A 40,571-nucleotide genomic window follows, 5' to 3' on the forward strand; every position below is an offset into this window, starting at 1 on the left:
CTATTTAATTCTCTAGGTTCAGGCGACCTCGGCTCGCTTCACTTTCGCTGCGCTTGCCTCACCGCTTATCTAACATAACAACAGAAGAAGGAAACGTCAAGCAGGAAAAAAAATATTTTTTCTGGTATCTCCTCCGCTCTCACATTCGTTCAGTAAATCCTGATCGCTCATCACTCGCTCTACGATATTTTCCGTAGCTAGACCTCGTAGACTTTAATCAGCCGTCTGACCATGATTTTCATCACTCGCTCTAAGATCTCTTCCGTAGCTAGACCTCCTGTAAGACTCCAGCGACAATAGCAATTGAATTGGTATGTTTATTAATCTCAATCCCTTCACTTGGCGGTACGTGGTTCTTAGCTTTTTCGATAGCTCAGAGTCCCATCCTTGGGTTTCTTGATGAGCTAACGGCTGTTGAATGTCTTGGTAGCTTATGTATAGCGACAGCAAGCAATGCGCTGGGTTCTTTTCCCTCGCACGAATCCACTAGTCCTGCTTGCAGGGGCATGGGTAACGTTTACTCTGATCGATAGCGCACTAAGGAACGAACTCGATCGCGTGGTAAACCGAGTTCTCGACTAATTGCCGCTTCAATTTGTGCTGGCTCCGTTGTCGGAAACTCAAACCTTAGTTGTTTAAGTGCTGAGTTTGCCGTTTCAATAGTGATAGTTGAAAGATTTTGCTGTGGTTTGATAATGACGGTAATCGATTCTACAGTCCGCGGGGGTTGTTGCTGTTGCTGACGATCGCCTTGTAGATACACCGTTGTACGGTTGGATCGAACCAACATTCGATCTGTCAAAAGCCCGCTAGATAGCCAAAAGCCCAGTCCTAGCAGTGGCAGTGCTAGCCAAAACTCTAGTCCTAGAGAATGCCACACTTGAGTCCATCGTAGTCGGGTCATTGGTACTTAGCCTTCTATATTAAACACACTACAGCAAGCCTATTTACCTTGTGGACCTTGCGCTATGAACCTTGAGCCTATGTTATACCAACACTTGAAGCGTCAAGCACCTATGAATGATTGAAATTATTGAAGCAGATTTGAATGTACCTGCTCATGCTAAGGCGATGGTTCAGTTGATGGATGAGTATGCGCTCGACCCAATGGGTGGTGGTAATGGTCTGTCAGATTACGTTAAAGCACATCTCCCAGCAGAGCTTGCAAAGAGAAAAGCCGCTCATGTTATTCTCGCGTTTGTCGATACCCAACCTACAGGACTTGTTGTTTGCTTAGAAGGATTTTCGACGTTTGCATGCCAGCCACTGCTGAATATTCATGATGTCATGGTTGCTACACCCTATCGTGGTATGGGTTTGTCTAAACTGCTGCTACAAAAAGCGGAGGCGATCGCGATCTCCCTGGGTTGCTGCAAGCTCACTCTAGAAGTACTGGAAGGAAATCAGGTAGCTCAGGCAGCTTATAGGGCATGCGGCTTCAGTGGCTATGAGCTAAACCCCCAGATGGGCAAGGCATTGTTTTGGGAGAAAAAACTAGGGACAGTGATAGATGAGGCGAAACATTCAAACAGTTGAGATGTGATTGTAGCAATCACTCTGTTTTAGCAGATCTAATGGATAACCATGCCGTGGGGTGCCAGTGGATGCCGGAGCTAGCTCAAATTTTTGTTTATCCTATTAAAGCGTTGGATGGCGTTGCAATCCTCCAAACGACGGTGCTGCCCAGTGGCGCATTGCAGTATGACCGTGAGTTTGCGATCGTAGATGCAGAGGGCAACGTGATCAACGGCAAACGGACTGCTGAGGTGCATCGTATTCGTTCGAGCTTTGACCTAGAAACTCGCACGATTGCTTTAAGGATAGAAGGTGAGCCTGGAGCCACAACCTTTCATCTTGATGTGGAACGATCGGCTGTAGAGCAATGGTTAAGTGCGTACTTTGGTTTTGCGGTGACGCTGCTTCAGAATACAGAAACAGGTTTTCCGGATGACACAAATTCGCCGGGTCCAACGGTGATTAGCACCGAGACACTGCGGACGATCGCCGACTGGTTTCCTAACCTAAGTCTAGAGGCAGTCCGACGGCGCTTTCGATCGAACCTCGAAATTACTGGTGTCGAGCCATTTTGGGAAGACTGCCTGTTTGGGTCAGCCGTTGGCGAAGCTTCTTTGAAAGCGGATCGCGTGGTGCCGTTTCATATTGGCAACGTGCAGTTTGCAGGTGTGAACCCCTGCCAGCGCTGCATTGTCGTTACCCGTGATGCGATGACTGGCGAGCCGTATCCCCATTTTCAAAAGGTGTTTGTTGCCAAGCGGAAGGAAACCTTACCAGAGTGGGTAGAGGCTTCGCGCTTTAACCACTTTTATCGCTTAGCGGTCAACACTCGTGTAGTGCAGCCCCAAGCGGGAGCGACCCTACGAGTTGGTGATACGATCGCGCTGGATTAGTGGCGGCAATAGCAACGCAAGCTCTACGGCAACGTGAACCCTGTGCGTTTTTCTACATAGTCCAAAATAGTTTGATAGGAATCAGGATCGCTTTGCTGAGTGACGATGATCGTTGTGTTGCCATCTAGTAAGGCAAAGGAAACTCTCGCATTAGGCACGTAGCAGAATGCAGTAACTCGATCAAGGTCGACCACGTAAGTATTTCGCTCAAAATTGAGTTTGATCCAGTAAGCCACGCGAACTTATCCGCTCTAAGACCAGCCTCACCTTACCACCCCTCGGAATATGTAGCCAGTGGGAGGATATACCATACGATGGGCTGAGATACAGGGTTAAAGGCTAAAGGCTGAAAGCTAATGGCTGACGGCTAACCGTCGGCTACCAACTTCGATCGCAGAAAGCTATCGTGAGAGTATGAGGAATTTTCACCGAAATCGGCTGAGACAACGCTGGCAGAGTTTGCGGCAGTCGTTGTCGATGTATCAATACTGTGGACGGGCGATCGCCTTGGTGTGGACAACCAATCGTACGCTGACTATTGCTCTCATGGTGCTAACCTTGATTGCTGGTTTGCTTCCGGGGGCGATCGCCTATGTAGGCAAGCTTATTGTTGATGGTGTTGTGCAGGCAGCGCGATCGGGACTGGCGGACGATCGCTGGCAGACCCTGACCTATCTAGGCATTGAAGCGGGACTGATCGCACTTCAGGCAGGCTGCAAACAGGGGTTAGCGCTCTGTCAATCGCTACTGCGTGCACTACTAGGTCACAAGGTCAACGTACTCATTCTTGAAAAGGCGCTCACTCTGGACATGGCGCACTTTGAGAACTCGGAGTTCTATGACAAAATGGCGCGGGCGCGGCGAGAAGCGTCTAGCCGTCCACTTAGTTTAGTAGGGCGCACCTTTGGGTTGGTACAAGACGCTCTCTCACTGCTGACCTACGGCAGCTTGCTGCTAAATTTCTCTGCTTGGGCAGTGCTGGTGCTGATGGTTGCAGCGATTCCTGTGTTTATTGCTGAGACACGCTTTGCCGGAGCCGCCTTTCGTCTGTTCCGCTGGCGTGCTCCTGAAGTGCGGCAGCAAAACTATCTGGAATGGCTACTTTCTAACGATACAGCGGCAATGGAAGTCAAGCTGTATCAACTGGGTCCCATGCTGTTGCGTCGCTACCGCAACATTTTCCATCAGCTCTACGGCGAAGACCGAGATTTAACCATTCGTCGGGGGCTGTGGAGCTATCTACTGGGACTCTTAAGCACCACTGCTTTTTACGCCGCCTATGTGTGGATTGTGTGGGAGGCGATCGCTGGGGCGATTTCTCTCGGCGACCTGACGATGTATCTCGTTGTGTTCCGTCAGGGGCAAACAACCTTCGCTTCCATTTTGAGCGCAATCGGTGGCATGTATGAAGATAGTCTCTACCTGTCAAATCTCTATGAGTACCTGGAACAACCCATTGCAACACCCCTGGGTTATGCAGCTCACGGTCTATCACCAGGCGATGGCTTGCGCTTTGAGGCCGTTACCTTTAGCTATCCCGGTAGCTCTGAGCCTGCGCTAGAGGCAGTATCGCTGCATTTGAAACCGGGCGAAAAGTTGGCGATCGTGGGCGAAAATGGCTCTGGCAAAACTACTCTTATCAAGCTACTGACACGTCTATATATTCCAGACAGTGGGCGCATTCTGTTAGACGGATTGGATCTGCGCGAATGGAATCCTGCCGTACTTCAGCAGCGCATCGGTGTGATTTTTCAAAACTTTGTGCGGTATCAATTTACCGTCGGCGAGAATATTGGTGCAGGTGATGTGAACTTTATGGAAGATGAAATGCGTTGGCAAGCTGCCGCAGAAAAAGGCACGGCACAGCCTTTTATTGCCTCGCTGCCCGACAACTATCACACTCAGCTCGGACGGTGGTTTAAGAGTGGTCGTGAGCTATCGGGCGGTCAGTGGCAAAAAATAGCCCTTTCGCGAGCCTTCATGCGAACCCAAGCCGACATTCTGGTGCTGGATGAACCAACTGCCGCCATGGATGCTGAAGCTGAAGTTCAAATTTTCGATCACTTTCGCGCCATGACGCAAAACCAGATGGCAATTCTCATCTCTCATCGGTTTTCAACAGTGCGGATGGCAGACCAGATTGTAGTGCTACAAGGTGGCAGAGTAGTCGAACATGGCACCCATGACGAACTGCTACGATCAGGCAAGCGCTACGCTCAACTGTTCTCGCTACAAGCAGCAGGGTATCGGTAGGAGGACAGTGAAAGGCAAAAGGCAAAAGGTACAAGTTTCCTAGCCTCTGGTGCTTAATGCTGGTATCTTGGCAGCCCGGAGTTCCATCAACAGAATTATGTATTGCGGGGTTTCCCTAATGCCACCCGATTAAGCTCAAGGATGGGGCAGAACATACTGGCTTGCTGTGGAGTCAAATGCTGTTTGACCACTTGCTGCATCACTTCGTAGGTGGCATTGCAGCTTTTTTCAGCGCCAAAGGCTTTCATAATAGTCTGAAACCACAAGAGAAACCGTTCGCGCAAGGTTTCAGGATCATCCATTAGCATGGCGATCGCAGAATAGCGGAGTACCCGCACGGTATCGCGCTTCCATTTTGCACTTACGTCTTCCTTACCGCTGTGAAAGAGCATGGGGTCGAGCGATCGCATTTTTGCTTCTACCTGTTGCACGATCGCACTTTCTACCAACTGAAGCGTTTGATAGGTCTGCAACCGCAGGCTAAAGGACTGGACATAAGCATCGACAAAGGCTAGTTCTTCATCGCTGGCAAACCGACCATCCGTATCCATGCTTAACTTTTCTAACTGGCTCAACATTGGTAAGACCTCTTACAGGTTTCAGTTGGCTCAGTATACCCAGGGGCAAGTACTTTAGAACTCTTAATCTATTTTGAGCGTGTGTATACGGAGGTACCTTGCTAGTATCCGGAAAGTTTCATGAAAACAACTTTCTTTGGTAGTAGTTTCACACAATGCTCTGAAAAAAAGTGGTGATAGTAGGAGAACTGTCCTGATTGCCAGGTAATCACTTAGAAATAAAGCGGCAGACCATTAGTTAGGGAACTTCTAAAATGCTGGACGCGATCGCCCAGACGCTGGCAGAGCAAACTGCTAAGCCCGTTCCACCTGCCAATGTTGACACTCAAGCTGCCCTGGTCGCTCCCCAACAAACCACTGTTCCCGTCCTCAATCCGACTGTGAGCGCTCCGGAGTCAATGCCACCCGTTTCTTTGACTCAAGCTGCGCCCATCGTTAGTACAAAATCAGTTGCGGTTCAAAGAAATAGTCAATCAGCTAACACCGAGACCGCTACTTCCAGGAGCACACAGCCTGCCTATTCTTCAGCAAATAAGCCTTTAGTAAATGAGGCTCAAGCGGATAAAGTTTTAGTAGACAAGGCGGCGCAAAACGTTACGACGGCTCAAGCTGCGGAGTCTGATCGCAGTCAACTCTTTAAGCAAGCCACTGGCGATCAGCGGCTAGTGCTAAAGCAAAAACTAGCAGACATTGTTGCTAAAGACAAAGCTCTGAAAGAAGCAAAACTGCGGGCAAACCTGGAAGCAGAAGCGATCGCGCTTGCTCAAGCCAGACAGTTTGCTCAGGCACGGCAAATGGCTCAAAATGCGATGTTGTCCCCCGAAACTCAGGCAGACCTACTGGCGCAAATTAATGCGATCGCGGCTAGGCGACCGTTTCGATCAACTATTGCAACAAAGCCAAGGCTGCCAAAAGTACCTTTAGTTAGAATCAAAACCAAAGCCCTGGAGCCAACAAAATCAAGGCGATCGCTGCCCCAGGTGGTGCCATACACTTCGTCCCCCAACACGCCGCAGTACAGCTACATACCACCAGCGCCACCGAATTATGTTAGCTACTCCCTCAATGGAGTTGGGGGAAAGCTCGGCGGAATCGGTGTGGTCGTGGACGATAGTGTACCTGACTTCAATGGGCAAAACTGGACAGCAGCTGCTACGGGCACCCGTTCCAACGCTGATCTTTGGAATGAGTTGAGCTTCATTTTTCCCTTAGCATCACCAGCACCCATTACTTCTCGCTTTGGCTGGCGAGTCCATCCCATCAGGGGCAATCGGCGCTTTCACAGTGGTACGGACATTGGTGCGCCGATGGGTACACCCGTTTTAGCAGCAGCGTCTGGTAAGGTGGCGCTTTCTGATCAGTTGGGTGGCTATGGGCTAACAGTCATTTTGTCACACCAAGACAATACGCGCGAAACTCTCTACGCACATCTTTCGGCACTAATGGTTAAACCGGGTCAATGGGTTGAAAAAGGTGATGTTATTGGGCGAGTGGGCAGCACTGGCTTATCGACAGGTCCCCACCTGCATTTTGAGCTGCGTCAGAAAACAGCTCGTGGCTGGCAGGCGATCGACCCTAGCGTACCGTTGAAAGCTGCTTTAGCACGTTTGGTGAAGGCAAGGCAAGCAGGCTAGCTGTTAAAGCAATTTTAAATGAGTAAGTCAAGGTTCTTGTCAACGTGTGAAGGGGTAACGGGATGAAGAAGTGAAAGGGTCTGTATTCAAGCAGAAATGGTTGTGAGTTATGTAGCGACGCTTGTGACTGCTTTATGATCCATTGAAGTAGCTGGTCGTTGTAGGAATAAGGAATGTTTTATGGGGATGCACTGGGTTACTGCCATCCAGGAACCCAGGATGTTCCAGCAAGGGGTAAACGCGCCATTGCAGCGGCTTCAACGGTGAGGGCAACTAGATCTTCGCGCTCTAGATGGTGGACGTTTTGTTTACCGCAAGCACGGGCGATCGTGGTCAATTCCATATTCAACGTTTTGAGGTAGTTTTGTACCCGACGCGCACCGACTTCTGGCTCTAGCCGCTTCTCCAGAATGGCGTCCTGCGTGGTGACACCCACGGGGCACTTTCCAGTATGGCAATGGTGGCAGTAACCAGGAGCCGTGTCGATCGCCGCATAATCTTCCACTGCTGAGTGGTGTTCACCCTGTTGGATGTAGGTTTCACTATTGCAGCCTAATGCAATGAGAATGCCTTGCCCGATCGATACTGCATCCGCGCCCATCGCAATTGCTTTAGCCACATCAGCTCCGGTACGAATGCCACCAGACACAATGAGTTGCACCTTACCTTTCATATTCAGATCTTCGAGAGCATCGACTGCCTGACGCACGGCTGCCAGCGTGGGAATGCCCACGTGTTCGATAAAAACAGTTTGGGTTGCTGCCGTTCCGCCCTGCATTCCATCAACGACGATCACATCGGCACCGGCATGAACCGCAAGTTTGACATCATTGAACGTGCGTGAGGCTCCTACTTTCACGTAGATAGGCTTTTCCCAATCGGTGAGTTCTCGTAACTCCTGAATTTTAATGGTGAGGTCATCGGGACCTGTCCAGTCGGGGTGACGGCAGGCGGAGCGCTGATCCACCCCTTCAGGTAAGGTTCGCATTTCCGCGACTCGTGGATTGATTTTTTGCCCCAGCAGCATGCCTCCACCACCGGGTTTTGCGCCCTGCCCAATGACAATTTCGATCGCGTCTGCTTTTCGCACATCATCGGGATTAAACCCATAACGGGACGGTAAGCATTGATAGATTAGGGTTTTGGATGACAGCCGTTCTTCGGGAGTCATGCCACCATCACCAGTCGTCGTCGAAGTGCCAACAGCCGTTGCCGCAAGCCCCAGTGCTTCTTTGACGTTGGCAGATAGGGAGCCAAAACTCATGCCGGCGATCGTGATGGGAATCTCTAACTCAATGGGTTTTGTGGCATATCGAGTCCCCAAAATGGTTTTGGTCGTACATTTCTCCCGATAGCCTTCTAGCGGATAGCGCGAGAGGGATGATCCCAAAAACACTAGATCATCAAAGTGAGGCAGCCGACGCTTGGCACCTAACCCACGGATTTCATAAAGACCATGTGCCGCTGCATTTTGAATGTAGCTAATCATGCGGCTGTCATAACCCCATGAAGCCTCACGAGAGATAGGGTGATGTGATTGAGACGGATCAGCTTGAGAGTGAGGCATGTTCATTGTTAATACTCCTGATTGACATCTGCGTTCCAGTGGTAAAGCTGCTTGGCAGATGCAATGCGTTTAAATTCCTTCGGATCCTGAGAGAAACCTGCTTTGGCGAGGAGTTCGCCGACAGCTTCGTAGTCAGCATGAGTCATGGGTTCCATCTGGGCATCGGCACCGAGCGATTTGATGGTGCCGCGCACGTAGATGATGGCTTCATAGAGAGAATCGCCGAGGGCATCACCGGCATTGCCGCAAATCACGATGCGTCCAGCTTGTGCCATGAAGGCAGAGAAACTGCCTACACTGCCACCCACCACAATATCAGCTCCTTTGAGGGAAATTCCACACCGTAAGCTGGCATCACCATCGATAACGAGTAAGCCACCCTGAGCAGAAGCGCCAGCGGAAACGGAGGCAAAGCCCTTGACGTGGACTCGTCCAGACATCATGTTTTCGGCAACACCGGGACCGACATTGCCGAGGATGGTGACGTTTGCTAGTTTGTTCATGCCAGCCGCGTAGTAGCCTGCATGTCCTGCAATTTCGACTTCCACAGGCGCATCTAAACCCACCGCAATGTTATGAGCACCGTCGGGATTGAGAATGCGGATGGTTTGCCCGTTCAGTGGTTGATGGAGGAAGCGGTTGACTTCGCGCAGGGGCGTTTGGGCAAGGTCGAAGGTTACACCGTCCATACGTACATTTCCTCTGGTGCAGGTTCGTAGATGTGGGCGTGATTGATGTTGGGGAGATGGGCGAGCGATCGAAATTCGGAGGCGATCGCCACATAATCATCCGTTTCCGCTACTACGGCGGGTTTGCAGGCAAAGGCATCGCGCACCAGCGCTAATTTATCGGCGGTGCCCATGAGAAAGGTATAGAAACCATCGAGCGCTTCAAACCCTTTTTGGATGGCAGCTTTCAAGTCATCCCCTTCTTGCATACGCCATTCTAAAAAGCGACAGGCAGCTTCGGTGTCGTTGTCGGTTTCAAAGTGAATGCCGTGATGTTCAAGCTTACGGCGAATTTCGTAGGGATTGGAAAGGGAGCCGTTGTGAACTAGGCAGAAGTCCTCGCCAGCGGTGAAGGGGTGGGCGTGGGCAGGTGTAACTGCTGATTCGGTTGCCATGCGAGTATGTCCCACCAGATGGGAACCTTGCAGATCTTTGAAGTGGTAGCGATCGGCAATACTCGTCGGACTACCTGCATCTTTGTACAGATCGATCGCCCGCCCAGTAGAGAGAAGATGGATTTGTGGATAGTTGTCTTGTAACCATTGCTTCACCGCATTAGTCGCCAGATTAGCGGTTAGCACTGCTTGATTCCCGTGAATTTGAAGGTCGGGCGTTGCGTTGAAATGGGTTTGAAACGCTTGTGACAATTCTGACCAATTAAAACTGCCACTCGTATGAATACTGCCAGAATAGAGGCTGTATTTACGCTGGTTGTCTGGCAGCGCTTCGGTGAAGACTGCTAGCCCAGCAGAATCGGGTCCGCGCTGGCTCATGCCGATGAGCATGGGCACCATCAATTCGCCGAGAGACGATCGCAGTGATGGATTTTTGATGAGTAGTCCGACAATGCCGCACATAGATGAATAGTTTTGAGTTTTGAGTTGAGAGAGTGGTCATTAGCTAGTAATTTGTTGAACAGCTACAGCTTAGGAGTCCGAGTATGAGTTATGAATTGTTTGTTTTCGATTCCGCTGTTTCACCGATAAAGTACGACGAGTTCCTATCTTGGTTTGGTGAACAAACTGAATGGGAAAAGTCTCAAAGCTATGACGATCCGGAGGTCTTGAGTGCCGCTCTTCGGGCATGGTTTTTGGACATAATTGTTGATTTTCCAGCCATGAACGGAGCATACGCAAATAACGACCTACCAGACGACAAAGCGGCTGTAACAGACTACACCCTAGGAAGCACTCTCATCTATGCTGTATTCCCCTGGTCAAAGAGGCAGGAGGCATATGAAGCTACTTTCCGCCTTGCAGCAAAGCATCAATTAGGCTTTTTCGATGTAAATTCCGAAACAAGTAAAGTGTGGCTACCAGACTCGAATGGAAATCTCATTCTTGCTCACTCCAACTAATAACTGTACTTTAATTCGTCGTCTAACAAGACTGATGGGTTAAAACCAAGTCTGTTTATCGTAGGTTGTCTAGGGCTTTCTCCTAAATACTGACTGCCAGCAACTGCCGCTAGAAAAACTCTAAATACCGCTGCACTTCCCATTCGGAAACGTGGCGCATGTATTCGACCCATTCCATCCGTTTGAGGCTGATGAATTCGGTGGCGAGAGGACCGAGGGCATCGGTGATGATGGTATCGGTTTCGAGGGCATCGATCGCTTCTTTTAAGCTCTGCGGTAGAGTTTGAATGCCTTTGTCCTTGAGGTCGGCTTCGGAGAGGTCATAGAGATTAATGTTGTATGGATCGCCCGGATCGAGTTCGTTTTCGATGCCATCGAGTCCAGCGGCGATCGCTGCTGCTGCTGCTAGATAGGGGTTGCAGGAACCATCAGCCAGGCGAAGTTCGAGTCGTCCACCGGGAATGCGCACCATGCTGGAGCGGTTGTTGTCGCCGTAGGTGATGTAGGCAGGTGCCCAGGTTGCGCCACTGAGTGCGCGTCCCACGACCAATCGTTTGTAGGAGTTGATGGAAGGGGCACAAATAGCGGTCAGTGCTGGTGCATGAGCCAACAAGCCACCGAGGAAGTGATATCCCAGTTTGGATAGCCCCAGATGGCGAGGATCGCTGTTATCGGCAAAGAGATTGGCATTGCCATCAGACATAGACATATGCATATGCATTCCAGTGCCCGTAAGGTTCGCAAACGGTTTGGGCATGAAGGTAGCAATTAATCCCATCTCTTTGGCGATTTCAGATGCTGCCATCTTGAAGAAGATGTAGCGATCGGCGGAGGTCAAGCAATCGGTGTAGGTGTAATTGATTTCAAACTGCCCATTAGCGTCTTCGTGGTCAATTTGATAGACGTCAAAATCAGCGATTTGCAGGCTTTCCACCAGCTTTTCAATAAAGGCGCGACTGCGAGACAGTCCTTTGTAGTCGTAGCAAGGTTTTTCTAGCGTATCGGTGGGATCAGCAGAAGCAATGCGACCTTGAGCATCTTTTTGCAGCAAGCCAAATTCAGGTTCCAGTCCCGTATAGAACGTCCACCCCTTTTGCTTCAGCCGTTCCAACTGCTGCATCAAGACAAAGCGAGAATCATAGGGATAGGGCTGACCATCCACATGCCCAACGCAAACCATACGCGCAAAGCCTGGCATCCAGGGAACAAGCGTTAAGGTTGATGGATCACCGATCGCCATGAAGTCGTGGCTATTCGGCTGCTGTGCTAACCCCCAAACGGCAAACCCTGCAAACCCTGCACCTGGATCAAGAATGTCATCAAAATGGGATGCAGGTACGGCTTTTGTCTTGGCAGTACCGTGCATATCCACAAATTGCGCCAGGACGAATTTAACGTGATTGTCTGCTAAGAATTTCTTTGCCGTTTCTGGTGTCATGGATGGTTCCTGGGGGTAGTTGTTGTTGGTTGTTAGCTGTATAGCCCTTTGGGCATTCAAGAAAAGTTGTTGGAAGGAGTCAGGGAAGAAGGCGGGGAAGCAAGGAGAGCAGGGGAAGCAAGAGATTTGAGACACTTGGATTAACTCAGAACTTTTAGCCTTCATCCTCCATCCGTTAGCCTTTCTTCCAACTCAAAACTCAGAACTTTTAGCCTTTCATTCCTTCCTCCACTCCAACCACAACACCGCCCATCTCTGCCACGACCTCGCTTAGCGTTTGCCATAGGTACGCTCCAAACGTACCATCGCACCAGAGGCGATAGAATGGCTGTCCGTTGCGATCGCCCGGAATGATGGTGACAGCAACACCGACCATGGATGTGAGAATGACGGGACGTTCCAGCAATGATAAAGCGCGAAAGTTAACGCTACAGGTTTGCAGCAGTAATTCGTTGACAGCGGAGCCACAAAGGACGATCGCCGCATCCTGACGCAAGACGGGATAGACTTTCGCGGGTGGTTGCTGACAGGCTGCGGCTAGATTAACCGCCAAGCGGTTTTGCAGGCTATCTTCGATGAAAAATTCTGTCAAACCAAAACGCGCAATGATGCCACCATCGGGAAGCGGATTCCAGGTATTCGGGCGATCGGGTGTTGTGATGCCTTGACTTGAGAGCCAATCGGCTGCGTTGGTTCCTTTGACACCAAAGCGAGTCAGGCAGGAGACATCAGCGATGTCTAGGGTGCCGATTACAGCTTCTTCAAGGACAGCCACTAGAGACGGCATTCCATTCAGATTCCGCCATGATCCATCAATGGATTGAAGTCGATCGTGCATGGGGCTGAAGCGAATCATACTGAGACCTCCTCACGTTTTGGCGTAGGGTCCTTCTGTCGAAGGTTTTCAGGATCGTAGAAGGGCGTAGGACGAATGGTTGCAGTGACAAAGGAACCATCGGAGCGGCGAATGGAAATGCGATCGCCCACTGTTGCCAGTTCTGGTTTCACGTATGCCAAGCCAATAAAGCGGTTTAAAGCAGGACTGAAGGCAATGCTGGTGATGCGTCCGGCAATGTCATTGCGATCAATCACCAGATGACATTCTTGGGGTGGTAGCCCTTGAAATGGCTCCAGCATGAAGCCTACTAATGTATGTTTCACCGGACGTTTTGCCATACTTTGCAGACTACGTTGACCAATGAAAAACGGCTTGTCTAGCTTGACTGCCCATCTCAAACCAGCTTCTCGCGGAGTGGTCAAACCGTCGGTATCCTGCCCGACAATCAGATGTCCTTTCTCTAATCGCAAGAGCCGCTGTGCTTCCACACCAAAGGGCGTGATGCCGTATGCTGCACCCGCTTCTAGCAAAGCATCCCAAAGAGCGATCGCGGAGTCTGCCGCAACATGAATCTCGTAACCCCATTCGCCAACAAACCCAACGCGCAGTAACAGAGCTGGAATATTAGCAACGGTTGCCTGCCGTACGCCAAGGTAGAGGAAGGTAGCACTGGATAAATCTAGATCGGTGAGTTTGGCGAGCACTTTACGGGCGTAGGGGCCAGCCAGATTGATGGCCGATCGTGCGCCTGTTGTGTTCACAATGCCACAGTCTAAGCGCCACATTGTATTCAGTCGCGATAGTTCACGGTAGATGTTTGCTGCGCCAGAGGTGGTGGTGGTGAAGTAGAAATGCTCGGCTCCAAAGCGGGCGATTACGCCATCATCAATGATGACGCCTGTTTCGTCGAGCATCAGGGCGTAACGTGACATCCCCACTTTCAGGTTGGTGTAACGTCCGGTGTAGACCCGCTCTAGAAACTCAGCCGCATCAGGGCCACGGATTTCTAGCTTGCCTAGTGTGCCAACGTCGATGATGCCAACCTGTGTGCGAACGGCGATCGTCTCTGCACGAATGCATTCCTCACGGCTCTTTCCCGGCTGAGTGTAGTATTCGGGTCGTCGCCAGTTGCCTGCCAGCATGAATTTGGCGTTTAAGGTGGTATGGCGACTATGCAAAGGCGTGTAGCGCTCTGGTGTAAAGCCACGTCCTGCAAGATGGGAGAGGGGCACGGGATGGAAAAATGGTCGGGCGGTGGTGGTGCCGACTTCACCGGGAGTTTTGCTGGTAATGCGTGCCAGAATTCGCAGGGCGTTCATGTTGGAATGTTTGCCCTGGCTGGGTCCCATGCCCACGGTGGTGTAGCGTTTGAGGAGTTCAATGTTATCGAAGCCTTCTTGGGCGGCGTTGTAGAAATCTTTGAGTTGCAGGTCTTCATCGAAATCGACGAAGTTTTTGCTGTGGGGATGGGGGACGATCGGCCAGGGATGGGAAACACTTTCAACTGCACTCCCAGGAAAGTTATCGTAGCTATATATTTGGGCTTCGTTTGCAGTCCTGTCCGGGGGGCTTCCCCCCTGCCAAGATGTTTTCTTCGGTGCAGCGACGCAGAAATCATCTTGTCCCCCGTTATGTGGGGCCCTAACTCCCCCACGCCCCCCGAAAGGTGCTACTTGTTCCAGTTCTAGTCTCTCGTAGACCGGATCGATTTGGGTAAGCTGAAGGTTATTACACTTTGAAGAAGAACCAGGGGCGGCACTGGGAGAGCCTAAATAAGCTGCTGCTGCCATTCCAGCCCGATCGCCATCCGATATTTTCTGCTCAAACTCGAAGATGCCATTGACTCGACCGCAGGCAAAAATGCCTGGGGGCAAAAATTCTGGGATGAACTGCTGTAAGTGTTCGTCAAAGCGTAGTTTAGCACCTGCTTGATAGAGCAAGTTTGCTGTCGGTGCCCAACCGACACTCATGACAATGCCATCACAGGCGATCGTGCGTTTTTGCTCTGATTGCGGTTCATTACCCTCGAAGGGACAGATGACGGCACTAGAAACACCATCTCCTGCTGGATTTCGCTTCGCTTCGTAAACGCAATACCCTGTGTAGATGGGAATGCCCTGTGATCGCACTGCTTGCGTGAGATCTGTTACCACAGGAGTAGAGCGCAGATCGACGATCGCCATCACGGCAATTCCATGCGCTGCCAAATCCAAGGCGGCTCGGTACCCATCACTATTCGCTACTAGAACTACAGCCCGTTGCATGGGCTTGACAGCATAGCGGTAAATGAGCCGTTGTGCCGCCGATGCCAGCATTACACCTGGCAAATCATTGTTGTGGAAGACGGCTGGCTGCTCGTAGGCACCACTGGCTACAATGACAGCTTTTGCACGCATTTTGGAGAGCCGATCGCGATCGACTAAGGGAATCCAGTGATCGGCGTAATAGGCTGCAGCCTGAGTTCCGGTATATAGTCGGATATTGGGATGGGAGGCGATCGCATCCATTAGTGCAGCCGTCTTCTCCGCACAAGATGAATTTCCACCAAGTTGATAACGACCCGATCCACCAGCCTGTGCGTTCTCATCAACAATGACCACATCTGCACCCGTGTTTGCCGCTGACAGGGCTGCTGACAGCCCAGACACCCCAGCACCGATCACCAACACATCACAAAAGTCGTAGCGTTTGGGAGTGCGAATGTGAGGTGTGGATGGATCGCCTTCGCCCAACCCCGTCATGCGGCGAATAAGACGCTCCCACATGGGAAAGAGCTTTTTATCTAAGAAGGCTTTGTAGTAGAAGCCAACGGGCAGGAAGGGTGAAAAGAAGTTGAGCACGCTGGCACGATCGCCCATCACGCCACCTACTGTATTAATGGCTGTGAGCGACATTCCGGTTTCTAATGGCGTGACATCTGCCCGCACATTTAACACCTGCCCGGACTGCATCAACGTATTAATATCGTGATTTGCAAAGCTCAATAGCCCACGAGGTCGATGGTATTTGAAGCTACGTCCTAAGACTCGCTGTCCCGCTGCCCACAACGCGCTGCTGATGGTATCGCCTGCGTAGCCACGAAAGGCCATGCCTTCAAGCGTGAAGTCGATCGGCTGAGTGCGATCGATCCATTCACCGGGTATCGGTGGCAGTCGTTGACTCATACGACCTCCTCACCAACTAAATAGGTGCGTAAAATTTCATCGGTGATGGTATTGCGATCGACCAAAAACCAGGTATTGCTCGGCGTATGGCACCACCATTCCTGCTTCACGCTTGCTGCACCATTGCGGTTAAATACATAATCTGCCCACGCCGCATCGTCCGTTGCTTGTGGATCGGGCATGGGTCGGACTTCACCACCATAAACAAACTCGGAAATCGATCGAGCACCGTTAATTGGACACACCATTAATTTCATCGTTCCTTCCCATCCACACAGTCCGTTTTTCTCAGCGCTAAAAGGTTCCTAATAATGGCAAGACTTTCTTCTCAAGAAGATCGACTAAAGCTGGTTCCATATATTCATACTCATCACGAATATCCAAACAAACGATCCGTTTACCGTTGAGATAGGGCTGAAACTTTTTTGAGAGCTTACTGCGGTGTCCGTTCTCCATCACAAAGATGATATCTGCCCACTGGATTGCTTCGTTCAATAACGGTGTGTCAGCGTCCCGATCGATTCCTGCCGATGCGACCTCTAAACCCTCATAGCGTGAGAAAATCTCTTCAGCGGTTGGGCTACGCAGTCGATTTTTGCCGCATACAAAGAGCAATTTCTTCATAAGTTCCATCAACATCGAGATACCTCACCCCTACCGCTTACCACTAAAGACTTCTGTAAAATGCTCGACGGTGGGAAACGGGTCATAAAAGTGATGGAGAAGTTGTTTCCATTTTTGATAAGTGGGTGATTCTCGAAAGCCGATCGTATGGTCTTCCAATGTCTGCCATTGCACCAACAGTAAATATTTTCCCGGCACTTCTAAACATTGATGGAGTTCATGGGATTCATATCCAGGCATAGAGGAAATCAAGGTGGAAGCCTGCCTGAACGAGGTTTCAAACGCTTGCTCTAAACCACTTTTAACCATCAACATCGCCACCTCGAGCACCATAAGTTCTCCTCACTCTCCTAACCGCTATTCCCGACTCCCGACTCCCAACTCCCTAGTCCCTAATGTCCTACCGACGCTGCACCCTTCTCACCAACCAGGGCATAGTTGGCGAAGCGATCGAGGGAAAAGTCTTGAACCAACTCATGATTGCGATCGTTCGCGACGGTATACGCCATCGTTTTACCGGCGACAGGTGTGGCTTTGAAGCCCCAGGTGCCCCAACCTGAATCGAGGTAGAAACCGTCGATCGGGGTTTTGCCCATGATGGGTGCAAAGTCTGGGGTCATGTCTGCCATCCCTGCCCATTGCCGCACTACCTTAACGTGGGACAGAAAGGGAAAGAGTTCTAACATATGTGCCGCTAAGCCTTCCACAAAATCAAGGGTCGATCGGGTGGAATGGAGTTCATACGGATCAAGTGAGGCACCCATTACCAGTTCTCCCCGTGCCGTTTGGCTCACATACACATGCAAACTACCGGAGACAATGATGGGATCGAGCCATGCTTTCATGGGTTCGCTTACCATTGCTTGTAGGGGATGGATGTAGAGGGGCGATCGCAATCCCACCATATCCAGCAATCGTGGCGTTGATCCAGCCACTGCACAAAGGACTCGCGATGTGGAAATCCTGCCCCGCGAAGTTTCTACGCCTGTCACTCGACCTGCTTTGGTTGTAATACCCAACACTTCCGTTTGTTGATGGATTTCTACGCCTCGCTGGTCTGCCCCACGACCGTAGCCCCACGCCACTGCATCATGACGGGCAATGCTTCCCGGTGCATGGTAAAGCGCGCCGAGAATGGGAGCGTGTCCGCCACAGGTAATATCCATATGGGGACAGGCAGCTTGCACCGCATCGGCACCCACTAGTTCACTATCAATGCCAAAATGCTTGTTGACCTCCGATCGCCAGCGCATGGTTCGCACCGAGGCATCAGTATGTGCCAGCGTGAAATGTCCCCGTGTAGAGTAGAACAAATTCAGGTCAAAATCCTGCGACAAGTCTTGCCATAGACGCACCGATTCATCGTAGAACTTCACGCCTTCGGGCGTAAGGTAGTTAGAACGGATGATCGTCGTGTTGCGTCCCGTATTGCCGCCACCCATGTAGCCTTTCTCCAGCACCGCGACGTTGTGCATTCCATGATCGCGAGCCAGATAGTAGGCGGCTGCGAGTCCATGACCACCCCCACCAATGATCACCGCATCGTAGCTCGACTTCAGGCGATCGGGTTGTCGAAACATCCGAGGTTCGGGATGCTTCTTTGATAAACCAAATTTCAGGAGACGTAATGGCATGTCGTTCTCCTAACGAAACACAACGGTTTTGTTGCCATGCACCAGCACCCGATCCTCGACGTGATAGCGCAGCCCTCGTGCCAGCACCGCTTTTTCAATATCTTTGCCATAGCGCACTAGGTCGTCCACTGAATCGGAATGGTCAATGCGAATCACATCTTGCTCAATGATAGGACCTGCATCCAGATCAGCTGTCACGTAGTGGCACGTTGCACCCGTGAGTTTCACGCCTCGTTCATACGCCTGATGGTAGGGTTTGGCACCCACAAACGACGGCAAAAAGGAGTGATGAATGTTGATAATGCGTCCAGAGTAGCGATCGCACATCTCCGGTGATAGCACCTGCATGTACCGCGCCAAAATCATCACATCTCCCTTTACGTTATCAAACAAATGCATCACTTTATCAAAGGCATCTGCTTTCGTGGTCGGCGTCACAGGTACATAGTGAAAGGGAATTTCGTGCCATTCCACAAACTTGCGAAACACATCATGATTGGAAATCACGCAGGGAATTTCAACATCCAGCTCACTGCTCTGCCAGCGGGACAGCAAGTCATACAAGCAGTGCTCTAGTTTAGAAACCAGAATCACTACGCGCTTTTTCTGTACAGAATCGGTGATGTTCCATTCCATTTGGAAGGATTCCGCGATCGGTGCAAACTGCTCCCGAAACGCCTCAATGCCGAAGGGTAGAGACTCTGCGAGAATTTCTTGTCGCATGAAAAACCGCTCTGCCACACGATCAGCATGATGCTGCGCTTCCACAATCCACCCCTGATGGTTGGCAACAAAGGTGCTCACAGCAGCCACAATACCCACGCGATCAGGGCACGAAAGGGTGAGGGTGTAGTGTCTTGCAGAGGACATCGGATTCCCGTGGCGTTAGGAAACTATTAGTGACTATCATGCAGTTTTGATTCATGTATGTCAACTAATTTTCCTGCTATTATGCAAAAGAGTTGTAAAAGTGATGTCTACAGACCGCAAATCGTGAGGTGAACGATGGCAGAGACGACGAGCAACGGTGCACAAAGCGTCACCGATCATGCTTTAGAACGCTACATCGGCAATACCATTCGCGAGTTGCGGCAGAAACACGGGCTGACGATCGCCGATGTCGCTGAACAGGTCGGCATTTCGCGGGGAATGCTGTCCAAAATTGAAAACGCACAAACCGCTACAAGTTTGGAAACCTTGGCTAAACTTGCTAGTGCTCTGGGCGTGTCATTAGCGACGCTGTTTCGCAACTACAACATTCCTGCTGGAAGTGCCCAACTGGTCAAACGGGATGAAGGGATGGAAGTGGTGCGCCGAGGGACAAAGCGCGGTCATACCTATCATCTACTGGCTTACGATCAGGGTCCAACAAAACTCTTTGAGCCATTTCTCATCACAATGGATGACGCCTCAGAAGTGTTTCCGACCTTTGAGCATCCTGGTACCGAATTTATTTATATGCTGGAAGGCGCGATCGAATACCGACATGGGCAATCAACCTATCGGCTCAATCCGGGCGACTCGCTCACCTTTCGCGGCGACATTCCCCACGGTCCCGAAAAGCTGGTTGCCTTGCCAATTCGCTTTCTTGCGATTATCTACTATTCCACGCTGCCCACGATGGAATAAGAAACTCTAAGTGCTAACGATAAGTTTTGGTGCAGTTTGCGGAATACTCAATATATTGCCCTGCAAGCTGGGTACTGATATGGCTCAGACCAACGGCTTGCCCTCGTATGAGCCTCACTGCAATGGATTCTTCTCCTGGTGCAGCTTACCAAAAAGCGATCGATATTCGTGCCTCCCGTGGACGCGATCGACACAAAATTCTGCGTGGGCGGTGGCACCGGATGGTGGTACTGCTGTTAGGCGATGTGTTGGCGCTGGCGATCGCGGGTCGCGTTGCATCACATCTCAATCAGTTCTACTCACCACTGCCACCGCCACTTGTTTTGGGTAATTGGTTGGGGTTGCCAGGGTTGTTCTGGATTTTGATGCTGGTCACGCTGTTGCTGTTTGCACACAGTGGTTTGTACGGTTCGTCGAGCCAGTGGAAAAACTACGTGCGATCGGGTCAACTGGTAAGTGCAGTTTACCTGTTGGCGCTGATTTTAGGTTACTTCTACGACCCAAAGCTGGCTCCACCCCGATCGCTCTTTATGACCGCCTGGTTTGGCAGTGTCGGTTTAGTCATTACCTTTCGGTTACTGGCAAGCCTGGCACTAAAGCAGTTTGAGCAAGCTCAGACCAACGTCTTTTTGCTGGCACCCGCAGAACGGCTGCCAACGCTGGCACAAGTCCTGAAGCGGCGATCGCGCTACAACATAGTTGGGGCAGCACTGGCATCTACTACCAGCACGGCTGCGACGATTCAAGCGATCCTTAACTCTGGCGCCCAGGAAGTATTGGCAGAAAGCCTGCCGCAAACCGAACTAGCATCAGGGCTTTACTGGCAATTGCGTCGTGCTGGTATTACACTGCGGCTTATTCCTTCTAGCGTCGAGATGCTGCATCGTCGCGGTGTACCGGAAGTCATTGCTGGCATTCCCACCTTGCGTGTAGAACCAACTTTGCTAGGCGGTTGGGACTATCGCTTGAAACGGTGGCTGGATTGGTTGGGTGCGTTTGTCGGCTTGGTTGTACTCTCGCCGCTCTTTTTAGTTGTCGCGATCGCCATTAAGCTCTCATCGCCGGGTGCCGTTTTCTTCTGCCAGGAACGGATGGGACTGCACGGTCGCGTGTTTCAAATGTGGAAGTTTCGCACAATGATCCCCGAGGCTGAAGCTTTGCAGGCAGGGCTAGAACAGCAAAATGAAGCTGGTGATGGGGTGATGTTCAAAATCAGGCATGATCCACGCATTACGGCAATCGGACGGTTTCTGCGGCAAACCAGCATTGATGAACTACCCCAACTGCTGAACGTACTACTGGGTCAAATGAGCCTGGTGGGTCCACGCCCATTACCATTACGAGATGTCGAGCGGTTTGATCCCTGGCATCATACTCGCCATCAAGTGCTACCTGGCATTACAGGGCTGTGGCAAGTGTCAGGGCGATCGTCTGTTGATGCGTTCAACGATGCTGCCCGACTTGATCTCTACTACATTGATAATTGGTCACTCAACCTGGATTTAGAAATTTTGCTTGAAACGTGCCGCATTGTCTTTTGCGGGAAAGGCGCGTACTAAAGCGGCTTCGTCTACCAGACTCATCAAGCTAGGCTCATAAAAATTGCTGCTAGGATCACCAATCTGGTTCACACTAGCAGCAATCTATCAATCATGGGCGGGGCGAGACTCGAACTCGCAAGCCTTTCGGCGCCGCATTTTGAGTGCGGTGCGTCTACCAATTCCGCCATCCGCCCGTGGCTTTCGTTTCACTATTATACCGGATTAAGCGACTTTGGAGTAACGATCGCTATTCCTTTATTGCTGACACTGACATATACGCGTGCAACTTAAAAGAACTCTCTATGCCCTTCCTTCACAAGTTCGCTACTAGAAGGGCATAACGCCTACTTCCTATTTGCCAAAGGCATCTTTAATGCCGTCAACGGCACTTTCAACAGCATTCTTCGTTTTGTTGATCGCTTTCTGAGTCTGAGCTGAGTCGTTATCGGCTCTGCGCTCAATGCGAGCGGCATCGTTCTTAGCTTTGCGTGCGATCGCACTATCATTATCTGTTGCGCGATCAACCTTAGCAGCATTCGTTTTTGCTGTTTTCTTCAGTTTGTCAGTTGTGTCGCGAACGAAACCTTTGGTGCGTCCAGCGTCTTTGCTCACTTTACCTTGAAGATCACTACCCGCATCAGATGTTGCGATCAAGTTTGTAGCAGGAGCAGCCATAGCGGTGGTGTTCGAGAGAAAAGCACCTTGCCAAGCAAAGGCAATTGCCGATACGCATAGCAACGCTGTCGTTAACCAACGTCCTAGAACTGATAAAGGTTTTGCAAAATAGTTCAGTTGCATAGAATACATTCTCCAATCGATTTAGCATCCTATTTCTAATTCATCTGACAGAGGCAGCATATCGTTCCCCGGACAGAAGTTCGTTTCAGCGCCAAATCAGCCAATATGAACAGTAGTTTTACCAGTTCCGCCAGCCACCTGCAATTTTGGCATCCTTACCTTGCTGCGTTGGGCGCTCTTGGAGCAACGATTGGTACTCCTGGCTACTTGCCCAGCGATCGATTTCTCGCGCTCGTAAGACAGGTACTGGATGGGTAAGCTGCGCGGTCATTGCCTGCTTCAGCATTTCGCCTAGTTGATCGTTGCTAATGTCGTCATAGGCACGAGCCTGAGTCAAGAATGCCTCCAGGTTCAGTTGTCCTGAGAGCGTGGGTGAGCCGCCTGCTAGCTTCATCAGTACAGAACTCACAACTTTAGGATTTTGGATGGCAAGGAGTGCCGCCCGATCGCATGTGAACTCAGCACAGCGTACCCACTCCAAAATCTGCGCCTGCAAGGTTTGCGCGATCGCTCCACCAAGAGTTGGCAACTGTCCGGCCGCCAGCACCAAAATATTTGCCAGCGTGAGATAAACGCCATGTTCACATTTAAGGTGCCCCAATTCGTGAGCAATGACTGCCTGGATTTCCTCTTGAGTTAGCAATTCCAGGAGGGATGTATGCACCACAATGAATGGCTGCTTACCCCGCATTGCAAAGGTGTACGCATTAGGAACGGGATGCTGCCGGATGTAGAGTTGCGGCGGCTCTAGATCCAGCACCCGGCAGGCATCAATCAGCAGCTTATGTAAATCGGGCAACTGCTGTTCGCCAACCAGAACACTAGAAGCAATGTTCTCTAAATAAAAAAACTGTTCGGCGATCGGTCCCAAAAGATTCCGAATGACAACATCAAGACCCGGCAACTGCTTCAGATTCGCTGTCGCTCTGAAGTCAAGAGGGTGGCGAAAATGGTCAGCTCGCAAGCCAATAAGGGGCGTTTTGAGGAAGGACATACAATGAGGAGACGAAGAATAAAGTTCAGCAAAAAGAGTAACGCTGCTGCCTGCGTTTAGCTAGCATCCAGGTTCAGAGGCAACATCGAAGCAGTTTTCAAAAGAGTACTGAAGAGAGCAACCACCGATAGTATAGCGAGAAGCTCTTATGTCTTGTCGCAAGCCACAGAGACACGGAGGGATGAGGAAGTGAAGGGGTAAGAAGAGTACGTGTATGGGTAAACGGCTGTGAGAGGCATGGTCTAACATACCTCTTACAGCCGTTCGTTGCTCTCGACGTATTTTTAGGCTGGTTTGGTGACGCCTGGCTTAGTGACGGTAGTGACGATCGTTGGATCAGGCAACACTAACGGACTATCTCCATCTGCTCCAAGCTGGGTTCGCTGTAAGTTGGCTCCTAGCTTTTGCAGCTTCGCTGTCAAGTTTTCGTAACCGCGATCGAGGTGATGCAATCCCTGTACCGTTGTTTTGCCTTGCGCCGCTAATCCTGCCAGCACCAGTGATGCAGAAGCGCGTAGGTCGGTCGCTACAACAGGAGCACCCGACAGCATTGGTACACCTCGAACGATTGCGTGGGTGCCCTTGACACGGATATCTGCCCCCATACGGGTTAGCTCTGCTACATGACCAAACCGATTTTCAAACACTGTCTCGGTGATAACGCTATCGCCATCGCTAAGGGTTAGCAGTGCCATGAGTGGTGCCTGCATATCAGTCGGAAAGCCGGGATAGGGCAGCGTTTCAATATCCGTTGCAACATAGCGATGTCCGGGCACAATGCGGAGGCGGTTCGGCGCGTCTTCAATAATTTGTGCACCGATCGCCTGGAGCTTTGCAATTACTGCGGTCAAATGGTCTGGAACGACAGGAGACAGGCTGATTTCAGAATGGGTAATGGCTCCAGCAACCAAGAACGTGCCCGCCTCTACACGATCGGGAACGATCGCGTAGTCGGTTGTGTGCAAACTTGGCACGCCCAGGATGGTGATCGTGTTTGTCCCAGCACCGCGAATCTTGGCACCCATTGCCCGACAAAAATTTGCTAGATCAGCAACTTCTGGTTCTTGAGCAGCATTTTCGATTATCGTTTCACCCTCTGCTAAGGTTGCTGCCATCATCAGCGTCTCGGTAGCCCCAACGCTAGGATAATCCAGATAGATCTTTGCTCCCTGAAGACGCTTATTTCTGCCACTGAGGTAAGCATTGACGATGCCATGATCAATTTGTACATCGGCACCCATTGCCTGCAAACCGCGTACATGGAGGTCAACAGGTCGAGCGCCGATCGCACAGCCACCAGGTAGAGGAATTCTAGCAACGCCTAAACGCGCCAAAAGAGGACCAATGACAAAAAAGCTAGCGCGCAGTTGGCTAACCAACTCGTAAGGTGCTTTTGACTGAGCAATGTGAGAGGCATTGACCAATAAGCTGTTTCCTTGCCGTTCTAGCTTCACTCCTAGTGCAGAGAGAATTTCTGCCATACGGGTGACATCTGCCAGCGCCGGAACGTTGCGAATGAGGCAATCTTGTGAGCAAAGCAGCGCTCCAGCCATGATCACGAGCGCAGAATTCTTGGCACCGCTAATGCCTACATGCCCATGCAAGGAGGCACCACCCCAGATTTCTAGGACGGTTTTATCTTCTTCCGATGAAGAATGAGTGTTTGAGAGGCTAGGCGAAAGAGTAATTGGTCTGTCCTCCAATAAATGCTGAGTCTAGGTCTAACGTGGCCATTTGTTTTGATGCCGTTTTTTAGTGAACCTAAAAAAACGAACACCGAAATTCTACCGGAAAGATCCAGAATGTACAGTTTTTTATCGCCTGGGCGATCGCATCGTTTGCTAGAAGCATCACAGCAGTATGCTCTATTTCTGTACTAAAGTGATTGACAGATGTCGCCAAGTAATCCATGATTATGAATCGCGGCTGTGGCTGTGTACAAGCGGAACTGGCGGAATTGGTAGACGCGCTAGATTCAGGTTCTAGTGTTCGCAAGGACTTCCGGGTTCAAGTCCCGGGTTCCGCATTTGAGCAACATCAGGTAAGAGGAAAAAGCTGGGCAACCGAGGTATCGGATTTACCCAGCGTATGCCTCAGATCTACTTATATGTTTCGCAAACTTTGTTACAAAATTTCAATTAATTGGTCTTAAGTGCTTACTAGCCTTCAAAATCCTCTGGTTAAACAGATAAAGAAGCTACACCAGACAAAGGAGCGACAGCAACAACAGCTCTTTTTACTGGAAGGTACTCACTTACTCGAAGCAGCAGTGACGGTTGATCGACCGCTAGCGATTCTTTGCTACACGATCGCATGGCAAACGAAACATGCTGCACTTAGCGAACAGGCGCATCAATTAGCCGCACGTGTTGAGCTAGTTAGTACCGACGTGCTGCGCTCGATCGCTACAACCGTTGAACCGGATGGCGTTGTTGCCATCATCGAGCGTACCTCAACGCCCGAACCCACGTTTAGCAGCCTCGGTTTAGTACTGGAGACCATCCAAGATCCAGGTAATCTGGGCACGATGATTCGTACCGCTGCTGCTGCTGGTGCAGAAGGTTTGCTGCTCAGTGCCGACAGTGTTGATTTCGATCATCCTAAAGTATTGCGATCGTCGGCAGGGCAATGGTTTAAGCTACCAATGGGAATGAATGCCGACTTGCAATCAGCGCTTCAACCTTATCAGCAGCAGGGTATGCAGATCATTGCGGCTGTGCCTACTGCGCCCCTGACTTATTGGCAAGTGGACCTCCGGCAACCAACGCTTATTCTGTTAGGTAACGAGGGTGCTGGACTCTCGCCCGCTTTGACAGCACTCGCCGACAAGCAGGTTACTATTCCGTTGAACCCTGGCGTTGAATCTTTAAATGTGGCGATCGCTGCCGCACTGATTCTCTACGAAGCTAAGCGTCAGCGGAGGGCAGACAATTCTTAGGTAAACGGGTGAAAAATCATCCTGTGCATCCTTTGGCTTTCACCGTCTTGTCAAACCTGCCCCTACGAGTATTTGTTCACTAGAAATCTTTTTAGTGATCTTCTTCCTGCTGTTGCCGCGTTGCCATAAATGCTTCAATATCGGCAACTGCTTGCTCAAAGCTACTTAAATCAAAGGAAGCAGAGTTGGCACTGTCAGGCTTGTTATGGTCAGGCTTAATGGGCTGAACTGCTTTTGTATCAGCAGATTGCAGCGTCTTTTGCAGTTGGTTGAGCGACTCTGCGAAAGCTCGGTCTGCGGCATAGCGTGGGTCGTGCTGACGCTGATTCATATAGGCTGGCTCCCAAATCAAAGCTCAAAAAATACCGACGGCTGGACAAGTGCAAGACTGACTCTATATGCTTTAGCCTCAAGAACTTACTTGCTACGTGTTAGAGTGCCCAATCGAGCAACGATGTTTCGTTAAAGCTCCAAGTTGTGAAGCTCCAAGTTTGCAGCCTTTACTATAGTTTCACTTTTCCTGTTAGACATTAGTCCAATGGTCGGTTTCACAAGTTGGTTGTATCAACCGCTGGGTTCGCTACGAAGTGAAGCGATTGCGCAGACCGATCGCTGCACTCTATTTAAGTAGAAAGAAGTAGAAACTTTTCAACTGCCCCTCAGCGCTTCTCAACCTGTCTCAATACGTGTAAGAATTTGCTCTAGCAACACTGGTTCGATAGAAGAGACGAGCGTAGACGGGTAGACGGCTCCACCCCAGAGAGGATGGATGACAACAGCGCAGCCGTGGCTATGAATGCTTTGATAGCCCAGGGCGGCTCGGACGATCGCCACATCATCTAATCGAAGTGCGCCAGGGCGAGACAAAAGCGGTAACCCAGTACGGGGATCAAAGATGGCAACCGTGTAGCCCAGTCGCTTGATTTGGGCAGCGATCGCATAACCAAACTGAAAAAACTGCCGACGCAGCTCACGTTTCTGTGCCTCAGTGATCAGCGTTCGTTCTAGCAGATCGCAGTTGCACGGCTGTAGCACAATGAGCATTGATCGTGCTGGGCAGGACCAGTCAGGCAGCAGTTTAGCTTGATGGCTAACAAGGAAACGGCTGGGTGGATGTACAGAGTATTGAATTCTTGCTTGCTGGTTGATGGCTCTGCTCACACACGCTCCGGGCGATCGCTGTTTTCATTCTACGCAGTTGTGCCTGAGGTTGTTACGACTGCGACTGTTGCGCTTGAGCGTCCTTAGTTTACAGCGAAAGGAAGTAGACCTCTTAGCTTGAAAATCCCTGCTAGCAACTTTTTCTGCTCTTCAATGCTGAGCTCTGCCGCTTGCGCTACTGGTGCGATCGTACGTCTGCCAAAAGCATCCGGACGCTAGTTCGCACCTGCGAAAGGTGGTAGTACCCCCATGGGTAGGTTCAAAGCGCTCCGCATGGGGTCTTGAAGTACCCATCAATTCTTTGTTCTGCAAGCACTAATCCGTTACGCCATCTTACCTGGGTTGCTTGACCGCGCAATCAGGTAGGGAACGTTTGGCAAATTTTCACCTGTTCGCTTCACCCGTCTGGCATCTCTACCACTCAATCTACGACGTTCAACCTATGAAGTTCAAATACCTGCTTCTACTTGCATCCTCCGTTTGGTTCGTCGGTGTCACCGCATCTTTAGCGGCTCCTCTTCGAGCCGTTAATCAGTTAACAGCAATTCGATTTACGCCTGAGGCTAGCGTTGCGCCAGAGACGTATCGCAACTGCCAAACGATTAGCCCAGCCGTTGTTACAGTGTATGCAGGCAACGAAACTGGCTCTGGCAGCATTGTTAGTCCACAAGGCCTGATTATTACAAGCAACCACGTTGTGAGCGATCGAGCAGGCGGGCAACCGATCATGGCTCAAACAGCTGGTGGCGAGCAATACCAGGGACGGGTAGTTAAAGTTGATGTTCGCAATGATCTGGCGCTGATTCAACTGGATACACAGGCACGGTTCCCGACCGTTCAGTTGGCAGATGTAAGCGGTATTCAGCCTGGTCAAGAGGTTTGCGCGATCGGCAGCCCCTATGGTCGTCCTGGGGTTTTAAGTGAAGGCACTCTTAGCCTGGTGAGAGGAAACGGTGACTTGCAGGCAAAGATTCGACTGTATCCCGGTAATTCGGGCGGACCATTGTTGAATCCTCAGGGCAAGATGATTGGGGTAAACAGGGCAATTTTGGAGTCGCCAACGGGCAAAAATACTGGCATCAGTTTTGCTACTAGCGTGCAGGCAGTAAGAACCTTACTGGGTGCATCCACTCTGCAAACTCCGGCTACAGGTAATGCTCACCTTGCGCTGAATGGGCAACGCTCGATTGTACCAGCACCAAGAGTCAATGAAGGGGCATGGATAGTTCCTACTGCTCCGTCTGCTATAAACCCCTTTCCTGCTGGGGTAGACACGCTAAGGTCACCAGCAAATAGTAATAGTAAGCGTTTGGGCATGACGATCGATGTCCGAAATTTAGTTGTACAACAAGTTCAATCTGGCTCAGCAGCAGCAATGAGTGGCTTGCGATCAGGCGATCGTTTGATTGCCGTAAACGGTCAACGCCTCTGGGGCTTCAACACGTTGCAGTCTTTTCTCGACCGCCAGCCTGATAGCGCCAGCTTTACAATCGCTCGTGGTCAGCAGCTAGCCAGGGTGCAGGTACGCTTTTAGCAGGCTCTACTGGTTGAAATTTTTTAGTTAAGTAATTCTGCACTCCGAGTGATCGTGTTCGCATCTTGGAACGCTATGGTAACGCCATCGGTTGTGCGTCTCTTCATCCTTGACCTAACCATCATCATGAAATTTACGTCTTTGCTGCTTTGTTCTGTGTCTTGTGTGCTGCTTCAAAGTGTTCCAGCCCATGGTGCTCCCGCACCAACGATCGCTCAGACGACTGTAGATGCATCAGCAACACCTGCTGATCGATCCCGCAGTTGTCAGCAAGCGGCGAATGCAGTGGTTACGCTTTACTCTGGTACTGAAATTGGTGCTGGCAGCATTGTGGCGGGGGATGGCACCATTCTGACAGCTCATCATGTTGTGAAAGAAGCGGTTAGCAATCCTAGTAAGGTCAAAATTTACGTCAAGTTAGCGGATGGGCAGCGACACATCGGGCGAGCGATCGCTAGTGACACCCGTAATGACTTGGCGCTAGTGCAAATTCCAGTACAAACCGCACTGTCAACTGTGCCCTTAGCCAGCACCAAGCTTCAACCAGGGCAAGCTGTTTGCGCGATCGGAAGCCCATCGGGTCGCACAGGCGTACTCAGTCGAGGCGCTTTCACCACTGTAATGGCGAATGGTGATCTGCAATCTGCTGTGCGTCTGACCTACGGCAATTCGGGTGGACCCTTACTCAACGCTCAGGGTGATTTAGTCGGCGTGAATAAGGCAATCTGGGTATCCAATCGTGGTGAAAACACTGGTGTTAGCTATGCAACGAGTGTGCAAACGGCACAAACCTTCATTGCTAAACATCTTCGCCCTACGGCTGGTACGGTGACGAAGCAACCCGCACCAACGCCCTCGATCGTGTCACTACCTGTCACTGTACCTGCGCCTATAGGCACTTCACAGGCAAAAAACGGTCAGGCAGGAGTATCGCAAGCGTCTGTGGGTGCTGTAAGTAAGCTAGGAGTAAACGTAGATGCCCAAATGCTGATACAGCAAGTAGAGTCTGGTTCACCAGCCGCGTTAGGTGGTTTACAACCGGGCGATCGTCTGGTTGCAGTCAACGGCACTGAGTTAACTGGTTTAACGCAACTACAAGCGTTTCTCAACCGTCAGCCAAGCACTGCCGTCTTAACCATTCGTCATAAGCAGCAGACTGCCAATGTGCAAGTCTATTTTTAGCGCAGACGTATGACTATTGCTAAGGTTTGCGATCGGACTCTGGGGGACTACATAGACTCGTAATGAGGTTCTGCCAACAGTTAGTGTGAGCCTTAAAGCGGTAGCTGCCCCTCCAGTAACTTACGGCTTTAGTTTATAACCGCGCCTGTAAGAGTGGCGTTTATAAATTGAAGTGGATTGCTATAGTAAGCAGGGGTAGCAGGCATCTCTAAGTTTGAGTCTTCTGAACGTTAACGCTATGAAACTCAACCGCTGGCTATGGGCAGGGGCGTTGCTGGTGTTAGCCTGTACCGCTGTTTCATGTATGCCCTCAAGGGAGCCTTTTCCGCTGTTGCAGCCGGATGCGGCTAGCAAGACTGAGCAAGGGCACACCCAAGCAGCTAGCGCCAGTGTTTGTCAAACAGTCCGTCCTGCCGTAGTAACTCTCTACGCCAGCACCGAGTTTGGGTCTGGTAGCATCGTCAGCCCCCAGGGGTTAGTGCTGACGAACTATCATGTTGTTCAAGCGGCAGGCGACGGGCAAATAAGAGCACGAGGATGGAACGGTAGCTTGTTCAAGGGACAGGTGATTGCTACCGATCCAGCTAATGACCTGGCATTAGTACAGCTAGATGCTAGAGAGCCATTGCCAGAAATTCGCTTTGCCAAAGCATCAACCTTTCAGGCAGGGCAAGCTGTTTGCGCGATCGGCAGCCCGCTAGGACGCACGGGCGTGATTACGCTGGGAACGCTGAAAGGCACTAATGAGAACGGCGATCTGCAATCGTCTATCCTGTTGCATCCGGGGAATTCGGGTGGACCGTTGCTCAATCAACAGGGTGAAATGATTGGTGTAAATAAGGCGATTTGGCTCTCAGAAACAGGTGAGAATGTCGGTATTGGGTTTGCAACCGCAACGACGATCGCGCAAGCCTTTGTCGAGCAAAATCGCCAGACAGCAACGGCGATCGCGCAACAATCTGGGTTTCCTGAGCAAGACGCTATGCCCCAAGCACCTATAAGCTTTGGTTTCGATCTACCGATCGAGCCACCAACCGGGGCTAGCCTGCCGCCGAAGGCACCTATTACCAAGCGGTTAGGAGCATTAATTAATGAGCAATCGCTAGTTATTCAATTAGTCGAGCCTGATTCTCCAGCCGAGAATGCTGGTTTAAGTGCAGGCGATCGACTGGTTGCGATCGATCGCCAACCCCTGTCTCGGCTTGAAGACCTAGAAACATTTCTTAGTCGCCGCCCTAGTAGTGCTGTATTTACTATCAGTCGGGATCAACAGCAGCAAGAGATTTATCTCAATTTCTAAGCGATCGCTTTCTAAATAATTGCTAAAGAGTTGGAGCGCGATCGCCACTTAAGAGGATAAACAGCACGCATAAGCTAGTCTGTTGAACCAAGTTTGCAGAAACTCCTGGTAGCTGGAGACACATTATGTTATTTAAGAGTGGCACACACAATGAAGCACTGCCTGAGAAACGAAGCTAAAAGCTTTCTAAGCGCGAATAGTCTTCACTCTTCACTACTCTGTTGCAATTACAGCTTACGCTATATTAAAAAATAACGCATAACTTAACAGAATCCTTTATTGTTTTCCTCACCCTTACTGATGATTATTGAGCTAAATGTAGCGTTATTGATTGATCCTTCTGTATCCCAGTAGCGTCTGTCAATCAGCCGCATGAGTGATTACAAATGAGCTTCCTGCTGCTTTATCGAACTATAAGTAGCCACTAGCAATGAGAATCGCTCACTCTTTATGAACGCTTAGACACTAGTTTAATTTGTTGCACCTAGCTCAGTTTCTAGACTTTACTACCACTGCTTTCTCTGATATTATTCCATCAGGGACATATACAATTCCGTTCTCTGATTCAAATTAGCTTGACTAAGATCTGACGGAGCAAAAGCATAGCTGCTTTTTGATGACGCAATTGAGCAGTATTCGACCGTTCGATTTTGAAAGGGTTGAATTTCTTCAGGTGAACGTTCTAATGTATGGCTAGTTGCGTGACGGCTAACTGCGTCAGTGCTGCATCCCTTGCCTCAAGTGGTATGGCAGTCACACTCTTATTGCAACACCATTTATTAAGTAGTTTGTCCCTCTTACCGTCTGTTTTACAGGTGCCCATATGGAAACATTAGCCTTCCTTCATGCTGCTATTGCTCACGAAGATCCAACTCCTGATCCGACGATCGTAGCGTTTGAAAATATTGACTTAAAAGCGTCGACCTCTCTGGCAATGGGTTTCGTTGCTGCGGGGATTGTAGCCGCAACTCTATCTCACGCTGATCAGGCAGAAGCTGCTATCTACTACGGGCAGCGGGGTTCGGGAGTTTCTTCCCTTCAGTCAGCGCTTGGAGTTTCTCGTGATGGTATTTTTGGACCGCAAACGCTTTCAGCTGTGAGAACATTCCAAGCTAATAGAGGTTTGGCTGTTGATGGTATTGCAGGACCAGCAACTCTAAGTGCTCTGGGTTTGGTTGCAACTCTTGGTCCTGGCGGTAGCAATGGTGGTCCTGTACCTGTGTCTGGTGGTGCGTATGTGACTGCTGGCAGCGGGTTGATTGTTCGTAATAGCCCCGCTGGCTACCAGATTAGCAGTCTTGGCTATGGGGCGCGTGTCGGTCTGACTGGCGCACGGCAATATGCAGCAGGTCGCAACTGGTCTCAGCTTTCTAGTGGTGGTTGGGTTGCCAGTGCATATTTAAGCACCAGCGGTAACAATGGTGGTACGACTGTCCCCATCGGTAGTGGTGCTTACGTAAATGCTGGCAGTGGTCTGCTAGTACGCAATGCTCCAGGTGGTTATGTTATTAGCAGCCGTGGCTATGGGCAACGGGTGGCCTTAACAGGTGCAGAGCAATTTGCTAACGGCTACACATGGGCACAGCTTTCTGGTGGCGGCTGGGTTGCTAAAGACTATCTCAGCTTTAACTAGTTGAACGCTTGTAGCTTTGTGCTCTAGCTTTACGTTCTAAAAAATCTGGCGCTCCTTTTTCGTCATACGATTAAGTAACGCCAGATTTTTTGTATGTTTAGGTCTTATGCACTTAGCTGTGAACGATCGCGCTGACATTAAGTCATGATCTGGCGCATTTAGCAAAGTAATAGTGCGGGAAATTCTGTGGTACTGTTTTTCTGCAAAGGTGAGAGGCATTTGAATGGAAAAGCACCTGCATTCGCTTCACTGTCAACATCGCGGCGAACCCCATCAAACAGCACAAGCAAATCTTTAACAGCCAAACTGTCCATTAAAGTGATATTGTCCAACCTTCAAAGCGAATTTGTCCAAAACCCAATGGAAGGAAAGAGCCTGCAAAAAGGGCTTTGCAGGCTCTTTCCTTAATTTTTTATTCTTTTTCAAGAATTAAAGTGAATGATGTCTTTTTCCTAAAAATTCTTTAAGGTGAATGATGTCCTTGTTCTTTGTCGAAGCTAAGGATATGCATACTACGGTTGATTTGTCTGTGATTTCAGATACAAATTCGTTTAAAGATGTAGAAGCTCCTGAGGTTCTTCCAGTTAAGGATGATCAAGCGGATTATCTTTTACTCAATGAAACTACTCCTGAACTTCAGAGAGAAATTGATTTTCTCGATGCCATTTGACAGGCTCCTGATAAAAGGAAAACGAGAGAGGCGATCGAGAATGCGGTTATCGAACTCAAGAAGAGTGAGAAGACCATCAAGCGGAAGCTAGAAAGATTGTTGTCTTCTGGTAGTGTCGCAAGTCTTGGGGTCGGTCGAAAAAATAAGGGGCAGTTTGTAATTTCCAAGCAATGGTTCGATTTCACCGTGGCTACAAACAAATGGGGTCGGAAAGATGGTTCACGTATGAATCAAAACCAGGTGTACAAACATTTAGTAGCCCTTGCCTCAGAGAGTGAGAAACTTCGAGGAAAGAAATACGCCGAAAAAATCAAGAACCCCGTCTGCTTGCAGACGGGGTGTGGAAGCAGATTTACTCCCAACCTCAAGGAGTCGGATTGCAAGCTTGACGTTTCGCCGCAGAGCGGCGGGGAATATGACCCATACTCGATTTAATCGCTAAGAAAGAGCTATACAAATTATTCTACGCTTGAATTAAATAACTAGTTGTTAAAGCTTGATTAGAATGAAAAAGTAAAAGCTTAGTAACAGCATTGTTTTAGAGCTTTCTAGCTACTGTGCTATAAGCATTTTGAGCTAACAAAATCTCCTTCTGGAGAAGTTTTTTAAGGGGCAAATTGCGTTTTTGCTCTCCTTGGTCATGAAAAAACTGGCTGTTGTCATTGTTCTTTTTCTTCTGACGCTTATGACTGCAGTTGTCTTTTCAGCGAAACAAACGCATCCGCTCGCTGAACTTTATGTGTTTGGGGATAGCTTGTCGGATACAGGTACTGTGTTTCGAGCGACTGGTGGTCTCTATCCCTCTCATCCACCTTATTTTCAGGGACGCTACTCCAATGGACGGGTTTGGGTCGAGTATCTAGCAGAGCAATTTGCTGTGAAACGCATAAACAACTTTGCCTGTGGTGGAGCGACGACTGGCGGCAATGACGGTGGTTTAGTGCCAGGTCTACTCTCGCAGGTGCAGACTTTTACGCAAACCTACACCAGTCCTCATCCTGATACCTTATATATTCTTTGGGCTGGCGCCAATGACTATTTGCAAGGCGGGACTGATACGGCTCTGCCGGTCGCAAACATCACAAACGCCATTGAGTCTCTAGCTCGCATCGGGGCGACTAAACTTTTGGTCGCTAATTTACCTGATTTAGGTCAGTTACCCGCAACGCGGAACGGCTCAAATGCTAGTGCCCTGAGTACTTTGACTCAGGCTCATAATGCTGGTTTGCGGCGAGCACTCAAGGTCTTACAACAGCAGTATCAGGCGCTCCAGCTAGTGACATTTGATGCCAACTTACTTTATCAGCAAGCCATGACTGATCCAGCAAAGTTTGGCTTGACTCAGGTAACGAATGCCTGTCTGTCGGGCTCCGGTCCCTGTAGCAAGCCTGACCAGTTTTTGTTTTGGGATAGCATTCACCCCACAACAGCCGGTCATCGCATTCTGGCAAACACCAGTGTGGCAGCACTCAAAAGGCAGTTCCTTCTTCCCAACACGTTGTAACTATGAAACCTTGGCAGACACGCAGCGGTTGTTCAGCGTTTGCTGCATCGCAGTCTGCCTTGGAACCTCATCACTTGGTCGGTAGACTATGTTCATTAAACGAAGATTAATTTTACAGCCTGAAGGATGAGCTAGTTAAAAGTGTGTCAAAAACAAAGGCTGCTATTAGCTAACAATGATACGAACATCAGCACGCATCTAGGTGGTAATTTCCGAAATATAGTCGAGGAGTGGTTCTAGCCTAAGCGATTTGATCCGCCTACTAGAAGGTTACTTCTTCAGCAGCGTTACAACAATATTGATCACGCTTAGGAGTATGACGGACCAGAGTTGCCATCTTTTTATTGCCTCTTCACGAGCTTCAAGATCTGCGTTTCGTAATCTCTCAATATGTTGTAGACCCCAATCAATAAGTTCAAGTTTAGAAGCAGGGACATCTTCTTCCGCTCGATTTCTCTCTTTATGAATACGGAACTGACTACGAAAGACATCATCAACTGACAATGCTGCGACTGCTCGCAACTGCAATGTTTCATCACCTAAATCACGAATCCAAGCTGGGCGCTGAGTAATTTTCGCTTGCATTGCTGTTTTCCATTCATTCAAGCGCTCGTTAGGCACTTTGGGTCGAAACAACTCACCTCGCTCTTCCACAAGGCTTTCTATATCGTAATCATTAGGTAGATTCAACCGATGTTTAATGCCTCTGTAGGTCATGATTGAGATGGGGTCATTGCAGGTCAGAACCCACAAAGCTGACAGTACATCAAACTTATCCCGGTTGTCTCTCGATCTCTTCCTTCTCTTCATTTTGTGAAGCAGGTGCTGCTTGTTGTGAAGTTATAGCAGAAGAGGAGGGTCGAATCGTAATGGTATAACTCAAAGAGAGTGGCAGGAATAGGCGCATCCCCCAGTTGGGAGTGTCTCAAAAACGGTGGCTATCGAAACAAAGTAAGACTAAAGCTTTACAGGGCAGCACTCTTGTCCAACCCACCTGCAGGACTGTCTCACCAGCGATCACCGACTGACTCGCGAAGTTCCTTAGTGAAGGCATCCTGACGTTTTGTAGCAAAACGCATCTCTGGCACTCGGTTTTAAGACTTTGATTGCGAGACGGGTTTTGAAACACTGGCTGCCAGTGATCGCGCCAAGCCGCTCGTCCGTATAACTCTTTGCAGCAAGGCAGGACTCAGCGTCTATAGTGGGATGGCTTGACTGAAGCGGAAGAAGGAGTATCACTCAGCATGAGCAAGTTGCTATGGCAAGGTAGAAAAGTGCTCAACACACTCTTGGGAGCCCTGGTGCTCGCGCTGATAGGCTGCTTTGGGGTACTAGCGCTCGCTGACCTTAACTACGGCAGTGTGCATCTACTGCTGGGCAACCCTAGTCAGGCAACTCTAGTCAACACTAATGCCAGCAACTACCTGATGCTCAAGCCCGAGTATGCCCTCTCCTATAACCGAGAGCGTGGTCTGCCGAATTGGGTCAGCTGGCAACTGAATGCTGCCTGGCTGGGCGATGCACCACGACAAAATAACTTTCGTCCCGATCCTGCCCTGCCCTCTCGTTGGTACCGTGTGACACCAGCCAACTACACGAACAGCGGTTTTGACCGCGGTCATCTACTATCGTCGGAAGACCGGGGGGTCAGTGTTGCAGCCAATGCCGCCACGTTCTTGATGACAAACATCCTGCCGCAAGCACCAGACAACAATCGGGGACCGTGGGTTCAATTTGAGACGTACTGTCGGGAACTCGTAAAGCAAGGCAAGGAACTCTACATCGTGGCGGGTGGCACTGGTTTTGGTGGTACGGGTGAAAAAGGAGCGCTGACGACGCTCGCGAACGGCAAAGTGGTAGTGCCTGCCGCCACCTGGAAAGTGGTGCTGGTCTTAGACAAGCCAAGGTTAAAGTTGCAGGGGGTCACTCAGCAGACACGTACCATTGCTGTCGTCATGCCGAATGAGCAAGGCATCCGCAATCGCGCATGGCGTGACTTCAGGCAGTCAGTGGACACGGTTGAAGGGTTAACTGGCTATGACTTTTTCTCGAATGTGCCTCCAGCAGCACAAGCAGCTATCGAAGCAGCAGTAGACACTCTGTAGCCGCTGTCTTTCGGTCGCTACCAGTTGAGTAAGCAGCCGGATCACTTGGGTTGGGGTGCCCCGACTCAAAAGATCGGTAGCCACTACAACCGTGCCCATGCAATTAGCTTGAACCTCGAGCAGCGTGCTTCGCAGTCAGCGCTAGAGCGCCTGCCACTGTTGCACAGTCTGTTGTTCCTCATCGCCAAACCAGGCTTGAAAACACTGCTTACGATCAGCTGCTACTCCATACATTAGATTAACTGATAGATGAAGCAGTGCCCTCGGCTTACTTAACTGGTACAAGAACCGCATGCTTTGACTGTCACATAAAAAGTGTTTAGTCCAAAATTAGTCCAGTGCTTCAAAAACCAGGCTTCCTCAAAACTGACAAAGACGCCTTTATAGTCTTTTGAGCCTCTTAGTTTATCCACTTGTATAGTTGCTTAGACAAGATGGGCAAGCGGCTTAAAAAGTAAAACTGCTCCTGTACAAGGCTTTTAGGTATCGTGCCAGTTGACAGCTAGTTCAGCACCGGTAGCACAAGCTAATCATTAGCCACGTTTATCAATGAGCACCCGCAGCGTTCAGACGCCAGAAACTAAACTCGCGTTTTCGGTCCGCTGCTTTGGAGTTTTTAGCGTGCACCCTTTGAGTAATCGCCCCAACGCTTTCACAGCAACTTGCTCAATCTGTTCATCAAATAGTGCACTGCTTGAAGCAAAGCTCATCGAAAGTTAGCTACGTGGGCATCATGGGAATCCTGTATGAGGATTAGTGTCGTTTTCCCTACAATGAAAATTCATCAGCCTCGCAAGGTGAGCGCGTTTCCATTACAAATTGTTCTTATTGTTCCCTTCATTCTTCAAATTCTTGGAGCCGTTAGTTTAGTCGGCTACTTGTCCTTTAAGAATGGACAGAGAGCAGTCAATGACTTGGCAGAACAGTTGATGGCCCGCACTAGCGATGTTGTGGATGAACACCTGAAGTCCTATCTTGAAATTCCTCAAACCCTTAACCAAATTAATGCAGATGCTATCCGCCGGGGAATTTTAGAGGTAGGCGATCGTGAAACAGTGGGCAAATACCTCTGGGATCAAATTCAGGCGTACGACGTAACATACATTGGTATTGGTTTAGCCACAGGTGGGGGAATCGCAGCTGCTAGTTACGACGGCAAAACTATCACTATTGATGATTGGACGACTGAGCCGTCTAAAATCAATACTAACTACGCTACGGATGTACAAGGCAATCGCACTCGGGTTAACGCTACGTGGGATTGGGATAATCTCACTGAACCTTGGTATACCGAACCCATTGCTGCTGGTAAACCGATTTGGGCAAAGGTTACTACTTCAAATCTTCCAACGGGACCCTACATTGCTGCCTCTGCCAGTCGCCCGATCTATGATTCGCAAAATCGCCTGCTGGGAATGATCGCAGTCGATATCCACCTGCTGAAACTTAGCGATTTCTTACGCAATTTGGATATCAGCCAATCTGGGGAAGTGTTTATTGTAGAGCGGGATGGTGTCCTGATCGCCAATTCGAGTACAGAGAAGCCCTTCGTGCTCATTGACGAGAAAACACAGCGCTTGCGGGCGCTCGACAGCCCGAATTTAACTATCCAGGCGATCGCCAAACATCTCCTTACCTCTAACAAGCTTCAGTCCATCACCCGAAGTACAGACTTTCAGCTTGAGGTGCAGGGAGAAAGGAATTTCATTAATGTTGTACCCTGGCGCGACGAATATGGCTTAGATTGGCTGGTTGTAGTGAGTGTGCCAGAAAACACATTTATGGCGCAAATTAATGCCAATACATACACCACAATCGCACTTTGTTTCGGCGCATTGGTGATTGCTTCTCTCATGGGTGTCCTTACATCTCGTTGGATTGCGCGTCCAATTCTTCGCCTCAACTGGGCAAGTGAGTCAATAGCATCTGGCAATTTAGATCAGACGGTAGAAACAAGCAGTATTCGAGAACTCAACACACTGTCCAATTCCTTCAATCATATGGCAGGGCAAGTGCGCGGCTCGTTTGCTGCCTTAGAGAACAGCAAAGAGGAATTGGAAGACCGGGTGGAAGAGCGCACAGCCGAACTCAAAAATACATTAAAGGAATTACAGCGCACTCAATCGCAAGTGATTCAAAGCGAAAAAATGTCGAGTTTAGGACAGCTTGTTGCCGGAATTGCCCACGAAATTAATAATCCAGTTAACTTCATTCATGGGAATCTCGCCCATGTGCAGGAATACACCGAGAATCTACTAGAGTTTGTGCAGGTGCTGCAGCAGCATGATTCTAACCCTTCCCCTGAAATTCAATCGATTGCTGAAGCGATCGATCTCGAGTTTTTACAGGAAGATCTACCAAAGATGCTGGCTTCTATGAAACTGGGAACCGATCGCATTCGTCAGATTGTCCTCTCGTTGCGAAACTTCTCCCGCATGGCTGAAGCTGAATTCAAAGCGGTTGATATTCACGAAGGGATTGATAGCACCCTGATGATTCTGCAACACCGCCTCAAAGCTACATCCGAGCGACCAGAGATTGTGCTGGTCAAAGACTACTCTGTACTACCGCTCGTCGAGTGCTATCCTGGACAGCTGAACCAAGTATTTATGAATATCTTGGTGAATTCGATTGATGCGATCGAAGAGAGTCATACTAAGCGCACCGATCAGACGATTAAGGATCATCCCAATCAAATTACAATTCGCACGTTGATTGTGAATGCAGAATGGGTGGAAGTAGGGATTGCCGATAACGGAGTCGGTATTCCTAAAGAGGTTCAACAACAAATATTTAATCCCTTCTTTACGACTAAACCGCTTGGGAAAGGCACAGGAATGGGGATGTCCATCAGCTACCAAATCATCACAGAGAAACATGGCGGCAAATTGGAGTGCTTCTCAATCTCTGGTGAAGGAACTGAGTTCGTCATTCGGATTCCTCTCCGGCAGCACGTTAATCCAGCTAAACGGCTAGATTAACGTGCTGCTAGCACATAACGTTCGAGTTACTTCTTTACAGAAATCCTTTGGACTAACTACTAAGAGACGGAAAGTTTGGGTTCGAGCCATAAGGACACATAGATACAGCCAGTCTTGTGCGCTTTGTCGTGCGCTGTTAACGTCCCAAAGTCATTCAGTTTGGTCGTGCGGGCAAAAAGCTACTGAAGCCAAGCCGGAGCGTTGGCTAGCTCAAAGTCCCTCATGTTGGTTTAGGTCCAAACGCGACGAGAACGCCTCAGTGAGCCCAGCGAGTAGGAGCGAGAGCGCCGGAGTTTCAGGCTCCGACTGCCTCACAGGTACCCTAGTCCGCCCCTTCATGCCACTTGCGGTCCGGCTACTCATTCAACCGCGATCGTC

The 40,571-nt window shown here is 49.9% G+C and carries 36 protein-coding genes and 2 tRNA genes; 17 read left to right on the forward strand and 21 right to left on the reverse strand.

Annotation, left to right across the window (positions count from 1 at the left end; translation table 11 throughout):
* Positions 1–517: 517 nt before the first annotated feature.
* Positions 518–904: a hypothetical protein gene (locus tag H6F86_RS23110; protein WP_190451703.1), complete on the reverse strand. Its 387-nt coding sequence runs from the start codon at positions 902–904 to the stop codon at positions 518–520.
* Positions 905–1,020: 116 nt separating this feature from the next.
* Between H6F86_RS23110 and H6F86_RS23115 the strand changes: the two genes are divergently transcribed.
* A complete protein-coding gene (locus H6F86_RS23115) occupies positions 1,021–1,536 on the forward strand; it encodes a GNAT family N-acetyltransferase (RefSeq protein ID WP_190451705.1) in 516 nt (171 codons plus the stop codon).
* A 38-nt stretch (positions 1,537–1,574) separates the two neighbouring features.
* Positions 1,575–2,408 carry an MOSC N-terminal beta barrel domain-containing protein gene (locus H6F86_RS23120; RefSeq protein ID WP_242033652.1) on the forward strand — a complete coding sequence of 278 codons (834 nt, stop codon included), beginning with the start codon at positions 1,575–1,577 and terminating at the stop codon, positions 2,406–2,408.
* Between the two features lie 23 nt (positions 2,409–2,431).
* Here the strand turns inward: H6F86_RS23120 and H6F86_RS31950 are convergent, their stop codons facing one another.
* The gene (locus H6F86_RS31950) at positions 2,432–2,644 is read right to left on the reverse strand and encodes a hypothetical protein (protein WP_190451707.1); all 213 of its coding nucleotides are present in this window, start codon (positions 2,642–2,644) and stop codon (positions 2,432–2,434) included.
* A 178-nt stretch (positions 2,645–2,822) separates the two neighbouring features.
* Between H6F86_RS31950 and H6F86_RS23130 the strand changes: the two genes are divergently transcribed.
* Positions 2,823–4,661, forward strand: coding sequence for an ABC transporter ATP-binding protein (locus H6F86_RS23130; RefSeq protein ID WP_190451709.1), 1,839 nt, complete (start codon positions 2,823–2,825; stop codon positions 4,659–4,661).
* Positions 4,662–4,756: 95 nt separating this feature from the next.
* Here the strand turns inward: H6F86_RS23130 and H6F86_RS23135 are convergent, their stop codons facing one another.
* Entirely contained in the window at positions 4,757–5,239 is a 483-nt protein-coding gene (locus H6F86_RS23135) for a phycobilisome protein (protein ID WP_190451712.1), read from the reverse strand.
* Between the two features lie 254 nt (positions 5,240–5,493).
* On the opposite strand from H6F86_RS23135, the gene H6F86_RS23140 reads away from it, so the two are divergent.
* Positions 5,494–6,873, forward strand: a complete 1,380-nt coding sequence (locus H6F86_RS23140) for a M23 family metallopeptidase (protein ID WP_190451714.1) — start codon at positions 5,494–5,496, stop codon at positions 6,871–6,873.
* A gap of 196 nt (positions 6,874–7,069) precedes the next feature.
* Here the strand turns inward: H6F86_RS23140 and H6F86_RS23145 are convergent, their stop codons facing one another.
* Genes H6F86_RS23145 through H6F86_RS23155 form a run of 3 tightly spaced genes read right to left on the reverse strand, consistent with a single transcriptional unit; the run spans position 7,070 to position 10,025 of the window.
* On the reverse strand, positions 7,070–8,446 hold the full coding sequence (locus tag H6F86_RS23145; protein WP_190451717.1) for an FMN-binding glutamate synthase family protein: 1,377 nt from the start codon (positions 8,444–8,446) through the stop codon (positions 7,070–7,072).
* Positions 8,447–8,448: 2 nt separating this feature from the next.
* Positions 8,449–9,129, reverse strand: a complete 681-nt coding sequence (locus H6F86_RS23150; RefSeq protein WP_190451720.1) for a protein glxC — start codon at positions 9,127–9,129, stop codon at positions 8,449–8,451.
* Positions 9,117–10,025 carry a class II glutamine amidotransferase gene (locus tag H6F86_RS23155; RefSeq protein ID WP_190451722.1) on the reverse strand — a complete coding sequence of 303 codons (909 nt, stop codon included), beginning with the start codon at positions 10,023–10,025 and terminating at the stop codon, positions 9,117–9,119. Before H6F86_RS23155 ends, H6F86_RS23150 begins: the two co-directional genes overlap by 13 nt.
* A gap of 83 nt (positions 10,026–10,108) precedes the next feature.
* Here H6F86_RS23155 and H6F86_RS23160 point away from each other — a divergent pair, with 83 nt between their 5' ends.
* The gene (locus tag H6F86_RS23160) at positions 10,109–10,525 is read left to right on the forward strand and encodes a hypothetical protein (protein WP_190451724.1); all 417 of its coding nucleotides are present in this window, start codon (positions 10,109–10,111) and stop codon (positions 10,523–10,525) included.
* Between the two features lie 109 nt (positions 10,526–10,634).
* Here the strand turns inward: H6F86_RS23160 and glnT are convergent, their stop codons facing one another.
* The 8 genes from glnT to purU all read right to left on the reverse strand — a co-directional run bounded on the left by glnT (position 10,635) and on the right by purU (position 19,093).
* Positions 10,635–11,963 (reverse strand): type III glutamate--ammonia ligase, encoded by a 1,329-nt coding sequence (gene glnT, locus H6F86_RS23165; protein ID WP_190451726.1) that lies wholly within the window; start codon positions 11,961–11,963, stop codon positions 10,635–10,637.
* Positions 11,964–12,171: 208 nt separating this feature from the next.
* A complete protein-coding gene (locus tag H6F86_RS23170; protein WP_190451727.1) occupies positions 12,172–12,819 on the reverse strand; it encodes a methylglutamate dehydrogenase in 648 nt (215 codons plus the stop codon).
* Positions 12,816–15,965 (reverse strand): 2Fe-2S iron-sulfur cluster-binding protein, encoded by a 3,150-nt coding sequence (locus H6F86_RS32415; protein WP_242033653.1) that lies wholly within the window; start codon positions 15,963–15,965, stop codon positions 12,816–12,818. The genes H6F86_RS23170 and H6F86_RS32415 overlap by 4 nt, the downstream gene beginning before the upstream one ends.
* Positions 15,962–16,222, reverse strand: coding sequence for a sarcosine oxidase subunit delta (locus H6F86_RS23185; protein WP_190451729.1), 261 nt, complete (start codon positions 16,220–16,222; stop codon positions 15,962–15,964). The genes H6F86_RS32415 and H6F86_RS23185 overlap by 4 nt, the downstream gene beginning before the upstream one ends.
* Before the next feature lie 37 nt (positions 16,223–16,259).
* Positions 16,260–16,604 carry a low molecular weight protein tyrosine phosphatase family protein gene (locus H6F86_RS23190; RefSeq protein WP_206756081.1) on the reverse strand — a complete coding sequence of 115 codons (345 nt, stop codon included), beginning with the start codon at positions 16,602–16,604 and terminating at the stop codon, positions 16,260–16,262.
* Between the two features lie 15 nt (positions 16,605–16,619).
* On the reverse strand, positions 16,620–16,922 hold the full coding sequence (locus H6F86_RS23195) for an antibiotic biosynthesis monooxygenase (RefSeq protein WP_190451732.1): 303 nt from the start codon (positions 16,920–16,922) through the stop codon (positions 16,620–16,622).
* Positions 16,923–16,981: 59 nt separating this feature from the next.
* Complete coding sequence (locus H6F86_RS23200; protein ID WP_190451734.1) at positions 16,982–18,223, reverse strand: FAD-dependent oxidoreductase; 1,242 nt, start codon at positions 18,221–18,223, stop codon at positions 16,982–16,984.
* A 9-nt stretch (positions 18,224–18,232) separates the two neighbouring features.
* Positions 18,233–19,093, reverse strand: a complete 861-nt coding sequence (purU, locus tag H6F86_RS23205; RefSeq protein WP_190451736.1) for a formyltetrahydrofolate deformylase — start codon at positions 19,091–19,093, stop codon at positions 18,233–18,235.
* A 135-nt stretch (positions 19,094–19,228) separates the two neighbouring features.
* On the opposite strand from purU, the gene H6F86_RS23210 reads away from it, so the two are divergent.
* Positions 19,229–19,852, forward strand: a complete 624-nt coding sequence (locus tag H6F86_RS23210) for an XRE family transcriptional regulator (RefSeq protein ID WP_190451746.1) — start codon at positions 19,229–19,231, stop codon at positions 19,850–19,852.
* 122 nt (positions 19,853–19,974) lie between these two features.
* On the forward strand, positions 19,975–21,411 hold the full coding sequence (locus H6F86_RS23215) for a sugar transferase (RefSeq protein WP_190451748.1): 1,437 nt from the start codon (positions 19,975–19,977) through the stop codon (positions 21,409–21,411).
* Positions 21,412–21,505: 94 nt separating this feature from the next.
* On the opposite strand, the gene H6F86_RS23220 is transcribed toward H6F86_RS23215, so the two are convergent.
* The 4 genes from H6F86_RS23220 to murA all read right to left on the reverse strand — a co-directional run bounded on the left by H6F86_RS23220 (position 21,506) and on the right by murA (position 24,888).
* Positions 21,506–21,587, reverse strand: a tRNA-Leu gene (locus H6F86_RS23220).
* A 157-nt stretch (positions 21,588–21,744) separates the two neighbouring features.
* Positions 21,745–22,191 carry a hypothetical protein gene (locus H6F86_RS23225; protein ID WP_190451750.1) on the reverse strand — a complete coding sequence of 149 codons (447 nt, stop codon included), beginning with the start codon at positions 22,189–22,191 and terminating at the stop codon, positions 21,745–21,747.
* Positions 22,192–22,309: 118 nt separating this feature from the next.
* Complete coding sequence (locus tag H6F86_RS23230; protein WP_190451752.1) at positions 22,310–23,185, reverse strand: M48 family metallopeptidase; 876 nt, start codon at positions 23,183–23,185, stop codon at positions 22,310–22,312.
* 284 nt (positions 23,186–23,469) lie between these two features.
* Positions 23,470–24,888: a UDP-N-acetylglucosamine 1-carboxyvinyltransferase gene (murA, locus tag H6F86_RS23235; RefSeq protein ID WP_190451754.1), complete on the reverse strand. Its 1,419-nt coding sequence runs from the start codon at positions 24,886–24,888 to the stop codon at positions 23,470–23,472.
* A 239-nt stretch (positions 24,889–25,127) separates the two neighbouring features.
* On the opposite strand from murA, the gene H6F86_RS23240 reads away from it, so the two are divergent.
* Together H6F86_RS23240 and H6F86_RS23245 are read left to right on the forward strand one after the other, a co-directional pair.
* Positions 25,128–25,211 (forward strand) — tRNA-Leu (locus H6F86_RS23240).
* A gap of 126 nt (positions 25,212–25,337) precedes the next feature.
* The gene (locus tag H6F86_RS23245; protein ID WP_190451755.1) at positions 25,338–26,123 is read left to right on the forward strand and encodes an RNA methyltransferase; all 786 of its coding nucleotides are present in this window, start codon (positions 25,338–25,340) and stop codon (positions 26,121–26,123) included.
* Between the two features lie 91 nt (positions 26,124–26,214).
* Here the strand turns inward: H6F86_RS23245 and H6F86_RS23250 are convergent, their stop codons facing one another.
* Together H6F86_RS23250 and H6F86_RS23255 are read right to left on the reverse strand one after the other, a co-directional pair.
* Positions 26,215–26,454: a hypothetical protein gene (locus tag H6F86_RS23250; protein WP_190451758.1), complete on the reverse strand. Its 240-nt coding sequence runs from the start codon at positions 26,452–26,454 to the stop codon at positions 26,215–26,217.
* A gap of 338 nt (positions 26,455–26,792) precedes the next feature.
* Positions 26,793–27,284 (reverse strand): methylmalonic aciduria and homocystinuria type D protein, encoded by a 492-nt coding sequence (locus tag H6F86_RS23255; protein WP_199305448.1) that lies wholly within the window; start codon positions 27,282–27,284, stop codon positions 26,793–26,795.
* Positions 27,285–27,657: 373 nt separating this feature from the next.
* On the opposite strand from H6F86_RS23255, the gene H6F86_RS23260 reads away from it, so the two are divergent.
* The 6 genes from H6F86_RS23260 to H6F86_RS23285 all read left to right on the forward strand — a co-directional run bounded on the left by H6F86_RS23260 (position 27,658) and on the right by H6F86_RS23285 (position 35,107).
* Entirely contained in the window at positions 27,658–28,818 is a 1,161-nt protein-coding gene (locus tag H6F86_RS23260) for a trypsin-like peptidase domain-containing protein (protein WP_206756082.1), read from the forward strand.
* Positions 28,819–28,893: 75 nt separating this feature from the next.
* Positions 28,894–30,000 carry a trypsin-like peptidase domain-containing protein gene (locus H6F86_RS23265; protein ID WP_190451761.1) on the forward strand — a complete coding sequence of 369 codons (1,107 nt, stop codon included), beginning with the start codon at positions 28,894–28,896 and terminating at the stop codon, positions 29,998–30,000.
* A 238-nt stretch (positions 30,001–30,238) separates the two neighbouring features.
* Positions 30,239–31,300, forward strand: coding sequence for a trypsin-like peptidase domain-containing protein (locus tag H6F86_RS23270; RefSeq protein ID WP_190451763.1), 1,062 nt, complete (start codon positions 30,239–30,241; stop codon positions 31,298–31,300).
* 823 nt (positions 31,301–32,123) lie between these two features.
* Positions 32,124–32,933 carry a peptidoglycan-binding protein gene (locus tag H6F86_RS23275; RefSeq protein ID WP_190451773.1) on the forward strand — a complete coding sequence of 270 codons (810 nt, stop codon included), beginning with the start codon at positions 32,124–32,126 and terminating at the stop codon, positions 32,931–32,933.
* A 472-nt stretch (positions 32,934–33,405) separates the two neighbouring features.
* Entirely contained in the window at positions 33,406–33,603 is a 198-nt protein-coding gene (locus H6F86_RS23280) for a hypothetical protein (RefSeq protein ID WP_190451775.1), read from the forward strand.
* A gap of 685 nt (positions 33,604–34,288) precedes the next feature.
* Complete coding sequence (locus H6F86_RS23285; protein ID WP_242033654.1) at positions 34,289–35,107, forward strand: SGNH/GDSL hydrolase family protein; 819 nt, start codon at positions 34,289–34,291, stop codon at positions 35,105–35,107.
* A 270-nt stretch (positions 35,108–35,377) separates the two neighbouring features.
* Here the strand turns inward: H6F86_RS23285 and H6F86_RS23290 are convergent, their stop codons facing one another.
* Positions 35,378–35,824 (reverse strand): hypothetical protein, encoded by a 447-nt coding sequence (locus H6F86_RS23290; protein WP_190451780.1) that lies wholly within the window; start codon positions 35,822–35,824, stop codon positions 35,378–35,380.
* Positions 35,825–36,351: 527 nt separating this feature from the next.
* Here H6F86_RS23290 and H6F86_RS23295 point away from each other — a divergent pair.
* Positions 36,352–37,212 (forward strand): DNA/RNA non-specific endonuclease, encoded by an 861-nt coding sequence (locus H6F86_RS23295; RefSeq protein ID WP_190451781.1) that lies wholly within the window; start codon positions 36,352–36,354, stop codon positions 37,210–37,212.
* Positions 37,213–37,985: 773 nt separating this feature from the next.
* Positions 37,986–40,193: an ATP-binding protein gene (locus H6F86_RS23300; RefSeq protein ID WP_190451787.1), complete on the forward strand. Its 2,208-nt coding sequence runs from the start codon at positions 37,986–37,988 to the stop codon at positions 40,191–40,193.
* Positions 40,194–40,571 lie beyond the last annotated feature (378 nt).

Origin of the sequence: Phormidium sp. FACHB-592, from assembly GCF_014695795.1 — a bacterium.
In the GTDB taxonomy this organism is placed as follows: Bacteria; Cyanobacteriota; Cyanobacteriia; order Leptolyngbyales; family Leptolyngbyaceae; genus Stenomitos.

What these genes read in the sequence shown, in the direction of transcription:
- H6F86_RS32415 (WP_242033653.1), bottom strand. Translation starts at nt 15,965, where the DNA reads ATGAGTCAACGACTGCCACCGATACCCGGTGAATGGATCGATCGCACT.
- H6F86_RS23150 (WP_190451720.1), bottom strand. Translation starts at nt 9,129, where the DNA reads ATGGACGGTGTAACCTTCGACCTTGCCCAAACGCCCCTGCGCGAAGTC.
- H6F86_RS23215 (WP_190451748.1), top strand. Translation starts at nt 19,975, where the DNA reads ATGGATTCTTCTCCTGGTGCAGCTTACCAAAAAGCGATCGATATTCGT.
- H6F86_RS23140 (WP_190451714.1), top strand. Translation starts at nt 5,494, where the DNA reads ATGCTGGACGCGATCGCCCAGACGCTGGCAGAGCAAACTGCTAAGCCC.
- H6F86_RS23265 (WP_190451761.1), top strand. Translation starts at nt 28,894, where the DNA reads ATGGTAACGCCATCGGTTGTGCGTCTCTTCATCCTTGACCTAACCATC.
- H6F86_RS23270 (WP_190451763.1), top strand. Translation starts at nt 30,239, where the DNA reads ATGAAACTCAACCGCTGGCTATGGGCAGGGGCGTTGCTGGTGTTAGCC.
- H6F86_RS23160 (WP_190451724.1), top strand. Translation starts at nt 10,109, where the DNA reads ATGAGTTATGAATTGTTTGTTTTCGATTCCGCTGTTTCACCGATAAAG.
- H6F86_RS23185 (WP_190451729.1), bottom strand. Translation starts at nt 16,222, where the DNA reads ATGAAATTAATGGTGTGTCCAATTAACGGTGCTCGATCGATTTCCGAG.
- H6F86_RS23170 (WP_190451727.1), bottom strand. Translation starts at nt 12,819, where the DNA reads ATGATTCGCTTCAGCCCCATGCACGATCGACTTCAATCCATTGATGGA.
- H6F86_RS23275 (WP_190451773.1), top strand. Translation starts at nt 32,124, where the DNA reads ATGGAAACATTAGCCTTCCTTCATGCTGCTATTGCTCACGAAGATCCA.
- H6F86_RS23145 (WP_190451717.1), bottom strand. Translation starts at nt 8,446, where the DNA reads ATGAACATGCCTCACTCTCAAGCTGATCCGTCTCAATCACATCACCCT.
- H6F86_RS23250 (WP_190451758.1), bottom strand. Translation starts at nt 26,454, where the DNA reads ATGAATCAGCGTCAGCACGACCCACGCTATGCCGCAGACCGAGCTTTC.
- H6F86_RS23285 (WP_242033654.1), top strand. Translation starts at nt 34,289, where the DNA reads ATGACTGCAGTTGTCTTTTCAGCGAAACAAACGCATCCGCTCGCTGAA.
- H6F86_RS23300 (WP_190451787.1), top strand. Translation starts at nt 37,986, where the DNA reads ATGAAAATTCATCAGCCTCGCAAGGTGAGCGCGTTTCCATTACAAATT.
- H6F86_RS23120 (WP_242033652.1), top strand. Translation starts at nt 1,575, where the DNA reads ATGGATAACCATGCCGTGGGGTGCCAGTGGATGCCGGAGCTAGCTCAA.
- H6F86_RS23210 (WP_190451746.1), top strand. Translation starts at nt 19,229, where the DNA reads ATGGCAGAGACGACGAGCAACGGTGCACAAAGCGTCACCGATCATGCT.
- H6F86_RS23115 (WP_190451705.1), top strand. Translation starts at nt 1,021, where the DNA reads ATGATTGAAATTATTGAAGCAGATTTGAATGTACCTGCTCATGCTAAG.
- glnT (WP_190451726.1), bottom strand. Translation starts at nt 11,963, where the DNA reads ATGACACCAGAAACGGCAAAGAAATTCTTAGCAGACAATCACGTTAAA.
- H6F86_RS23130 (WP_190451709.1), top strand. Translation starts at nt 2,823, where the DNA reads ATGAGGAATTTTCACCGAAATCGGCTGAGACAACGCTGGCAGAGTTTG.
- H6F86_RS23190 (WP_206756081.1), bottom strand. Translation starts at nt 16,604, where the DNA reads ATGTTGATGGAACTTATGAAGAAATTGCTCTTTGTATGCGGCAAAAAT.
- purU (WP_190451736.1), bottom strand. Translation starts at nt 19,093, where the DNA reads ATGTCCTCTGCAAGACACTACACCCTCACCCTTTCGTGCCCTGATCGC.
- H6F86_RS23280 (WP_190451775.1), top strand. Translation starts at nt 33,406, where the DNA reads ATGATGTCCTTGTTCTTTGTCGAAGCTAAGGATATGCATACTACGGTT.
- H6F86_RS23110 (WP_190451703.1), bottom strand. Translation starts at nt 904, where the DNA reads ATGACCCGACTACGATGGACTCAAGTGTGGCATTCTCTAGGACTAGAG.
- H6F86_RS23195 (WP_190451732.1), bottom strand. Translation starts at nt 16,922, where the DNA reads ATGGTGCTCGAGGTGGCGATGTTGATGGTTAAAAGTGGTTTAGAGCAA.
- H6F86_RS23155 (WP_190451722.1), bottom strand. Translation starts at nt 10,025, where the DNA reads ATGTGCGGCATTGTCGGACTACTCATCAAAAATCCATCACTGCGATCG.
- H6F86_RS23135 (WP_190451712.1), bottom strand. Translation starts at nt 5,239, where the DNA reads ATGTTGAGCCAGTTAGAAAAGTTAAGCATGGATACGGATGGTCGGTTT.
- H6F86_RS23295 (WP_190451781.1), top strand. Translation starts at nt 36,352, where the DNA reads ATGAGCAAGTTGCTATGGCAAGGTAGAAAAGTGCTCAACACACTCTTG.
- H6F86_RS23225 (WP_190451750.1), bottom strand. Translation starts at nt 22,191, where the DNA reads ATGCAACTGAACTATTTTGCAAAACCTTTATCAGTTCTAGGACGTTGG.
- H6F86_RS23200 (WP_190451734.1), bottom strand. Translation starts at nt 18,223, where the DNA reads ATGCCATTACGTCTCCTGAAATTTGGTTTATCAAAGAAGCATCCCGAA.
- H6F86_RS23230 (WP_190451752.1), bottom strand. Translation starts at nt 23,185, where the DNA reads ATGTCCTTCCTCAAAACGCCCCTTATTGGCTTGCGAGCTGACCATTTT.
- H6F86_RS23290 (WP_190451780.1), bottom strand. Translation starts at nt 35,824, where the DNA reads ATGACCTACAGAGGCATTAAACATCGGTTGAATCTACCTAATGATTAC.